We start from the raw sequence: 57671 nt of genomic DNA, 5'->3' as shown, positions 1-57671 counted from the left end.
CGATCTTCGATCCCACCAACGCATTGGTCAACGTGGACTTGCCGGTGTTCGGTCGGCCTACGAAACAGACGAATCCGGATCGGAACTCACCGTTGTTCTGCTCGGACAAGAGCACCTCCAGATTTCAGTGTTGACGAGTGGCCTCGGACGAGTCGTCGTCCTCGGTGGAATCTTCTTCGGGTTCGAGCTTTTCGACCAGGACCGTGGCGATGCGGACGCGCCCCTTGGGATCTGCGCCACCTTCTCCACGCAGCAGCAGGCCGTGGGTGATCACCTGCGAACCGGGCAACGGTACTCGGCCGAGTTCGTAACCGAGGAGTCCGCCGACGGTGTCGACTTCCTCGGATTCGATCTCGATGCCGAAGATCTCGCCGAGGTCTTCGAGCGGCACCCGCGAGGACAGCCGATAGCGTCCGTCGTCGAGTTCCTCGATGGGCGCGACTTCGTCGGAATCGTATTCGTCGGCGATCTCGCCGACGATCTCCTCGATCACGTCCTCGATGGTCACCAGCCCGGCGATGCCCCCGTACTCGTCGACGAGCAGGGCCATGTGGTTGCGATCGCGCTGCATCTCGGCGAGCAGACTGTCGAGTGCCTTGGAGTCGGGAACGAAGACGGCCGGACGCATCAGGTCGGACACCTGCACTCCGCGGCCGCCGTCGGTGGAGTAATACGTCTGCTGCACAAGGTCTTTGAGGTACACGACGCCGACGATGTCGTCCACGTTCTCGCCGATCACCGGAATGCGGGAGTGGCCGCTGCGCACAGCCAACGAGGTGGCCTGTCCTGCTGATTTGTCGGACTCGATCCACACCATCTCGGGGCGCGGGACCATGACCTCGCGGGCGGAGGTGTCACCCAGCTCGAACACCGATTGGATCATTCGCCGTTCGTCGTCGGCCACGACGCCGCGCTCGCGGGCCATGTCCACCAGTTCCCGGAGTTCGATCTCGGAGGCGAAGGGGCCGTTGCGAAATCCCTTACCGGGGGTGATCGCGTTGCCGATGAGGATGAGCAGTCTGCTGATCGGTCCGAGGAGCCACCCGAGTGCACGCAGGGGCAATGCGGCCGCCAACGCGATCGAGTACGCGTTCTGCCGACCGAGGGTTCGCGGACCGACACCGATCACGACGTAACTGACCAACACCATGGCCACCGCGCTGATCACCAATGCGGTGGTCGAATCGATCAACTGCGTCAGGCCACCCGCGAGCAACACGGTGCCGCCGATCTCGCACAGAATGCGCAGCAGCACCATCAGATTGACGTATCGCGGGCGGTCACCGACCACGACGACGAGGCCGGTGGCACCGGGGCGCTCGTCCTTGACCATGTCGTCGATTCGCGCACGTGAGACCGTGTTCAGCGCGGAATCGACGGCAGCGAACAGGCCGCCGAGAGGCACGAGAAGGACAGCGAACACGATGAGCGCAACAGCACTGCTCACGCGCTAGGACCCCACACTTGCACCTGTTCGACGACGCAGATCATCGGTCGAGTCCGTCCACGAAACCGGCCTTGCCGAGTAGCCTGGCGTCGCGGGCGGCCTGTTCGGCGGCCTCCTCCGCACGCCTGGCGTCCTCGTACCATTCGGCCAGCAGCCGGTTCTGCAGCTCGAACATTTCCTTCTCTTCGTCCGGCTCGGCGTGGTCGTAACCCAGCAGGTGCAGCACACCGTGCACGGTCAGCAGAGCGAGCTCGTGTTCGAGCGAATGCCCCGCTGCGGCAGCCTGATCCGCGGCGAACGACGGGCACAACACGATGTCGCCGAGCATCGCCGGCCCGGGCTCGGGCGCATCGGGACGACCGCCCGGCTCTAGCTCGTCCATCGGAAACGACATCACGTCGGTCGGGCCGGGCAGATCCATCCACCGCATGTGCAGATCTGCCATCGTTGCCGAATCCACCAGCACCATCGACAGTTCCGCAGCGGGATGCACGTCCATGCCGGCGATCGCGAACCGCGCGACCGAGACCAGCTCGGGTTCGGAGATGTCCATCCCCGACTCGTTGGACACTTCGATACTCATCTAGCCACTACCCACGCTCTCGTTGCCTGCATCTGTCGGTCCGTATGTCTGAATCATCTTCTCGCCGAACGCGGTCCACCGGTGCGGCGTTGCGCCCTGTTGGGAATGACGCCTTCCGATGTCGACTCGAACCGCTCGTACGCGTCGACGATCTCCGAGACCAGGCGGTGGCGCACCACGTCGCTGCTGGTGAGCTGCGCGAAGTGGATGTCGTCCACGTCGGTGAGGATCTCCGAGGCTGCCCGCAACCCCGATCGCGCACCTCCGGGAAGGTCGACCTGGGTCACGTCGCCGGTGACGACGATCTTCGACCCGAATCCGAGTCGGGTCAGGAACATCTTCATCTGCTCGGCGGTGGTGTTCTGCGCCTCGTCGAGAATGATGAATGCATCGTTGAGAGTGCGTCCGCGCATGTAGGCGAGCGGGGCGACCTCGATGACCCCGGCCTGCATCAGCTTCGGAATCGCCTCGTCGTCCATCATGTCGTGCAACGCATCGTGCAGCGGCCGCAGGTAGGGGTCGATCTTCTCGTGCAGCGTTCCTGGAAGGAAGCCGAGCCGTTCCCCCGCCTCCACTGCCGGACGCGTCAGGATGATGCGGCTGACCTGCTTGGTCTGCAATGCCTGCACGGCCTTCGCCATCGCCAGGTACGTCTTGCCGGTGCCGGCCGGGCCGATGCCGAACACGATGGTGTTGGCGTCGATCGCGTCGACATAGCGCTTCTGGTTCAGCGTCTTGGGCCGGATCGTCTTGCCGCGGCGCGAGAGGATGTCCAGGCTCAGCACCTCGGCCGGTGAATCCGAGACGCCTTCGGTGAGCATGGCGATCGATCGGCGCACTGCATCGGGAGTCAGTGGCTGAGCGCGCTTGGCCAGCGCGGCCAACTCGGAGATCACCCGTTCGGCCAGCGCCACATCGGCCACTTTTCCGGTGAGCGTCACGGCGTTTCCTCGTACGTGGATATCTGCCGTCAGCATCTGCTCGAGCGCCCGCAGGTTCTCGTCGGACTGTCCCAGCAGTGGCATCACTGCTTCGGGGGCGAGTTCCAGGGTGGACCGAACGTCGCGCTCGGCGGGAAATTCGCTGTGTTCACTCACGTGGTGGCTATGGCCTGCTCTCTGGTGTCGGCTTCTCGGACGTGCATTCGGTATGGATCGAGTTTAACGCCGCAGCAACGATGCGCATTCCCATTACTCGCTGGTGGCACCGAGCACGGCGTCGAGCGAGAGCGCCCAACACCGGGAATCGGGATTCAGGAAAGCGAAGTGATCTTCCCCCGGCACGATCGTCAGTCGCGCGTCGTCTCCGGCAGCGCGCGCCAACGCTACGTACCTCTCGCTCTGCGCCGCGGGCACCTGGATGTCCTCGGATCCGTGCAGGGCGATCGTCGGGATGCCGATGGGCGTGCGGGCCGCGGGCGAGGCCGACCGGTACAGCTCGGGGTCGTCCTCGTATCGGGCCTGCAACAGCGCCTCGACCGCCGGGTTCGTCCGTCCCGACGCACCGCGCGGCTCGAGATCGAGAACTCCGGCCTGCGAGACGATGCGCGACGGGCGGACCTTCGTGCCGGTCTCGCCGCCGAGCCACACGGCCAGGTGACCGCCGGCGGAGTGGCCGATGACGCGGACGTCGTCGATCCCGACCGGAGCATGGTGCTGCAGTTCCCCTGCAACCACGTCGAGTGCCGCAGTCACATCGGACTGCATCTCCGGCCAGTGCCCACCTGCGCCGACGCGTCGGTACTCGATGTTCCACGCCACCGCTCCGGCTGCGGCGACTGCGCGGGCGAACTGAGTACCCAGACTGGACCCGTACTGTCCGCTCCAGAACCCGCCGTGCACCACCACGACCACCGGCGTCCGGTGATCCATCGACTCCGCCGGCAGGTAGAGGTGACCGAACTGCTCCGGATGATCGCCGTACGCGATCTTGATCCGCGCGCTCATGCGTTCTGGAAGTCGGGCGGGAGTTGGGTCCACCGCGAGGTCAGGACGCCCAGCGCGCCCAGAGCCACAGCTCCTGCCGTGGAGGTCCGCAGCACCGTCGGGCCCAGCACCACCGGCGTCGCACCCGCCTCGGTGAGAGCGGCGACCTCCCTGTCGTCGAGACCACCCTCGGGTCCGACGACGATCACGACCTCGGGAACCGAGTCGAACGGCAGGTCCCGGAACGCCGAAGTAGCCGCCTCGTGCAGCACGGCGACGATCCCGCCGCGCTCGACGACGCCGCGTACGAAGGCGTTGACCTCCCGCGAATCGTGCAGCTCGGACACCTCGGGGATGAATGCCCGACGCGACTGCTTGGCTGCTTCCGCCGCGGTGCTGCGCCACTTCGCGACGCCCTTGGCCGCCTTCGGGCCCTCCCACCGTGCGACGCATCGCGCGGACTGCCAGGGCACCACAGCATCGACGCCCGCTTCCGTGGCCAGCTCGACGGCGAGCTCCGATCGGTCCGCCTTCGGCAATGCCTGCACCAGCGTCACCACCGGAGTGGGACGCGGCATCTCACTGCGCGATTGCACGGTCAGTTCGAGCCGGTTCTTCTCCGCTGCGGCGACGACCGCGTCGGCCAGGCCGCCCGCTCCGTCACCGAGCAACACCCGCTCGCCCACCCGGATGCGCCTCACCGTCGCGGCATGGTGCCCTTCCTTGCCGTCGAGCACCGCGAGCTCGCCGACGTTCGGTAGAGGCGAGAGGTAGAAGACCGTGGGGGCCATCGATCAGCGACCGCTGAACGCTTCCCGCAACCGCGAGAACAGACCGCCGCTGTGCGCCGAACCGGTGGTGACGACCTCCGCCGAGTCGCGGTCGCGCATCGACCTGAGCTGTTCGAGCAGATGGGTCTGCTTGCTGTCGAGCTTGGTCGGCACGATGACCTCGAGGTGCGCGTGCAGATCGCCGCGAATACCTGACCGCAGCTTGGGCATACCGTGACCGCGCAGCACCGTCGTCGAATTCGGTTGTGTGCCTTGCTCGATCGAGATCTCGGTGGGTCCGTCGATGATCGCGTCGATGTTGACCGAGGTGCCGAGAGCGGCGTCGACCATCGGAACACGGACGGTGCAGTGCAGGTCGTCACCGTCGCGCACGAACACCTCGTGCTGCTGTTCGACGATCTCCACGTACAGGTCTCCCGCGGGTCCGCCGCCGGGACCGACCTCGCCCTGAGAGGCGAGACGAATGCGCATGCCGTTGCTCACGCCGACCGGCACCTTGACCGAGATGTCGCGACGCGACCGGACGCGACCGTCGCCGCCACACTTGCGGCAGGGGTCGGGAATGGTCTCGCCTGCGCCGCGGCAGGTGGGACACGGACGGCTGGTCATGACCTGGCCGAGGAACGAGCGCTGCACCGACTGCACTTCACCGGCACCGCCGCAGGTATCGCAGCGAACCGGCTTGGAGTCACCGTTGGTGCCCGAGCCCGTGCACAGGTCGCAGAGAATCGCCGTGTCGACGGTGATGTGCTTGGTCACGCCCGTCGCGCACTCGTCCAGGGTGAGCTTGGTACGCAACAGCGAATCCGCTCCCGGCTGGACGCGCCCCTTGGGCCCGCGCTGGGATCCGCCCGCACCGCCGCCGAAGAACGCCTCGAACACATCTCCCAGGCCGCCGCCGAACCCGGCACCACCGAATCCACCACCGCCGCCGCCTCCGCCGCCCTGCTGCAGCGGGTCGCCGCCGAGGTCGACGATGCGACGCTTCTCCGGATCGGAGAGCACCTCGTATGCGGTGGAGATGTCCTTGAACCGAGCCTGCGCGGCCTCGTCCGGGTTGACGTCCGGGTGCAGCTCTCGCGCCAGCTTGCGGTAGGCGCGCTTGATCTCCTGGTCCGTCGCCTGCTGGCCGACGCCCAAAGTCCCGTAATAATCCCGTGCCACGTCGTCTCTTTCGTCCTAGAAGATGAATCTCGTTCGGTGAAGCTGTGTGCCGGCCGTCCGTGCCCCCGCCGCCGGCGTTCGATCGGTTCTCGCTCGTCTCAGCGCTCGGCCAGGACCTCGCCGATGTACCTGGCAACCGCGGCGACCGACGCAATTGTTCCTGGGTAGTCCATTCGGGTCGGCCCGAGAACACCCATTCCTCCGAGGACCATGCCAGCCGACCCGTACCCGGTGGAAATCACCGATGTCCCGCGCATTTCCTCGACCTGCGTCTCCTCGCCGATCCGCACCGTGACGGTGCGGGTGTCCTGCGTCACTGCGAGCAGCTTGAGGACGACCACTTGCTCTTCCAGCGCCTCGAGTACCGCCCTGAGCGATCCGGGAAACCCCGCGTCGCCGGCGAAATCGGCGGCATTGCGCGTCAGGTTCGCCGTCCCGCCGAGAACCAGGCGTTCCTCGGGATGCTCGACGAGCGATTCCACCAGCACCGTGGCCGATCGAATCATCGCGTCGCGTAGCGCAGGTGGAGCGTTCTCGGCGAGTTCGGCCACCGCAGCCGATGCCGCCGCCAGCCGCTTGCCCTCGAGTGCACCGCCGAGAAGACGCCGCAGCTGCGCAAGATTCTCGTCGTCGATGACGTCACCGAGTTCGACGATGCGCTGATCGACTCGCCCGGAGTCGGTGATGAGCACCAACAGCAGCCGGGCCGGGGTGAGCGCTACCACTTCCAAATGGCGAACCGAGGACGCCGACAGCGTGGGGTACTGCACCACGGCAACCTGCCGGGTCAACTGAGCCAGCAATCGGACGCCGCGTCGCAGCACGTCGTCCAGGTCGACGCCGTTCTCGAGGAACTCGAGGATGGCGCGGCGTTCGGCCGCGGACAGCGGCTTGACGTCCGCTATTCGGTCGACGAACTGCCGATAGCCCTTGTCGGTCGGCACCCGACCGGAACTGGTGTGCGGCTGCGCGATGTACCCCTCGGCCTCGAGCACGGCCATGTCGTTGCGCACCGTTGCACTGGACACCCCCAGGTTGTGGCGTTCGACCAGGGCACGTGAACCGACGGGTTCCTGGGTGGACACGTAGTCCGCCACGATCGCTCGTAGAACCTCGAACCGCCTGTCGTCGGTGCTCGACATCGGTGCCCACCTCCGTTCTCGTTTCCAATCGTCGCTCGAGTCTAGTAGCCGGCGAACGCATGCTCGTGCAAGGCCTTACTGTGGTCCGAGTGGAAACGTTCTTTCGATTCGGTCCAGCGGCTCGAGGCTCGCGATGATCTTCAAGGGTGTTCGTGACGGAAAGCCGTACCCCGAGCACGGTCTGTCCATCAGGGACTGGTCGAGAATCCCGCCACGCCAGCTGCGTCTGGACGAGATCGTCACCACCACCAAGGTGCTCGAGCTGGACAGATTGCTGTCCGAGGACTCCACCTTCTACGGCGATCTGTTCCCCCACGCGGTGCAGTTCCGCGGCGTCATCTACCTCGAAGACGGCTTGCACCGCGCAGTGCGTGCGGCACTGCGCAATCGAACGGTGTTGCACGCCAGGGTGTTCGACTACGACGCACTGAGCGCCTGAAACAGACTGTTCAGGCGGCAGCGATGGTGCGCACCACCGCGTCGGCCAGCAATCGGCCCCGGTCGGTGAGCACGAGTCGTTCTCCGCGGCGCACCATCAACCCGTCTGCGACGGTCTGTTCGGCAGCGGCGCGCTCGGCCGGCCCGAGCAACCTCATCGGCACTCCCGAGCGGAGTCGGACGGTCAACATCAGCTCTTCCAGGTGTCGATCCTCGGCGCTGAGCAATTCGCTGCCGTGCACCGGTAGGTGTCCTGTGGCAAGGCGATCGGCGTACGCGGCCGGGTGTTTGACGTTCCAGAACCGGGTGCCGCCGATGTGGCTGTGTGCGCCGGGCCCAGCGCCCCACCAGTCGCCGCCGTCCCAGTAGCCGATGTTGTGGCGGCACTGCGCGTCGGCGTCGGTGGCCCAGTTCGACACCTCGTACCAGGACAGCCCTGCGGCGTTCATCGCCGTGTCGATGCGCTCGTACCGGCTCGCCAGCACGTCGTCATCGGGTGCAGGCAACTCACCGCGGCGAACCTTGCGGGCCATGGCGGTGCCGTCCTCGACGATCAGCGCGTAGGCCGAGACGTGGTCGACGCCGGCCTCGAGCACTGCCGCGAGGGACTGGTCCAGATCGCTGTCTCGCTCGCCGGGAGTGCCGTAGATGAGGTCGAGATTGACGTGCTCGAAACCGGCCGCGCGCGCTTCCTTTGCCGCGGCGACCGCTCGACCGGGCGTGTGGGTGCGATCGAGGACGGCAAGCACATGTGGTGCAGCGGACTGCATTCCGAGCGAGATGCGGGTGAAGCCGGCGTCACGAAGCCGGTCGAAGAATTCCGGTGACGTCGATTCCGGGTTGGATTCCGTGGTCACCTCGCCGCCGTCGGTCAATCCGAAACTCGACCGAACCGCACCCAGGACGTCGGCCAGACCGTCGCCCCCGAGCAGTGACGGGGTGCCACCGCCGACGAAGACGGTGTCTGCCGTCGGAACGCGACCCGTGCGGGCCCGCATCAGCCCCGCGGCGGTGTCCAACTCACGTCGCAGACCCTCCAACCAGGACTGCGGCGACGCCGATGTGCCCAGCTCACCCGCCGTGTAGGTGTTGAAGTCGCAGTACCCGCACCGCGTGGCGCAGAACGGAACGTGCACGTAGATCCCGAACGCGCGGTCCCCCACTCCGTCGAACGCCTCGGTCGGCAACTCGAAGGTGGACGGGACGGGTACGACGGTATTCACGCCTTCCAGTGTCCCAGAGTTCGGGCACACCCGATCCCACACGCCCTGCCAGCCTATTTACCTCGAAATCGGGGTAAATAGCCGCCGCGGTCGTCCATCGCCCCGATGACGTGGCACAATGACTCCCGTGACCGACTCAGGAATTCGACTCGTGGCGCGCCGCCATGTCGATCTCGGCCGTGTCTGCAGCGCGTCGTGTCGATACACGACCGGCTGCTGACCAGCCCTCCTTCGAGCACGTCCATTCGATCCACCGGTTTACCACTGTCGTCGAGCGAGCACTGATCTGCGCTCCCGTACCGGGTACCGGCCAGCACAAAGATGCAGGAGCAATGCATGTCGTCGACCAGCGACGCGACCACCGACGCTGCCTCCGTCACACCACGGGAGCGCACACCGCGTCCGACCAAGCGCCGAGCCGAGGGACAGTGGGCACTGGGGTACCGGGAGCCACTGAACGCCAACGAGCAGTCCAAGAAGGACGACAACCCGCTGAACGTGCGAGCCCGCATCGAGAACATCTACTCCAAGCAGGGTTTCGACAGCATCGACAAGGGCGATCTTCGCGGCCGCTTTCGCTGGTGGGGCCTCTACACCCAGCGTGAGCAGGGCTACGACGGCACCTTCACCGGTGACGACAACATCGACCTCCTCGAGGCGAAGTACTTCATGATGCGGATCCGGTGCGATGCCGGTGCGCTGAACCTCGAGCAACTGCGCACTCTGGCGCAGATCTCCCAGGAGTTCGGTCGCGACACCGCAGACCTGTCCGACCGTGAGAACGTGCAGTTCCACTGGGTCGAGGTGGAGAACGTCCCCGAGATCTGGCGTCGAATCGAAGCGGTCGGCCTGAAGACCACCGAGGCGTGCGGCGACTGCCCCCGCGTGGTGCTCGGTTCCCCGCTCGCCGGCGAGGCCGTCGACGAGATCCTCGACCCCACCTCCGCCATCGACGAGATCGTCGAGCGCTACATCGGCAAGCCCGAGTACTCCAATCTGCCTCGCAAGTTCAAGACGGCGATCTCGGGCCTCCAGGACGTGGTGCACGAGATCAACGACTGCGCGTTCGTCGGCGTCGTGCATCCCGAGCACGGGCCCGGACTCGACCTGTGGGTCGGCGGCGGCCTGTCCACCAACCCCATGCTCGCGCAGCGAGTCGGCGTCTGGGTTCCGCTAGAGGACGTTCCCGACGTATGGGAAGGCGTCGTCTCGATCTTCCGTGACTACGGCTACCGCAGGCTTCGTACCAAGGCGCGCCTGAAGTTCCTCATCAAGGACTGGGGCATCGAGAAGTTCCGCCAGGTCCTCGAGGACGAATACCTGCACCGCAAGCTCATCGACGGCCCGGCGCCCGAGAAGCCCGCTCGGCCCCGCGATCACGTCGGGATCCAGAAGCTCAAGAACGGCCTCAACGCCGTCGGGGTGGCACCCATCGCGGGCCGCGTCTCCGGCACCATCCTCGCCGCCGTCGCCGACGCTGCCGAGAATGCCGGGTCGGATCGCGTGCGGTTCACGCCGTACCAGAAGCTGATCGTCCTCGACGTTCCCGACGAGACGCTCGAGCAGCTGATCTCCGACCTCGATGCGCTGGGCCTACCTGCCCGGCCCTCGCACTGGCGCAAGAACCTGATGGCGTGCAGCGGCATCGAGTTCTGCAAGCTCTCGTTCGCCGAAACCCGCAAGCGCTCACAGGTTCTCGTCCCCGAGCTCGAAGAGCGCCTGTCCGACATCAACAGCAAACTCGACGTGCCGATCACCATCAACATCAACGGCTGCCCCAATTCGTGCGCACGGTCGCAGATCGCCGACATCGGCTTCAAGGGCCTGTTGGTCGACGACGGGGACGGGAATCAGATCGAGGGTTTCCAGGTTCATCTCGGAGGCAGCCTCGGACTGGACAGTGCGTTCGGCCGAAAGTTGCGCCAGCACAAGGTCAACAGCTCCGAGCTGGGAGATTACATCGACAGAGTGGTGCGCAATTTCGACAAGCACCGCGAGGACGGCGAACGGTTCGCTCAGTGGGCCGTGCGAGCAGACGAGGCGGATTTGCGATGAGTACCAGGTTGAATTTGACGGTGGAGGAATTGAAGGACATCGCCGAGCGCGGTGCCCGCGAACTCGACGGGGCGAGTCCGCTGGAGTTGTTGCAGTGGACCGAGGACAACTTCGGTGACGACTTCATCGTTGCCTCCAACATGCAGGACGGGGTGCTCGTTCACCTCGCTGCACAGGTTCATCCCGGTGTGGACGTGCTGTTCCTCGACACCGGCTACCACTTCGCCGAGACCATCGGGACGCGCGACGCCGTCGAGTCCGTCTACGGCGTCCGGGTCGTCAACGCCCGAGCCGAGAAGACTGTCGCAGAACAGGATGCGATCGACGGCAAGGACCTGTTCGCCCGCGAGCCCAATCGCTGCTGTGCGATGCGCAAGGTCGCCCCGCTGAAGAAGGAACTGGCGAATTACAGCGCCTGGGTCACCGGTATCCGCCGGGTCGAGGCCCCCACCCGCGCCAACGCCCCGCTCATCTCGTTCGACGACGCCTTCGGTCTGGTCAAGATCAACCCGATCGCGCCGTGGTCCGACGAGCAGATGCAGGCCTACATCGACGAACATTCGATTCTGGTCAATCCCCTCGTCGACGAAGGCTATCCGTCCATCGGGTGCGCACCGTGCACCGTCAAACCTGCCCCCGGAGCCGACCCGCGTAGCGGTCGTTGGGCCGGCAAGGCCAAGACCGAATGTGGGTTGCACGCCTCATGACACTCGATCTCACCTCGGCCACCGTCGGTCGGACCCATCTCGACGCAGATCGGTTCGACACCCTCGACGCACTCGAATCCGAGGCCATCCACATCTTCCGTGAGGTGGCGGGCGAGTTCGAGCGCCCCGTCATCCTGTTCTCCGGCGGCAAGGACTCGACCGTTCTGCTGCACCTGGCGATCAAGGCGTTCTGGCCCGCTCCCCTGCCGTTCGCACTGCTGCACGTCGACACCGGACACAACCTGCAGGAGGTGCTGGACTTCCGCGATCACGTGGTCGCCAAATACAACCTGCGTCTGCACGTGGCCAGCGTCGAGGAGTATCTCGCCGACGGACGCCTCACCGAGCGCCCCGACGGCATTCGCAACCCGCTGCAGACCGTGCCCCTCCTCGACGCGATCTCCGAAAATCGGTTCGACGCCGTCTTCGGCGGTGCCCGACGCGACGAGGAGCGGGCCCGTGCGAAAGAGCGGATCTTCTCGCTGCGCAACGCATTCGGCCAGTGGGAGCCCAAGAAGCAGCGACCCGAACTGTGGAACCTGTACAACGGCAAGCATTCCCCCGGCGAGCAGGTGCGCGTGTTCCCGCTCAGCAACTTCACCGAACTCGACATCTGGCGCTACATCGCCCGTGACGACGTGGAACTGGCGAGCATCTACTACGCCCATCAGCGACCCGTCTACCAGCGTGACGGCATGTGGATGACGCCCGGCGTCTGGGGCGGACCGGCCGAGAACGAGGAGCTGCAGACCCTGTCGGTGCGCTACCGCACCGTCGGCGACGGATCAACCACCGGTGCCGTGCTGTCCGAGGCCGCCGACAACGAGGCAATCCTCGCCGAGGTAGCCGCGTCCAGGCTGACCGAACGCGGAGCCACCCGCGGCGACGACCGCGTCTCCGAGGCTGCCATGGAAGATCGCAAACGAGAAGGATACTTCTGATGAGCAGCACAGGAACGCAGCTTCTTCGCCTCGCCACCGCGGGGAGCGTCGACGACGGTAAGTCGACGCTCGTCGGACGGCTCCTATACGACACCAAATCCGTTCTGGCCGACCAGATCGACGCCGTCACTCGGGCCTCGGTGGACAAGGGGCTGGCCACTCCGGACCTGTCCCTCCTGGTCGACGGCCTGCGCGCCGAGCGTGAACAGGGCATCACCATCGATGTCGCCTATCGCTACTTCGCGACGCCGCACCGCTCGTTCGTACTGGCCGATACCCCCGGCCACGTTCAGTACACCCGCAATACCGTCTCCGGTGCCTCGACGGCTCAGCTCGTCATCCTGCTGGTCGACGCCCGCAAGGGTGTCATCACGCAGACCCGCAGGCACGCAGCGGTTCTCGCTCTGCTCGGCGTTCCGCGCCTGGTACTCGCGGTCAACAAGATCGATCTGGTCGAGGACCCCGCAACGGTGTTCGCCGAGATCTCGGCCGAGTTCAACTCGCTGACCTCCTCCCTCGGCTGGTCCAGCGAGGACGTCATCGAGATCCCGGTGTCCGCACTGCACGGCGACAACGTCGCGGTGAAGTCGGACAAGACCCCGTATTACGACGGACCCACCCTCATCGAGCACCTCGAGTCGGTTCCGGTCGACGCCGAACCGCACCGGGTCGGTCTGCGATTCCCCGTGCAGTACGTGATCCGGCCGCGCACAGCGGAGTTCCCGGACTACCGCGGATATGCCGGCCAGGTCGCGGCGGGCTCCGTCGACGTCGGCGACGAGGTCGTCATCCTGCCCTCCGGCACCCGAACGACAGTCGAGCGCATCGATACCGCGGACGGGGAATTGCGTACCGCTCATGCCGGACGCAGTGTCACCCTCGTACTCGCCGACGATGTCGACGTCTCGCGCGGCGACACCATCGCCTCCCCGCAGGACGCACCGGAGCCGATCGGCGACTTCGAGGCCACGGTGTGCTGGCTCGCCGAGAAGCCGCTCCGCCCGGGCGCTCGCCTGCTGCTCAAGCACGGCACTCGCACCACCCAGGCCATCGTCGGGACCCTGATCGAGCGATTCGACGAGCAGGAGCTCACCGCACACGAAGGTCCGGAGTCGTTGGAGCTCAATGAGATCGGCCGAATCTCGGTGCGCGTCGCCGAACCCATCGTGGCAGACGACTACGCCGTCAACCGGCACACGGGCAGCTTCCTGCTGATCGATCCGGCCGGCGGCAACACGTTGGCTGCCGGGCTCGTGGGCAACGCTCTGGCTGCCGTCGAGCTGGGGTCGGCAGTTCCGGCGTGAGCGCACTGATCGCGGTTGCCCACGGCAGCCGTGACCCGCGCTCGAGCGCGACGATCCACCGCGCCGTCGACGCCCTGCGTCGGCGGCGACCGGATCTGGACGTGCGCGTGGCGTTTCTCGATCTCTCCGAGCCCGGCGTCGATCAGGTGGTCGACGACCTGGCCGTTGCCGGACACGCACGCATCGTCGCAGTTCCGATGTTGCTGGGCAAGGCTTTTCACGCAAAAGTCGATCTGCCCGAATTACTGCAGGCCGCAAGAACGCGACACCCGCACGTCTCGATAACGCAAGCCGACGTTCTGGGAGACGACCGACTCCTCATCGACGCAGTCCGCGACCGCATCACCGACACCGGTGTCGCAGTAACCGATTCGACGGTCGGAATCGCTCTTGCCGCGGTCGGCTCCTCGGTGGCACCGGCCAATCAGCGCACTCGTGTCATCGCGGAGAAGCTACTGACCGGGACAGGCTGGGCTGGGGCGGTCACCTGCTTTGCGACATCGGTCTCCCCGTCCCCCACCGATGCGATCGCACAGCTGCGCGCACTGGGAGCCGACCGCATCGTCGTGGCACCCTGGTTCCTGGCCCCCGGACTGCTGACCGACAGGATCGAAGCCTCGGTCGCAGGCCTACCGAATGTGGTGCACGCCGAGGTCATCGGAGCACATCCAGCGCTGGCAGATCTGGTGTCGCGGCGCTACGACTCCGCAGTCTCAATGGGTCGTTCCGCAGGCTCCACTCCTGCGGCACGAGCTGGTGCAGCACCGGAGCCGAACGCTCTACCGCACCGGTTCAACGAACCCGTGCACCAGCAATCGCGTCGGCATCGCTAGCGTCTGCGATTTTCGGCACCCGAGTCGCTCGCACATACACCGTCTCGCCCTCGCACAGACCGAGAGCCTCACTGTCGCCGCGGGTGATCTGCGCCGCGAACAGTTCACCGGTGGCCGCATTCTTCAATTCGACCTTCACCTCGAAGCCGAGGTGCACCACCCGCTCGACGACGGCCCGCGTCACACCGGCCGATTCGGCCGTTCCGCTGGCCTGAGCCTGCGCCAACGACGGGTCACGTCCGACGCGAATGTCGTGCGGCCGCACCAGAAGTCCGTTCAGTCGGGCGACCTGACCGAGGAACGACATCACGAAGTTGTTTGCCGGGCGATCGTAGAGATCCTCCGGACTGCCCACCTGTTCGATGCGGCCCTTGTTGAGCACCGCGATCCGATCGGCGACGTCGAGCGCCTCCTCCTGATCGTGGGTCACCAGCACGGTGGTGACGTGGACCTCGTCGTGCAGTCGTCGCAGCCACGTGCGGAGATCGGCACGCACCTTGGCGTCGAGCGCGCCGAAGGGCTCGTCGAGGAGCAGCACCTGCGGGTCGACGGCGAGTGCGCGGGCCAATGCCATGCGCTGGCGCTGTCCACCGGACAGCTGGGCCGGGTAGCGACTCTGGAACCCGGCGAGCCCGACGATCTCGAGCAACTCGTCGACCTTCTTGGCAATCTCGGCCTTGGGCCGCTTGCGAATCTGCAGACCGAAGGCGACATTGTCGCGCACTGTGAGGTGCTTGAACGCCGCGTAGTGCTGGAAGACGAACCCGATCTCACGGCGCTGCGGGCTGACCCACGTCACATCCTGACCGGCGAGCACCACCCGGCCGGAATCGAGTTGTTCGAGCCCGGCGATGGAGCGCAGCAGGGTGGACTTGCCCGAGCCACTGGGCCCGAGCAGCGCCGTCAACGATCCCTTGGGGATGTCGATGCTGACGTCGTCGAGCGCTGCGAAGTCGCCGTAGTGCTTGTCGGCACCGACGACGGAGATCTCGATCTCGGGGGATGTCTCGGTCATTACTTCGTCCTCTTCTTGTCGAGGGCCGTCATCAACAGCAGCACGACGACGGCTATCGCCATGAGCAGTGTGGACGCGGCGTACGCGCCCTGTTGATTGAAGTCCTCGTACCGTGAATTGACCAGCAGCGTGAGTGTCTGGGAAATGCCGGGCAAATTGGTCGAGACCATGATCACCGCACCGAACTCGCCGAGCGACCGTGCGACGGTGAGTACGACGCCGTACGTCAACCCCCACCGGATCGCCGGAAGAGTGATGCGCCAGAACGTCTGCCACGACGACGCACCGAGCGTCGAGGCGGCCTCCTCCTGCTCCTCACCGATCTCGTACAGCACGGGTTCGACCTCGCGCACGACGAACGGCAGCGTGACGAAGATCGTCGCGACGACCATGCCAGGAAGCGCGAAAATCACCTTGAAGCCGAGGCTTTCGACGCCGCCGAACCATCCGTTGGCACCCCACAGCAGGATCAGCGCAACGCCGGTGATGATCGGCGACACCGCGAACGGCAGATCGACGATGGCTTCCAGAACACCTTTGCCACGGAACCGTCCGCGCACGAGCGCCAGGGCGGTCACCACACCGAACACGATGTTGATCGGAACGACTATCGCGACGATCAACAACGACAGCTGCAGTGCCGACTGCGCAGCCGGGGTGGTGATCTGCTCCCAGAAGGCGACGACGCCGTCCTCGAACGTGCGAAACAGGATGGTGCCGAGTGGAAAGAGCACCAGAACGGCGAGATACAACAGAGCCACGGTGCGCAGCGTCAGCTTGATCGGCAGACCGATTTTCACGAGATCTGCTCCTCACGTCGGGCCAAGCGATTGCCGACCACGCGCAGTACGAACAGCACCGCGAACGCGATCGCCAGCAGCACTACCGAGATCGCCGCCGCGTCGGTGGGACGGTCGTACTCGATGAGCTCACGAATGTATTGGGACGCCACCTGTGTGTCGTTGGGGATGTTGCCGCCGATGAGCACCACCGACCCGAATTCACCGATGGCGCGCGCGAAGGCGAGCCCCCCACCGCTGAGGATCGCCGGCAGCAGGACCGGCAGGACGATGCGACGGAAGATGGTCCAGTTGTTCGCGCCGAGCGAGGCCGCGGCCTCCTCGACGTCCTTGTCGAGCTCGATCAGCACCGGCTGAACCGCTCGCACCACGAACGGCAACGTGACGAACAGCAGCGCGACGATCACCGCGGGCTTCGTTGCGTTGAACACCAACCCGACCGGACTCGCCGGACCGTACAGCGACAGCAGAACCAGGCTCGCCACGATGGTCGGCAGTGCGAACGGCAGATCGATCAGGGCGTTGACGAAACGCTTGCCCGGAAACTCGTCACGAACCAGGACCCACGCGATCAGCGTGCCGAGAAACAGGTTGACCACGGCCGCGGCCACCGACACCTGCAACGTCACCTTGAACGTGGCCAGCGCGCGTTGCTCGGTGACCGCGTTCCAGAAGCCGGTGAGACCGTCGTCGAACGACTGAACCGTCAACGCCGCCAACGGAAGCAGCACGATGACGCTGAGCCACAACACCGCGACGCCGAGTCCGAGCGGACCGACCGATCCCGGGCCACGGAACTTTCGGCCTTCCCGCCCGGCACGAAACCGTCGTGTCGCGCTGGGCGGGACGGTCGAATCCGACGGCGCGGGTTCGCTGCTCGATAGGGACATGATCGCTACCTGGTGCTGTCTTGGTAGATCGTGGCGATGGCACCGTTGTCTCCGAACAGGTCCGCGTCGACCTGCGTCCAGCCACCGAGATCGTCGATGGTGTACAGCTTTTCGGGGGTGAAGAACTTGTCGGAGTACTCCGACGCGATGTCCGGGTTCGTCGGGCGAAAGCCGGCCTCTGCCCAGATCTTCTGCCCCTCGTCGGTGTAGACGAAATCGTTCAGCGCATTGGCGCGATCGAGATTGGCGCTGTCGTTGATCACTGCCACGGGATTGTCTATGCGGAACGTGACGGGAACGTCGACGTGCTCCACGCTCTGCCCCTGTTCCTCGATCAGGAGTGCTTCGTTCTCGTAGCTGAGCAACGCATCACCCTGGCCCTGCAGAAAGGCTTCGGTTGCGGCGCGGCCGGATTCGGGCTGAACCGGGAAGTGATCGGCAACGAGGGTGCGAACGAAGTCGAGACCGGCCTGCTTGTCCTGTCCGCCGTTGCTCTTCGCCGCGTAGGGGGCGAGCAGGTTCCACTTGGCCGAACCCGAACTGAGCGGGCTGGGGCTGATGACCTGAACGTCGGGCTTGACCAAATCGTCCCAGGTACGGATGTTCTTGGGGTTGCCTTCGCGCACGACGATCGTCACCACGGAGCCGAACGGCACTCCGGCGTAGGCATTCTGGTTCCAGTCCTCGTCGACCTTGCCAGCCTGCACCAGACGGGTGATGTCGGGCTCGACCGAGAAGTTGACGATATCGGCGGGTGCGCCGTCGGCCACCTTGCGTGACTGGTTGCCCGATGCGCCGTAGTCCGCGTTGATCGCCGTTCCGTCACCGTCCTCGGTTGCGGCGAAGGCGGGACCGATTGCGTCCCAACCATTCTTGGGGACGGCGTAGCCCACGAGGGTCAGTGCGGGGCCGCTCGCGGTGTCCGGCTCACCGCCGACGACGTCACTGGATCCGCCGTTGCATGCGGTGAGCAGAAGGGTTCCCACAGCCGCGAACGTGGTCAGCAGGTAGCGAGAGCTGTGCCTCATCGAGAAAAGGCCTTTCGTGACAGTGTGCAATGAGTACGAACTGGGCATGGTCGACATTCCCGAAGTCGAACCGGGGCACCACCGTGGCCGCGAGTCATCGCGAGATCACCGAGGGCGGCAGAAAGTACGTCGTGAACCGCCCGGCCCCGAGAAGTAGGCGCGTGGGCAACGGATCGACGGAACCGATTCGACGAAGGAAAGAATCAACAACAGTCGATATCGGCGACTGCCAGCATGCCGACAGCGATCAACGCCAACTGATGGCGGACGCGATACTCGGCGGCAGAAGACACGGTCAGAAATCTAGCAGAGGTTCCGGACCGACTCTAATCGGCTATCTAGTGAGCAACCAGGCGATGACAACCAGCACCAGCAGCGCGATGAGCGCCAACGTGACCCGAGACCGTGGCATTACTGTCCATCCTTCGTCGTAGTGGTGGCCGCACCCGTCGGCTCCGCATCGCGAGCCGCCCGTGCATCACGCCCGAGCACGTGCAGAACCACCGCGAGCACACGATCGAACACTCGTGCCAGCAGGAACGCGGTAGGCACGATGACCAGCAGCACGACTACCGACTGCGGCACGAACGGCAAACCCGTCACCCACAGTTCGACGCCGTCCCACCAGCGTGCGATCGATTCCACCCTCGCAGCTTAAACCAGCTCGTTCCGCTCTCACGCCACGCCGATCGACGACCAGCAGTGGACGCATGCCATCTATCGGTCGATGATTACGCCATGACGGCATACGAAGATCTTTCGCCAGTGCCCCCGGTGGCCGACGAGCCCGCCATGGGGTCGGGGCATCCAGGTTTGGGCGGGGTCGAGGTCCAGGGAGCGTTGGGCAGCACCGACGCACCGGTGTCCACCCTGACGTCCTACCGGAGCGCCTTTCCGCCGATCGACGACTATGCGTTCCTCTCGGACTGCGAGACGACCTGCTTGATCGCTCGAAACGGATCGGTCGAGTGGATGTGCGTGCCTCGGCCGGACTCCCCCAGCATCTTCGGCGCGGTTCTCGATCGCAGCGCAGGCCATTTCCGTGTCGGGCCGTACGGTCAATCGGTCCCCGCGGCACGGCGGTATCTGCCCGGTGGCCTGATCGTCGAGACGACGTGGCAGACCGAGACCGGTTGGCTCATCGTCCGCGACGCACTCGTCATGGGACCGTGGCACAACACCGATCAACGCTCTCGCACTCACAAGCGCGCACCGAGCGACTGGGACGCCGAACACATCCTGCTGCGCACCATCAAGTGCGTCAGCGGCACAGTCGAACTCGAGATGAGCTGCGAGCCCGCCTTCGACTACCACCGCGCGCCGGCGAAGTGGGAGTACACCGGCAAGGTGTACGAGGAGACCACCGCCACCTGCGAAGCCAGTGCGGGCGGCGATCAGCCCACATTGAAGCTGACCACCAATCTCCGCATCGGCATCGAAGGACGTGAAGCCCGCGCCCGCACTCGAATGACGGAGGGCGACAACGTGTTCGTCGCTCTGTCGTGGTCGGATCTGCCTGCGCCGCAGACGTTCGAGGAGGCCGCGGACAAGATGTGGCGCACGTCCGAATGCTGGCGGCAGTGGATCACGATCGGCCGATTCCCCGATCACCCGTGGCGGGGCTACCTGCAGCGCAGTGCCCTGACGCTCAAGGGACTGACCTACGCCCCCACCGGTGCGCTGCTGGCGGCGTCGACCACCTCGCTTCCGGAAACACCGGGTGGAGAACGGAACTGGGACTACCGCTACACGTGGGTACGCGACTCGACGTTCGCACTGTGGGGCCTCTACACACTCGGACTCGACCGGGAGGCCAACGACTTCTTCGCGTTCATGTCCGATGTGGCGACAACGGCGAACGGCGAGGTCAATCCGCTCCAGGTCATGTACGGCATCGGCGGCGAGAAGACACTCGACGAGAGCGAGTTGCCGCACCTGTCCGGATACGACGGCGCACGTCCGGTACGTATCGGCAACGGAGCCTACGACCAAGAGCAGCACGACATCTGGGGCACGATGCTCGACTCGGTGTATCTGCACGTCAAGTCGCGCGAGCACGTCCCCGAATTCCTGTGGCCCCTGCTCAAGCGACAGGTGGAGGAGGCGATCGCCAACTGGCGCAAGCCCGATCGCGGCATCTGGGAGGTGCGCGGTGAACCGCAGCACTTCACCTCCTCGAAGCTCATGTGCTGGGTCGCACTCGACCGCGGGGCCAAGCTCGCCGACATCCACGGCGAGAAGGAGTATTCGGCCAAGTGGAACGAAATCGCCGACGAGATCAAGGCGGACATTCTCGAGAACGGCACCGATTCTCGGGGTGTCCTCACTCAGCGCTACGGTGACCCGTCGCTGGATGCGTCACTGCTGCTCGCACCGCTGCTTCGATTCCTGCCTGCCGAGGACGAACGCATCCGCGCGACAGTGCTCGCCATTGCCGACGAGCTGACCGAGGACGGCCTGGTCCTGCGCTACCGAACCGACACCACCGACGACGGTCTGGCGGGTGAGGAAGGTACGTTCACGATCTGCTCCTTCTGGCTCGTGTCGGCGCTGGTCGAGATCGGTGAGCTCCCTCGCGCCAAGCACCTCTGCGAGCGTCTGTTGGGGTACGCGAGCCCACTCAAGCTCTACGCCGAGGAGATCGACCACCGCACCGGCCGTCACCTCGGTAACTTCCCGCAGGCATTCACCCACCTCGCACTCATCAACGCGGTGGTGCACGTCATCCGCGCCGAGGAAGCTCAGGTGGCAGGGCACTTCCAGCCCGCCCACTCCAACCCCTGAGAGGGAGGGCTCAGCGGCCGAGTTGCCTCGCCCATTCGGCGATCAGCTCGGCCGCGGGCTTCGCCTGTGCCCGGCGATGACCGGTGCCGGCCCACATCGACAGTCCCGACGGGTCTCCCGCCGCTGCGGCCTTCGCGCGCATCGGCGCCGTCAAGTAGTGCAGATCGGGGTACGCCAGCGGTGCGACATCGGAGTTCTCGCGCATGAACTCGTTCACCAGACCCCGCGCAGGGCGGCCGGAGAATGCCCTGGTCACCGCAGTGTCGGGAGCAAGCGTCAGTTGCTCACGGTGTACGGGTTTGGTGCCGGCCTCGGGTGTGTTCAACAACGCCGTACCTAGCTGAGCCGCGTGCGCAAGACCCGAATCGAGCAGTGGCGCAATGTCGTTGCCGTCCATCAGTCCCCCCGCGGCGATTCGCGGTAGGTCGGATGTCTCGCGCACTGCGAGCAGCTGTTCGGTCAGTGGTTCGTCCGGGGCCGACCCGTCGAACGTGCCTCGGTGCCCGCCCGCTTCGGGTCCCTGCACCACGAGCGCGTCCACCCCGTTCGCGGTGGCCACCGATGCGTCCGACGCGGTGGCGACGGTGGCCCACACCTCGGTCCCCACGGCGTGCAACTGGGCGACTTCATCCGCGTCGAACGTCGCGAACGTACTCGACACCAGCGGTACCGGGTGTGCCAGCAGCCAGGCGAACTTCTCGGCGTAGAAGTCGTCCCGGCGCACCAACTCTCCCGGCTCCGCATCGAAACGCTCGAACCAGGACGTCAGGTGCTCGGCATAGGACGCCACATCCGCACCCGATGGCTCCTCCGGCAGAAAGAGATTGACACCGAACAGCAGATCGCGCACCGAATCGATCTGCGCCGCAAAGGCTTCGGGTGTCAACAGCGCACCGGCGATCATGCCCAGCCCACCTGCCTCCGACACCGCACGGGCGAGTTCGGGAGTACTCGGGCCGCCTGCCATCGGCGCACCGACAACGGGAACACGCAGCTGCTTCAGAATCGGCGTCGTCACAGGTTCGAAATGTACTCGCCCGCCATGCGCGGCTGGATGTGGTGGGGACCGCGCGCCCTCACTGACAACTGCGCGCCCCGGCTCCGATGTGAGCAGGGGCGTGCAGTCGACAGAAAGGGTGTGAGGTTACTTCTTGGGCTTGTCCGACGAGGATTCCGACGACAACGCGGCGACAAAGGCTTCCTGTGGCACCTCGACGCGGCCGATCGTCTTCATCCGCTTCTTGCCCTCTTTCTGCTTCTCGAGCAGCTTGCGCTTACGGCTGATGTCGCCGCCGTAGCACTTGGCCAGCACGTCCTTGCGGATCGCGCGGATGTTCTCGCGGGCGATGATGCGAGATCCGATGGCGGCCTGGATCGGCACCTCGAACTGCTGGCGCGGGATCAGTTCCTTGAGCTTGGTCGTCATCTTGTTGCCGTAGGCCGCAGCAGCGTCCTTGTGCACGATCGCCGAGAACGCATCGACGGCCTCACCCTGCAGCAGGATGTCGACCTTGACCAGCGCACCGCTCTGCTCGCCGATCTCCTCGTAGTCGAGGCTGGCGTATCCGCGTGTTCGGGACTTCAGGATGTCGAAGAAGTCGAAGATGATCTCGGCCATGGGAATGGTGTACCGCAGCTCGACGCGGGTCTCGGACAGATAGTCCATGCCCCCGAGTTCTCCGCGTCGTCCCTGGCACAGTTCCATGATGGAACCGATGAATTCGCTCGGCGAGATGATGGTGCACTTGACCATCGGCTCGAACACTTCGCGCGCTTTGCCCTCGGGCCAGTACGACGGGTTGGTCACGATGTGCTCGGCACCGTCTTCCATCTCGACGCGGTAGACCACGTTCGGCGACGTCGAGATCAGGTCCAGGTTGAACTCTCGCTCGAGCCGCTCGCGGGTGATCTCCATGTGCAGCAGACCGAGGAAGCCGCAGCGAAAACCGAAGCCGAGAGCCACCGACGTCTCCGGCTCGTACGTCAGTGCCGCGTCGTTGAGCTGCAGCTTCTCGAGAGCGTCACGCAGGTCGGGGTAATCCGAACCGTCGAGCGGATAGAGGCCCGAGTACACCATCGGACGGGGCTCGCGGTAACCGGTGAGCGGCTCGGTCGCACCCTTGCGGAAGGTGGTGACGGTATCGCCGACCTTCGACTGGCGGACGTCCTTCACGCCGGTGATGAGGTACCCCACTTCGCCGACGCCCAGGCCCTTGGTCGCCTTCGGATCGGGTGAGACGATCCCGACCTCGAGCAGCTCGTGCGTCGAGCCGGTCGACATCATCGTGACCTTCTCGCGCGGATTCAGCGCACCGTCGACCACGCGAACGTAGGTGACGACGCCGCGGTAGGTGTCGTAGACCGAGTCGAAGATCATCGCGCGGGCAGGCCCGTCCGGGTTGCCGACCGGGGCCGGAACCAGCTTGACGACCTCGTTGAGAAGTTCCTCGACGCCCACACCCGTCTTACCGGACACGCGGAGCACGTCGTCGGCCTCGCACCCGATGATGTGGGCGATCTCGGCGGCGTAGCGGTCCGGGTCGGCGGCGGGCAGGTCGATCTTGTTCAGCACCGGGATGATGGTGAGCTCTTTGTCGAGAGCGAGGTAGAGGTTCGCGAGCGTCTGCGCCTCGATGCCCTGCGCGGCGTCGACGAGCAGCACTGCACCTTCGCAGGCCTCGAGGGCGCGCGATACCTCGTAGGTGAAGTCGACGTGGCCGGGCGTGTCGATGAGGTGCAGCACGAATTCCTCGCCGTCGACGACCCACGGGAGCCGGACGTTCTGCGCCTTGATGGTGATGCCACGCTCGCGCTCGATATCCATCCGGTCCAGGTACTGAGCGCGCATCGACCGGTCGTCGACGACGCCCGTGAGCTGCAACATCCGGTCGGCCAGCGTCGACTTGCCGTGGTCGATGTGGGCGATGATGCAGAAGTTCCTGATCCTGGACGGATCGGTGAACGTCGTGTCGGCGAAGCTGGGCACTCGTATCCTTCGGCTGGCGTGTTCGAAATGAGCGAACGGGTTTCCCTATCGTCCCACGCCGAGAACGGTGCGCCGTCCCCGGCTGTCCGACTCGGGTGTTCTCGTCGCCGCGGTTCGGGCGATGAGCAGCAGAGTCTGCATCGCTACACTCGCCGCATGGCTGGCAACTGGAGCAGATTCGGCAAGGAACTGAGCAAGATCGCGATGCGCGAGGGTCCCCGACTGCTGCGTCAATTACAGAAGTCCGGAGCCCTGCAGAAGGGCAAGGACGCGATCAGCGGGACGGCCACACGCACGTCTGCTCCGACTCCTCGTCCGGGGCGACCGGTGGCGTCGCAGACAAGGCCCACGGCGCAACGCGCCCGCAGCATCGAGTACTCCCCCGACCTGGACGGCAAGGCCGACCCCGGCGAAATCGTCTGGACCTGGGTCACCTACGAGGAGGACGCCAGCCAGGGCAAGGACCGCCCGGTGTTGGTCATCGGCCGCGAGGGCAACGATCTGCTCGGCCTGATGTTGTCGAGTCAGAGCAGCCGCGACGGAGACCGTGACTGGCAGTCGATCGGGTCCGGTCCGTGGGACGCCGAAGGCCGACCGAGCTGGATTCGTCTGGATCGAGTGCTCGACGTGCCCGAGGACGGCATCCGACGCGAGGGTGCGATTCTGAGCAAGCCCCAATTCGATTCCGTCGCACAGAGATTGCGCCGCGACTTCGGCTGGAACTGATGGGTGCGCGTTGTGCGCCCACGAACGGGCGCACAACGCGTACCAGGCTCACGCCAACCGGGTGATCTCCACGACCACGTCGAGGGCCGTCGAACCGCCGCCGGAGAAGATGCCCTTGAGCGGCGGCACGTCGGCGTAGTCGCGGCCGAGTCCGACCGACACGTGCTGCTCGTTGACGGCGATGGCGTTGGTCGGGTCGTAGCCCCACCACGCACCGGTCCAGGCCTCGATCCACGCGTGGCTCTGACCCTCCACCGTCGCACCGATCGCGGCCTGTTTCTTGGGATGCAGGTAACCCGAGACGTACCGGCTGGGGATACCGATGCTGCGCAGCATCAGCAGCGTCAGGTGGGCGTAGTCCTGACAGACGCCCTTCTTTTCCGACCACGCTTCCACGGCCGAGGTGTGCACGCCGGTGGTTCCCGGCACGTAGGACATCTCCTGGTTGACCCAGTTGGAGATCTCCACCACCGATTCCTGTGGCGGTAGGCCCTTCGACAGCTTCTTCGCCACCGATGCGAGTTGCCTGTTCTTCGGCACGTATTCGGTGTTGTCGAGGACCTCGTTGAAACGGTCGATGACCGGCTCGCTCGCGAGTTCCTCCCAGGAGGCGTTCTCGTCCGGGTAGACGAAGGGATCGGTCTCGACCACCGACGATCCGGTGACCTCCAGCTCGGTGTGCGGTGCGTGCAGATCGAACGCCGTCACCGCTGTGCCCCAGTAGTCGGTGTAGCGGTAGGAACGCGTCACCGGGTTGGTCTCGACTCGGTTCAGAATCACGTTCTGCCGATTGTCACTTCGCGGCGTCAACCGAGCCTCGTTGTACGACGACGTCACCGGTGCGTCGTACTGATAGCCCGTGGTGTGCACGACACGCATACGCCAGCTCACAGTTCACCTTCCAATTGATCTTCGAATGTTCCGGAGCCGGCATCGGTCCACGCGACCCACGGGGCGGCGTGGAAATACTGCTTGGAGATCGCATCACCGAGTTCACGGCAGGTTTCCTGCAGCGAGAGCAAGCGCTCCTGCAGATCGTCGAGAATTTCACCGGGACGGAGGAATTCGAGTTCGCTACGAGCGCGACCGAGTAGGCGCTGAGCCTCGGCGCGCGCACCGACTCGACTGTTGGGCTGATGGTCGAGCTGATCGAGCGAACGTTCTGCCTCGTTGAGTGCGTAGAACACCGATCGCGGAAAGAGCCTGTCCAACAACATGAATTCGAGAACTCGCTGCGCGTCGAGCGCGCCGCGGTAGGTGCGCAGGTAGGTGTCGTGTGCACCGGCGGAGCGAAGCACGGTGACCCACGCCGGCGACGACGGCCGGTCACCGGCTCGCGAGAGCAACAACCGCACGATCATGTCGATGCGCTCGACCGAGCGACCGAGCAGGAGGAAGCGATAGCCGTCGTCGTGACTGAGGGTGGAGTCCGCGAGACCGGCGAACATCGCGGCGCGCTCCTCGATGTAGCTGAAGAACTCGGCTGGGCCGGTGCGCTTGGACGCCTTGATGCGCTCGTTGAGCCCGTTGTACGTGGTGTTCAAGCATTCCCACATCTCACTGGACGTCACTTCACGCGCACCACGGGCGTTCTCACGGGCACTCGACAGCGAGTCCACGATCGAACCCAATCCGTCGCGGCTGAAGGCGACGACCTCGGTCAGCGACCACACGTCGAGCGAGACATCGGGCTCGTGCTTGAACCCGAGTACTCGCAACAACACGCGCGAAGTGTGGTCGGGATCGACCGTGGCGTCTTCGAGTAGCTGGTGGACGGTGACGTCGAGAATGCGGGCAGTGTCGTCCGCTCTCTCCACGTACCGTCCGATCCAGTAGAGCGACTCTGCGTTGCGCGCGAGCATTTACTGTCCACCGCCGTTCGAGTCCGAGTTCGTTGCCTGCTGTTGTTGCTGCTGTTGCTGCTGTTGCTGCTGATTCATCTGCTGGTCCATCGTCAGCTCCGGGCCCTGTTCGGCCATCGGTGACTCCGGCGGAACGCTGACGATCTCCTCGCCGGCCAGTTCCTGCTCCTCCTGAGAGGTTCGGGTGGCGAGCACCCAGGTGTCCTTGCTGCCACCGCCCTGGCTGGAGTTGACCACCAGGGATCCCTCCGGCAGCGCGACCCGGGTCAGGCCGCCCGGCAACACCCAGACGTCGTCGCCGTCGTTGACGGCGAACGGCCGCAGGTCGACGTGGCGGGGTACCAATCGGTCACCGATCTTGGTCGGCACCGTCGAGAGCTGCACGACGGGTTGGGCGATCCAACCGCGCGGATCTGCGCGAACCTTCTTGCTGATGGTGGCGAGTTCCTTCGGCGAGGCGTCGGGTCCGAAGACGATGCCGTAGCCGCCCGAACCTTCCACCGGCTTGATGACCAGTTCGTCGATGCGGTCGAGGACTTCCTCGCACTCGTCGTCGAGCCAGCACCGGAACGTGTCGACGTTGGCCAGCAACGGCTTCTCGCCCATGTAGTAATCGATGATCGTCGGAACATAGGTGTAGACGAGCTTGTCGTCGCCGACGCCGTTTCCGACGGCACTCGAGATGACGACGTTGCCAGCGCGGGCGGCATTGACCAGACCTGCCACTCCCAGCACCGAGTCGGGCCGGAACTGCATGGGGTCGAGGTAGTCGTCGTCGATACGCCGATAGATGACGTCGACCTGACGCTCCCCCTCGGTGGTGCGCATGTAGACGATGTTGTCTCGGCAGAACAGGTCACGTCCCTCGACGAGCTCGACGCCCATCAGTCGCGCGAGCAGCGAGTGCTCGAAGTACGCCGAGTTGGCCACGCCGGGAGTGAGAACCACCACGGTCGGATCGGCCTCGTTGAGGGCGGCCGATGCGCGCAGTGCCCGCAGCAGGTGCGAGGCGTAATCGCCGACGGCGCGGACTCGATGGCTGGCGAACAGGTCGGGGAACACCCGGGCCATCGTGCGCCGGTTCTCCATGACGTAGGACACGCCAGACGGAGACCGCAAGTTGTCCTCGAGCACTCGGAAGGTGCCCTGGGCGTCACGAACCAGGTCGATGCCGGCGACGTGGATGCGCACACCGTTGGGCGGTGTGATGCCGACCGCTTCGCGGTGGAAGTGCTCGCAGGAGGTCACCAGCCGCTTCGGTACCACGCCGTCGCGCAGGATTTCCTGGTCGCCGTAGATGTCGGCCAGGAACATCTCGAGGGCTTTGACGCGCTGCTTGATGCCGCGCTCGAGTCGTGACCATTCACCTGCGGCGATGACGCGGGGAACCTGGTCGAGCGGGAACGGGCGTTCCTGGCCCGACAGGGAGAACGTGATGCCCTGGTCGATGAAGGCGCGTCCCAGCGCGTCGGATCTCGCGTCCAGGTCCACTGCGTTCGCCGGGGCGAGTGCGGTGTGGATGCCCTTGTACGGAGTTCGGGTGCGCCCGTCCGCGTCGAACATCTCGTCGAAGGCGAGACTGTACTTACCGACGTCGGAGTATCCCCCGAACACCCCGTCGAGCTCGGGTTCGACGCGATCCGCTGTCTTGGTTCTGGTCGCTTTGGCCTTGGTGGCGGCATGCGTTGCCGATCGCGGACTCATTCTGGCCATGTTGCTACAGAGACAGGAGTTAGGCGCGGTAGAAGCGTTAATTTCTTGAAACGCATCGTCACCCCACTCCGGATTGGGTTCTGGCCGACCGTACTGGTATTCTCGATCTTCGGCGCAGGGCTCCAACGCTCAGCAGCAGACTTCGGGCATTCCAGCATGGATCGCCCTGACCGGAATACCGACGAAGACGACAAGGATTTTACGCGTGGCCAATATCAAGTCCCAGAAGAAGCGGATTCTCACCAACGAGCGTGCACGCCTGCGCAACCAGTCGGTGAAGTCCTCGCTTCGTACCGTCATCCGCTCGTTCCGCGAGGCACAGGCTGCGGGCGACAAGGACAAGGCTTCCGAGATTCTTCTCGATGCAGGCCGCAAGCTCGACAAGGCCGCCAGCAAGGGCGTCATCCACAAGAACCAGGCCGCCAACAAGAAGTCGGCACTGGCTCTCGCAGTCAACAAGCTCTGATCCATCACTGAGCTCGATCGAGCCCGCCGCATCCGACCAGGATGCAGCGGGCTTTTTCGTGCTCTCTGCCGACGCTACCCACCCAGTGATGCGACCTCGGCCACCGCTTTCTCCACCGCGTAGTCCGCGTCCGCTGCTTGACCTTTGACGTCTGCATTGAGCTGCGCCACCACGCGCAGCGCCCGGGCGATGGATCGACCGTTCCAGCCGCGCGCCTGACCCTGCGCCTTCTTGATCTTCCACGGCGGCATCCCCAGCTCCCCTGCCATTCGGAACGGGTCGCCGCGACCCGCCGAACCCACCAGCGCAATGGTGCGGACGGCATCGGCCAACGCGTCGGCGAGCAGCACGTGCGCCACGCCCCGGTGCATCGCCCAGCGCAGAGCCTCCAGAGCGCCGGCTCGGTCACCGATCACCGCTTTGTCCGCGACGTCGAATCCGGAGACCTCGGCCTTGCCGGAGTAGTACCGACGCACCGCGGCGAGGTCGACCTTGCCCCCGGTATCGGAGACCAACTGCGAACAGGCCGAAGCCAATTCGCGAAGTTCGTTGCCGACGGACTCGACCACCGCCTCGATCACGTCGCCGCTCACCCGGACATCGGCGGTACGGAACTCTCCGCGCACGAAGTCGATGCGTTCGGCGGGCTTGGTGAGCTTGGCGCACTCGTGCACCTGTGCGCCGCATTTCTGCAGCGCTCCGACCATCGCCTTGGCCCGGCCGCCGCCGGAGTGCATGACCACCACCACAGCACCCTCGGGCGGATCGGTAGCCGCGTCGAGTACCAGCGCGGCGGCGTCCTTGCCTGCCTCGGCGGCGGCCTCGAGCACGAGAACACGGTCCTCGGCGAACAGCGAGGGACTGAGCAGTTCGGCGAGCTCCGGAGCGCTGGCATCGCCGGTGCGCAACCGCGTGACCGGCAGGTCCTCCCCCGGTATCGCAGCACTCGCACGCACCTGAGCCACGATCGCGGCCACCGCGCGATCCATCAGAAGTTCCTCGTCGCCGAGAACCAGATGCAGAGGAGCCACACTCGAAGTCACGACCATGATCGTGCCATGCGCGGCCGACACACTCGGCATCCGCTTCGTCCGAGCGATCACCACAGAACGTGTGCCGTCCACATCGCCAAGGCCGTTATCGCCACCGCCGCGGCCAGCCAACGAAACACGGTCAAACGCAACGCCGTCAGCACCGCGACCGTCGAGAACGCCGCCAGTGCTGCACCCTCGACGCCGTCGGGGACGACGATGCCCGCGCCCGGCACCGACGCGGCCCGCTCCGCCACCGTGATCAACCACCACAGCGGAGCGGACGCCAGCTGCGCGACCAGTTCCGCCAGCGAGCCGCTGACGGCAGCGATCACCGCTGTGACGATCCCCACCACCGTGATCGGAGCGACGACAGGTGCCACCAACACATTCGCCGCCACTCCCACCACGCTGAACGTTCCGGCCATGGCCGCAACCACCGGTGCCGTCACCGCGTGCGCCGCCGCGGCTACGGCCACCACCTCCGCTGCCGCTCTGGGCCAGCCGCGCGCCCGAAGCCAATCGACCCAGATCGGCGCGACGAGCACGAGCCCTGCGGTGGCGAACACCGACAGCACGAATCCGACATCCACCGCCAATCTCGGCCACCACGCGAGCAAACCCAACACGGCTCCGCACAGCGCCGGTACCGCCTGCCGTCGTCTGCCGGTGACGAGGGCCAGCAGGCCGATCGACCCCATGATTGCGGCACGCAACACACTCGGCGACGGCCTGGCCACGATCACGAACGCAACGAGCACGACGAACGCCACCGCGACCGTCGCACGGGGCCCGATTCCGATACCCCGCAACACCAACAGAACCGCGCCGATCACGATGGAAAAATTTGCGCCGGACACAGCCGTCAAATGCGTCAGGCCTGCCGCCCGGAAGTTCTCGGCCACCGTCTCGTCCAGCCGCGAGACGTCTCCGACCACGAGCCCGGGTAACAGACCTGCACGATCCGGTGGCATCGAATTCTGCGCTACCGCTGCCAGATTCGACCGGAACGTGCCCGCGGTAGCGGAGATCGCCCCGGGCTCGGTCACTGTGACGGGTGCACCCGACGTGCGGATGACGGCCACACTCATGTCCGGTCTGATCGGCACGCCGAGCCGGCCCCGCACGGTGACCTCCTGGCCCGGCAGCAGTGCCGACCAACTCGACTCCGGGGCGATGATCGACACCCGCCCACCGACGTACAGAGCCTCACCGCCGACGTCCACGCGAGTCATCTCGGCGTTCACCATCACCATCGAGGGCCCCGCCGACAACAGCCGGCGTGGGTCCTCCTCCAACCGCACCGACGCGGTGACCCACGCTCGGTTCTCCGCCGCCGCAGCGACAGGATGTTCGGCCAACGAACTCACCTGAAGCCAGATCGCTCCCCCGAAGCACAGCGCCAGCCCGATCACCGCGGCCGCACCGAACCGACTCGAACCAGGCAAGGCGCGCCGAATCGACAACCGGTGCAGGGATACTGCGACGAGCAGCACCACCGCAACCGCCGACGCGGTAGCAGCGAGAGCAGCACCCGGGCCTCCGAGAATTCCGATCGCGGTGATCGACCAGCACACCGCAGCGGCCGGGACCAGTCGCACATCGAATGGCTGACGATCCTCGGTCTGCTCCGCACCGGTCGACGCGGTATCGGTGTTCATCCGACGTGCACCAGGTCTCGGATCTTCGCCAGTCGGCCGGGCCCGATCCCGTCCACCTCGGACAGCTGATCCACGGTTGCGAAGCGGCCGTTGGTCTCTCGCCAACCGACGATCGAAGTCGCGGTGACCGGCCCGACCCCGGGCAACGCGTCCAGCTCTGCGACGGTCGCGGCATTGAGGTCCACCGTCCCGCCGGGCGTGGAACCTCCGCCACCGACCGGTGCGCCGCTACTACAGTCTGCCGGTGTGCCGATCCCGGAAGTCGTACTGCTGACCGGTGGAGGGGCATCCGGCGGCACTGCTCCGACGACGATCTGATCACCGTCGGCGACTCGCGCGGCCATGTTCAGCGCCAGCAGGTCGGCACCCTCCACTGAGCCGCCTGCCGCAGCCAGCGCGTCGGCGACTCGCGAACCCGGTTGCAGCCGAACCAATCCGGGGCTCGTCACGAGCCCGACGACGCTCACCACGAGTTCGGCGTCGGCGCTCGGCTCTGGATCGACAACGTCGTCGGCATCAGCCGTGCCGGGCGCGACCACGGCAAGCGGCGGCGCAGGTGCCGGAGTCGGTGCGTCTCGAAGCACCGCGAATCCCGCCACCAGCACGACGAACACCCCGGCCGCCGCCATCGCCACTGCCCCCGGTTTCCCGGGGTCGACGCGGGCGGATCGCCATCGCGACGGCAGCAAGGCCGACCACGGGGTGCCTGATCGTTCCGCTTGCGGCAGCAGCCAATCCGGGTCGGTAGATCCGGCGTCGGGTCGCGGATCCTCGGGCGCGACGCGATCGCGGTCGGAATCGTGTTGTCTGCGCACGGAGTTCAATCGCGCCACCGTGTGTGCCCGATCGTCGTTGCCGCCCATGCTCGAGGACGCTAGTGCCCGCGATCGGTTCACTCCCCGGTGATTACAGGTCGCCGATTGCCCTGTGTACAACCCGGAGGCTGTGGATGAACCGAGGGCTAAGCCCGGTTATCGGCGTCCCGGAGCCACGACGACACCGACCGCGCCGGGGCCGACGTGAGCGCCGAGAACGGCACCGAAGGGGTAGACGTCGATGCTGGTCGAGTGCGGAATTCGGGAGGCCAGCATCGCGGCTACGTCCTCGGCTCGCTCCGGGCACTGCATGTGGTGCACCGCGAGCGCAACCCCCGATTCGTCACCGACCTCGGTCGCGGCAGCGACGGCTGCGTCGACCAGCTTGTTCAAAGCCTTGGACGAGGTGCGCGCCTTCTCCTTCAACACGAGTTTGCCGTCGCTGATGTGCAGTACCGGCTTCATGGCCAGCGCAGTGCCGAGCAACGCCGCGGCGGCACCGATTCTGCCTCCACGTCGCAGGTGGTCCAGTCGATCGACGACGATGAAGCATCGCGAGGTCGTCGACGCGGCGACGGCGTCGCGGTACACCTCGTCCAGTTCTGCTCCCCCGGCGGCAGTGGCTGCCGCAGCAAGCACCGCGAAGCCCAGTCCCATGCCCGCCGAGGCGGAATCGACGACTCGGACGGCCGAGCCCACGTGATCTGCGGCCTGGCGTGCTGCCTCCCACGTGCTCGACAGTCCCCGGGAGATGTGCAGGGCCACCACACCGGCACCTCGACTGCGTTCGAGAGCCGCGGCATAGATCTCGGTCAGCTCGCCCGGGGAAGCCCCCGCTGTGGTCACGGGCTTGCCCGAGGTGGACTGCTCGGGAATGTCGTCGACGCCTTCGCGATGGTCGATTCCGTCGACCAGCACGTGCAGTGGCACCAACGCGATGCCGCGTTCGGCGGCGAGTGTGGCCGGCAGACAGGACGAGGAGTCGGTGACGACGGCGACGGTCATGGCGATCCGGTCACCGATCCGGCGGCGACGGGTCGCAGCACCTCCAGCATCGCCTCGGCGACCGCGACATGAGCGTCCCACCCCCAGTGGATGCCGTCGGGGTTCGCGTTCTCGGACTCGATGTTCGGTCGGACGGCGTCGGCGAGGTCGACCATGGGGACGTTGTTGTCCACGCTCCATGCGCGCAGTGCGCGTACGGCGGGTTCGCGACCCGAGTGCACCTTGCCGTAAGCATCGCAGCGGTGCACCGACGGATAGGTACCGATGACCGGAAGTTCGGGGCGCACGTACGCCAGTGCCGCGCGGGTCTGTTCCAGATACTCGACGCTGAGCCGCGGCGGCAGCGCCACGGGCCAACCGAGATGCGACAGAACAGGTTGCACCGCTTGGTATCCCGCGCGAACCACGCGCCGAAGGGCAGGCGGTCGGACGTATCTGATCTGTTCCCGGAGCGCAGTCGGCAACGGCGACGGGAGTGAATCCATGCCGCCGATTCCGAGTACGACGGCACCGGCACGGGGAATGGCTGCCCACACCCGCGGATCCTGGGTCAGAGCCCACCACGCGTCCCGACTCGTCCAGCCGATGCGCGCAACCAACTCGACCGTCCAACCGAGTTCCGCTGCAACGAGATTGGGCCAGAGCCGCGGATCGTCGACGGGCAGTCCGCCCTCGGGTCCGTAGTAGCTCAGCGAGTCCGCGAGCACGAGCAGCGCGGGCTGCGCCGCCGTGTCAGAGGACGTCACTGGCCACTCGCGCCGAGGCGTTCCACACGTCCAGTCGCCAGGACGGATTCTCCCCGGGCCCGTGCGCACCGAGTTGCACCCAGCTGGTGTTCGCGAGGCCACCGAGCACCGGCCAGCGATCGGTCGGCAGATCGAGCAACGCGGCGGTCAGTGCCGCGATCAGACCTCCGTGCGCGACGAGGACGAGCGGTCGCTCGCTGCCGTCGGCACCCCACTCGGGCACGCCTGCTGTGAGTTCACGAACCAGCGGCACGCTGCGTCGCGCGACGTCGATGCGGCTCTCCCCACCGGGCGGGGCGACGGTGGCGTCGGCGCGCCAGGCCGGTCGCGCACCGGGGGCGATGTCGTCGACCTCGGTGTGGGTGAGTCCCTGCCACTGACCGAGGTGAGTTTCGCGCAGACGCTCGTCCACCGAGACCGCGACACCGGCTGCATCTCCGAGCGCGTTCGCGGTGTCGAGAGCTCGCCGCAGATCCGAGGAGACGATCTTGATCGGCTCACGCGTCGCGAGCTCGGCGGCGGCCGTCTTCGCCTGGCTGCGGCCGAGTTCGGACAGATCGGTGTCGAGCTGACCCTGCATGCGGTCGGTGGCGTTGTATTCCGTCTGACCGTGCCGAAGCAGGATGAGCCGTCTGATCATTGCTCCGATTCCGGAGCCGGATGCTGTCCGAGACCGGGAACCTCGATCGTCGGGCAGTCCTTCCACAACCGCTCGAGCGCGTAGAAGTTGCGCTCTTCGTTGTGCTGGACGTGCACGACGATGTCGGAGTAGTCCAGCAGTGCCCAACGGCCCTCCCTGGTGCCCTCGCGACGGACCGGCTTGTGTCCGGCCTCACGGAGCTGATCCTCGATGTTCTCCACGATCGCGTTGACCTGACGCTCGTTCGGTGCCGAGGCGATGACGAAGCAATCGGTGATGTAGAGCTGATCGGAGACGTCGAGAATCACCACGTCGCCGGCCAGTTTGTCGTCGGCTGCGAGCGCGGCGATACGCGCCATTTCGGCGGCTTCGGCTGTTGCAGTCACTTCGGTGTACTCCCACTCGTATGGCTCGGGTTCGCGGTCATTGCGCTGGTGACCGACCCTGCCGGTTGCTTCTTCTGGGGCGCTGGTTCCGACATGGTGACGGATCCGTCGAGACGCTGAGCGCCTCGTGGTCTGTAGAGATTCCTCTTCGAGATGTATTGCACGACGCCGTCCGGTACCAGGTACCAGACGGGCCGATTCTCACCGGCTCGAAGTCGACAGTCCGTCGACGATATCGCGAGTGCAGGGATTTCCATCAATGTGAGAGTGTCCGCGGGCAACGACCGAAGGTGATTGGCGAGATGTTCGACGCCGAGCTCGAACCCGGGACGCGAGACACCGACGAACTTGGCGAGCTCGAACAACTCCTCCCAGTTCTGCCACGTGAGTATCGACTCGAGCGCATCCGCCCCGGTGATGAAGTACAGCTCGGCGTTGGGATGCTGCGACCGCAGATCGCGCAGGGTGTCGACGGTGTAGGTCGACTTCTCCCGATCGACGTCCACCCGACTGACCGAGAAACGCGGATTGGACGCGGTCGCGATGACCGTCATCAGGTAGCGATCCTCTGCCGGGCTGACCGTCTTGCCTTCCTTCTGCCACGGGTTTCCGGTGGGGACGAAGATGACCTCGTCCAGACGGAACTTGTTCGCCACTTCGCTGGCCGCGACGAGGTGCCCGTGGTGAATCGGGTCGAAGGTGCCGCCCATCACGCCCAAACGGCGGACGGACTGCCTACCGGTGTCGTCGCCGGGGTCGAATTCGCGCTGCACAACAGCCGATTCTACGGCCGGGGTGCCGCCTGCCGTCACACGCCTCACACCGGCAGCAAACGCGAGACCACGGTGGCGAGCTGCTGAGCCGATCGGCACTCGTGCATCGCGATCACGTCTGAGTACACCTTGGCAGCCGAATCGCCGGAACCCCACTGCGATTTCGGTTCGGGATTGAGCCAGTACGCATGCTTGGCCACCGACACGATGTGCGCCAACGCCGGCAGCTTCGGTTCGCGGTAGTTGGTGCGGGCGTCCCCGAGAATCAGCACCGAGCTGCGACTGGTGACCGCGTGCGCGTACTTCTCGTCGAATGTCGTCAGTGCATGGCCGTAGTCCGAGTGGCCGTCGTACGTCACCAGATCGGACTCGCGAACGATGCGACTCATGGCGGCTCCGAGGTCGGCACCGGAATCGAAGAATCGCGTCACCTCGTCGGTGGAGTCGATGAATGCGAAGATGCGCACGCGCGAGAACTGCTCTCGCAGTGCATGCACCAACAGCAGCGTGAAATTACTGAATCCTGCCACCGAGCCCGAGACATCGCACAACACAACCAGTTCGGGGCGCGCTCGCCGCGGCTTGCGCTCGACCAGGTCGATCGGAATACCGCCGGTGGACATCGACTTGCGCAGCGTACGCCGCAGATCGATCGAGCCGTGCCTGCTTCGGCTGCGCCGCACCGCAAGTCGCGATGCCAACAACCGGGCGAGAGGGGTGACGTTGCGTCGCAGCGCCGCCATCTCCGTATCCGAGGCCCGCAGGAAATCGACTTCCTCCGCGAGCTTGGGTACCCCGTAGCTCGCCACTCGCTCACGGCCCAGCTTTTCTGCCGAGCGACGCCTCGTCTCGCTCTCGATCATCTTGCGCAGGTCTGCGATGCGTTGCGCTGCAGTGCGTTTGGCAACCTCGGACTCGTAGTCGTCGGTGGGGCGATCGGGTGCGTCGTCGCTGCGCCCGAGCAATCCGTCGAGAATCTTGCGCAGCAACGTTTCCGGCGCAACGTCGCGTAGCGCCTGATATGCCGAGAACGACGGCCCGTTCGAGGACTTGTACTGTCCGAGTTCCTCGACCATCTGCGCCGCCAGCATCTGGGTCAGCTCGGCGGCCTCGGCCGAATCGTCCGAGAGCAGATCGACCAACAGCTCGCGGAGGGCATCGATGTCGACGTCGCCGGCATCGGTGCGGGGCAGCGCGGTATCGATCTGCCCCGAGTCCCTGGTGCCCGATGCCACCGGAAACCACAGGTCGAACAGGGCGTCGAACACTCCGCGATGCGTCGGACGGCGCAGCAGTGCACAGGCCAGACCCTCGCGCACGGCCTCCCGATCGAGCAGATCGAGAACCGACAGGACGCGTCCGGCATCGACCGTCTCCGACGGCCCGACCGAAATTCCACGCCGACGCAGTGCGTCGACGAAACCGACGAGGTGACCGGGAATTCCGTGTGGGGCCTGCATGTCAGTTGAGCCGGAGTTCGGCTGCCGCGCGAACCTGGTCCGACTGATGCTTGAGCACCACACCGAGTGTGGAGCGAACCGCATCGTCGTCGAGGGTGTCCATACCGAGCGCCAACAGTGTGCGTCCCCAGTCGATGGTCTCGGCCACCGAGGGCAACTTCTTGAGCTGCATCGCGCGCAGAACCCGCACGGTCTTGATCATCTGCTCGGCGATCGCCTCGGGTAGGTCGGGAACCCTGCTGGCCAGAATCCGACGCTCGAGGTCGGTGTCCGGGAAGTCCAGGTGCAGGAACAGGCACCGACGCTTGAGGGCCTCGGACAGTTCACGAGTGGCGTTCGAGGTGAGCACCACGAACGGCGTTCGCTCGGCCACGATCGTGCCGAGTTCGGGAATGGTGATCGCGAAGTCGCTCAGTACCTCGAGCAGCAGTCCTTCGATCTCGACGTCGGCCTTGTCGGTCTCGTCGATGAGCAGAACCGTGGGATCGGTCCGGCGAATGGCCTGCAGAAGCGGGCGTGCAAGCAGGAACTCCTCGGAGAACACGTCCAGCTTGGTCGAGTCCCAGTCGGCAGCGGTACCGGACTGGATGCGCAGAATCTGCTTGGCGTGGTTCCACTCGTACAGCGCGCGAGCCTCGTCGACACCCTCGTAGCACTGCAGCCGCACCAGTTCGGCCCCGGTCGTCTGCGCGACGGCACGGGCCAGTTCGGTCTTGCCGACCCCCGCCGGACCTTCGATCAGCAGCGGTTTGCCGAGGCGATCGGCGAGAAACACCGAGGTGGCAGTGGCCTTGTCGGCCAGATAGCCCGTCTCGGCCAGGCGCCTCTGGACGTCGTCCACGCTGGCGAACAGCGGGGGTGTCGTCGGTAGGGCACGATCCATGTCACAGCTCCTGATGATCGGGTCTGGCCGGTACTTCGAGGGTTGTCAGTCTCGGACGTGTCCGTCGCCCCACACGGTCCACTTGGTCGAGGTCAATTCGGGCAATCCCATGGGTCCACGCGCGTGCAGCTTCTGAGTCGAGATGCCGATCTCGGCCCCGAAGCCGAACTGCTCGCCGTCGGTGAACGCCGTGGAGGCGTTGACCATCACCGCCGCCGCGTCGACCCGCTGGGTGAACTCGCGCGCGGCACCGATGTCGGCAGCGACGATCGCCTCGGTGTGGCCGGTGCCGTATCGGTCGATGTGGTCGATCGCCTCGTCGATACCGCCCACCACCTTCAGCGCGATGTCGAGTGAGAGGTACTCCTGCGACCAGTCCTCGTCGTGCGCGGGCACGAGCCCGGGCAGATCCCCGTGCACCGTGACGCTGTGCATCTGGAAGGCCTGGAGCAAGCGCGGAACCATGGTCTCGGCGATCGCGGCATCGATCAACACTGTCTCGGCGGCGTTGCAGACGCTGACTCGCCGAGTCTTGGCGTTGAGCACGATCTTCTCGGCCGTCTCCGGATCGGCAGAGGCATGGATGTAGACATGGCAGTTTCCGACGCCGGTCTCGATGGTCGGAACCGTGGCGTCGCGCACGACCGCCGCGATCAGACCGGCTCCACCACGCGGAATCACCACGTCGACCAAGCCGCGAGCCTGAATGAGGTGCGTGACCGTGGCACGATCGGCGCTTCCCAGAAGTTGCACCGCGGCCTCGGGCAGACCGTGACCGCGCAACGCTCCCTGCAGTGCCTCGACCAACGCCGCATTGGACTGCGCCGCCGACGACGAACCGCGGAGCAGCACCGCGTTGCCGGATTTGAACGCGAGGCCGAACGCGTCGACGGTGACGTTGGGCCGGGCCTCGTAGACCATCCCCACCACACCGAGGGGAACTCTCAGCTGACGAATCTCCAGCCCGTTGGGCAGCGTCGAACCGCGGATGATCTCACCGATCGGATCCGGCAACCCGGCCACCTGACGCAGTCCCGCCGCGATGCCGTCGATGCGCGACGCGGTCAGCCGCAGCCGGTCGAGCAGACCCTCGTCGGTACCGGCCGCTCGCGCGTTCTCGATGTCGACTGCGTTCGCGGCGAGTACCGACTCCGAGGCAGCTACGACGGCATCTGCCGCAGCGTGCAGCACCGCGTCCTTCTCTGCGGTCGTCAGCAGCGCGAGCGCCCGCGATGCGGAGCGCGCTCGGCGTGCTGCGGCGTGCACGTTCTCTCGCTCGTCGGCAGTGCTGGTCACCGGTTCGGCCGAGACGGAAGCTGTCATGAACTACACACTAATAGGGGCCGGGAATGAAGCTGCATCGCCGCGTCGTTGCAGCACAGCGTGAAGATCGTCGACCGAACGTCGGCGCTGCCCGAAGACCGGAGGAACCCCTCGTGAGTGTGCTGTTCGAGCCCCTGACCCTGCGCAACGTCACCTTCCCGAACCGGGTGTGGATGGCACCGATGTGCCAGTACTCGGCCGACGAGGCGGGTGACAACGTCGGCGTCGCGGGCGACTGGCACCGCACCCACCTGGTGAGCCGGGCGATCGGCGGTGCCGGTCTGATCATCACCGAAGCCGCCGCCGTGAGCCCCGAGGGGCGCATCAGCCCGTCGGACCTGGGCATCTGGAACGACACCCAGGCCGATGCATTGGCAAAAATCGTCGCCGAGATCTCGTCCTTCGGAACCGTCCCGGGCATTCAGCTCGCACACGCGGGGCGCAAGGCGTCGACCGATGCTCCCTGGGTGGGTGGCAAGTCCTTGCCGGCCGAGGACCCCCGAAGTTGGGAAACCGTCGGCCCCAGCGAGGTTGCGTTCGGTGACTACGCGAGCCCGCGGGAGGCGACGACCGAGGACATCACGAAGATCGTCGACGACTTCCGCACTGCCGCCCAGCGTGCACTGAAGGCGGGTTTCCAGGTGGCCGAGGTGCACGGGGCGCACGGATACCTGCTGCACCAGTTCCTGTCTCCCGTCAGCAACACCCGTACCGACTCGTACGGCGGAGATTTCGCGGGCCGCACGCGCCTGCTGATCGAGGTCGTCGACGCCGTGCGTGAGGTGTGGCCCGAGGAGCTGCCGCTGTTCGTCCGGCTGTCGGCCACGGACTGGCTCGACGAGCCCGAGAACAGCGAGCATGCAGCCGAATTGGAGGCCCCGAGCTGGACGTCGGATCAGACTGTCGCGTTGTCGCAGATACTCACCGAGCACGGGGTGGATCTGGTCGACACCTCCACCGGAGGCAACGTGCACGCCACGATCCCGGTCGGTCCCGGTTACCAGGTTCCGTTCGCGCGGCGAATCCAGAACGAGACCACGATGCCGGCCGCTGCGGTCGGCATGATCACCGAACCCAAGCAGGCCGAGGACATCGTCTCGCTGGGCGAGGCAACGGCTGTACTGCTGGCACGCGAACTGCTGCGTGATCCGTACTGGCCGCGGCGCGCAGCTCGCGAACTCGGCGTCGAGATGCTCCCGGCCGTGGCACCGCAGTACGAGCGGGCCTACTGAGGGCTCACACCACGAACCCGAGCTTCTTGTCCACCACGTTGCGCAGCGGTTCGCCTCGAAAATGCCGAAGCGCGTTGTCCACGAACAACTCCGCGAGCCGCTGCTTCCACCCCGAGGCATCACCGCTCATGTGCGGGGTGATGATGACGTTCTCGGCCGTCCACAACGGGTGGTCGGCCGAGAGCGGCTCGGTGTCGAACACATCGAGTGCGGCCCCCGCGATGTGCCCGGTGCCAAGGTGTGCCAGCAGTGCATCGGTATCGAGCAACTCCCCACGGCCGACGTTGATCACCCGGGATCCGGGCTTCATCGCGGCCAACACCGCGTCGTCGACCATTCCCCTCGTCTGTTCGGTGAGTGGCGCGACGAGCACCAGATAGTCGGCTCGGGCTGCCACGGAACCCAAATCGCCGCTGGCGTACACGGTTCCGAAATCGCGATCACCCTCTCGCTGTGTTCGCCCCACGCCCGAGACCGACATCCCCACTGCAGTGAGCATGGTGGCGATGGCCCGACCGATCGCTCCTGTTCCCACGATCATCGCGTGGGCACCGTCGATTCGTTCGGTCTCGCGATGCTGCCAGACCTTCGATTGCTGCAGTGCGCGAGAACGTTCGGAGTCCTTGGCGAACGCGAGGATCTGCGCCAGCACGAACTCCGCGATCGGCCGATCGAATACGCCCCGCGAATTGGTCACGATCACATCGGAATCGACCAACTCGTCGAACATCAACGAGTCGACGCCTGCCGCGGCGATGTGTATCCATTTCAGCGAGCCGCAGCGGGGCCACGCGGATCGGACTGCGGGAGAGAAGAAGTCCCACAGCAGCAGCGCGTCGGCCCCGTCGACCGCATCACCGAGGGTGTCGGCGGTGGCGTACCGGACGTCGGCGACCTCCTCGACGGAGTCGAGACCGTCGGGAAGGTCGCCGGCGTGCAGAACGACGAGAACAGGTGCCACTACTTCTTCTTGTATCCGACGAGTTCGACGCCGGACGCGGCCACCTCGTCGTCGTTGTCGCCGGGGCACTGGGTTCCGCGCAACGAGCGGCCTGCGGTTTCCGGCATCAGCAGAATCGGCACGAAGGCGATGGCAGCCGCGATCATCATGTACCAACCCGGAACCAGGTTCGATCCGGTTCGGTCGATCAGGAACGTCAGGATCAGCGGAGCCGTACCGCCGAAGAGCGCCGTCGAGACGTTGTATCCGATGGCGAACGCTCCGTAACGCACCTGAGTCGGGAACAGTGCTGGCAGGGTCGACGACACACAGGAGCACATGATCACCAGCAACACTCCGAGACCGAGCAGGCCGACGCTCTGGCCGATCAGTCCGGTGTTGATGATCAGCAGGAACAGCGGAACGCTGAACACGAAGTACCCGATGCAGGCCGCCAGCAGCAACGGCTTTCGGCCCACTCGGTCGGACAGCGCACCGATGGGGTTGATGATCGCCATCATGATGATCATGATCGCCACGAGGGTGAAGTTGGACTGAGTCGTACTGTGCCCCAACGTGTCGCTGAGATACGAGGGCAAGAACGTCAGCACCGTGTAGTAGGCGATGTTGAGCAGCAGCACGAATCCCATCAGGATCAGGATCCGCTGCCAGTACGTCATCGTGGTCTTGAGCGAGGCCATGGCCCCACCTGCGCCTTCCTCGACCGTACCGCCGTCTTCCTTGGCCTCGGCGAACACGGGAGAATCCTCGAGCCGGGTACGCAACCACAGTGCGACGATGCCGAGCGGCAGAGTCACCAGGAACGGGATTCGCCAGCCCCACGCCTCCATCGTTTCGTCGCCGAGCGCGACGTTGAGCAGGGTGCACAGCGTGGCACCGCCCACGGTTCCTGCGAGGGTGCCGAATTCGAGGAACGATCCGAAGAATCCGCGGCGCTTGTCCGGCGCGTATTCGGCCATGAACACAGCTGCGCCGCCGTATTCACCACCGGTGGAGAAGCCCTGCACCAATCGGCAGACGAGCAGCAGCAGCGGTGCGGCGATGCCGATGGTGTCGAATGTCGGCAGCACGCCGATGGTCGCCGTCGCCAACGTCATCATCGAGACGGTCAGAACCAAGACCTTCTGGCGGCCGATGCGGTCTCCGAGTGGGCCGAGCACGATGCCGCCGATGGGGCGAATGATGAACGACGCGGCCAGCACGGCGAACGTGGAGAGCAGGCTTGCTCCCCCGTCCTCGGACGGGAAGAAGTTGGCGGCGATGTACACGGCCAGGTAGCCGTACACCGCGTAGTCGAACCACTCGACGGCGTTACCGAGCGCGGATCCGCCGATGGCGCGATGGAGAACCTTGGTCTCGTCCGGGCTCAGAGTGTCGGTGCTCGGGGGATATCCGGTCGGCGATGCTGCCGACCCTGATTTTTCGGTCACGGTCGAAATACCTCTCGCTTTTGTGGTCAAAGTGGAGCGTCGGTGTGGTACTTCGCAGCGTTCGACATTACGACGATGCGGAACATACGGTTCGGCCCACCCCCTCGTGCAACGCTAAAGCGCTGGTAGCGCAGCAATTCTGGTGGCGATCAACGCGTACGCCCTTGCGCTGTCGGTCAATTGCTGCACGGCGACGGACTCGTCCGGCCGATGTGCTTGGCTTTCGATCTCCCCCGGACCGAGCACGACGGTCTTGATACCCATCTGCTGTGCCACGAAACCACCATCGCACGATGCGGTCCAGATGTCAGTCGAACGTGCAGATCCGGTGTCGAGGACCGATTGCGCTGCGGTGGTGACCAATCCATCGTTCACGCTGGTCAGAAAGCCCGGCATCTCCATCGCGATTCCGATGCGAACGTCGATGTCGCCGCCGGTCAGGCCGGCCGATTCGATGCGCGATCGCAGGTCGCCGACGACACCGGCAGCGCTCTCTCCCGGTACCAGACGGCGGTCGACGGTGAGCACGCAGCGATCGGCGACCATCGATGTGCCGGTGCCTCCTGTTATCGTCCCCACGTTCCACGTGGCCGGACCCAGATCGGGGTCGGGGTTGGCATCCAATTCGGCCTGGGAGCCCTCGATGATCCCGATGATGCGCGCTGCCGCGGAAATTGCGTTGGCCCCGTTGCGCGGCTGCCCCGCATGCGCGGAACGGCCACGCACCTCTATCTCCAGGTTCGCCGCCCCTCGACATCCGACGATGGTGACCAGGTCCGTCGGCTCTGCCACCACGCAGCAGCTGTAGTTCGGGTGCGGAAGCGCGGCGACGAATGCTCGGATACCGAGACCGGTGTCCTCCTCGTCGACCAGACACGCCAAGGTCATCGGATACTCGTCCGCGAGACCGGCGCGATGCACTGCGGTCATCGCCGCGACCACTGCGGCCAGGCCGCCTTTCATGTCGCAGGCCCCGCGGCCGAAAATTCGGCCGTCTCGAACGACCGCGGAGAACGGATCGGTGGTCCAGCCCGTACCCGCCGGAACCACGTCCGAGTGGCCGACGAACAGCACTCCCGGCCGCTCGTCGGATCCGATGGACACGATGACGTTGGGTCGCCCCGGAGCCACCTCGACAGTCCGAACGTCGAATCCCAGTGCGCGACAGTGCTCGGCGAGCACCTTCGCAGTCTTCTCCTCGGTGTCGCCGGGGTTCTCGCCACCGGCATCGATCAATGCCGCAGTCAGAGAGACGATCTCGTGCTCGTCGATCGAACTGAGAAGAGCGCCTTCGGAAGTCGAAACGGTCATCGGGTGGGATCGGAGGCGAGCAGGTGCTTCGACTTGTCCACCGCTGCCGCCAGCCGTCTGATTCCCTCGTCGATGCGTTCGGGCGTCGACGAGGCGAAGCACAGCCGCAACGAATCGTGGAACTTCCCACCCACCGACAACGCCGGCCCGGGTATGTAGGCCACACCCTCTGCCAGTGCCGTCTCGAACAGGTCCTGCGTCGAGAAGTCGACGTCGTTGCCGCGCAACGTCGCCCAGAGAAAGAACCCTCCCTCGGGGTCCGTCGTGGACATCGACTCGCCGAAGTACTTGTCGATGCTGTTCTGCATCGCGACCTTGCGGGGCAGGTACACCGAGGCCAACGATCGAAGATGCTCGTCGAGCAGGCCGCGCCGGATGTACTCGGCCACCATCCGCTGACCGGGCAGGTTGGTGCACGTGTCCATGGCCTGCTTGGCGTTGACGATCAACTGCCGTGCCTCCGGGGCAGCGTCCACCCATCCCACGCGCAGGCCTGGGGCGATCATCTTGGAGAAGGTCCGCACAGAGAAGATCAACGGGTCGTTGGGACTGAGCGTGCCGAAACTGGGAATCGGATCACCCGAGAAGCGGAGCAGGCCGTACGGATCATCGTCGAGAATCACCGATCCCCACCGGTGCGCCAGCTCGATCAGCAGCTGTCGGCGCTCGAGCGACAGGGTGACCCCGGACGGGTTCTGGAAGTTGGGAATCACGTAGATCATCTTCGGCACTCGACCAGCACGCTCGACGAGCTCCGGCAATGCCTCGACGATGAGGCCGTCACTGTCCATCGGGGCCTCGAGGATGTCGCCTCCGTAGCTGAGCACGGTGGCGGTTCCGTTGGTGTACGTGGGACTTTCGACGATCACCAGGTCGCCCGGATCGACGAACAGCTTGCACGCGATGTCGAGCCCCTGCATTCCGCCGGAGGTGATCACCACTCGCTCGTGGGACGTGGGCTCGCCGACCGAATCGAGGTACGAGAGCAACGCGTCGAGCAAGCCCGGATCGCCCTCGGTGGCACCGTAGTCGAACGCGTCGGCAGTCAGTACGCTGCCGGCGATCTCGGTGAACGCAGCGGCCGGAACGGTCTCGGCGGCAGGAGATCCCATGGCGAATCTGACGATGTCGTGCTTCTGTGCAGCGAGGAGCGATGTCGAGGAATCGATCACCGATCCCACCAGTTTGTCGGTCCGCAGGGCCCAGGGAATGGCAGGAGTGGAGCCTGCGGAACGACCGGGTGTGGCAGGAGTGGAGCCTGCGGAACGACTTTGGGTGGCAGGAGTGGAGCCTGCGGAACGACCCTTCGGAGCAGGAGTGGAGCCTGCGGAACGACCCTTCGTTGATGCGGTCATGCTCACTCCTTCGTCAGTAGTTCTCGGGGGTATGCGGTGAAGGTTTCGAGGCCGGGTTCGGTGACGCGAACGGCCTCGGATACCTCGTATCCGTAGTCGTCCATCCACATTCCGCCGATGATGTGGAAGGTCATGTTCTGGGCGAGCACCGTGTCGTCGTCGGTGCGTAGGCTCACGGTGCGCTCACCCCAGTCGGGTGCGTAGGCGATGCCTATCGAGTAGCCGATGCGCGACGGTTTGTGCAGTCCGTGCTTGGCCAGGCTCGTGTTCCATACCTGTGCCAGTTCGGTCGCGGTGACGCCCGCCTGCACGGTCGCGAGCACGTCGTTCAGTGCTTCTCCGGTGGACTTGGCGAGGTAATCCATACGCGGACTCGGCTTTCCGAGCACGATCGTGCGCGCCATGGGGATGTGGTAGCGCCGAAACACTCCGGCCAGTTCGACGACGGTGGTCTCGCCGCGCACGAAGGGTTGATGCGACCAGGTCAGATGTGGGGTGTCGGCTCCGGCACCGGTGGGCAGCATCGGGACGATGGCCGGATGGTCGCCGCCGAACTCCTCGGTGCCGCGTACCTGTGCGTTCATGATGGCCGCGGCCGCGTCGCACTGCCGTTCACCGACCGAGATCGATTGGTACGCAGCCGACATTGCCGATTCGCAGACTTTCGCGGCGCCGCGCATCAGGGCGATCTCCGCGGGCGATTTGACCACGCGCACCCAGTTGATGAGCTCGTAGGAGTCGGTGAAGCGATATTCGGGCAGTGACTTCACGAGTGCCTCGAAAGCCTTGGGACTGAAGTAGTACGAGTCCATCTCCAGCCCCACCTGGCCGTGCTCGAAGTTGTTCACCAGTCCCAGTTCGCGCAGTTTCGCGGCTACCCAGACGAACGGGTGCGTGTCCTTGCGCTGCACGAACGTTTCGGGGTAGCCGAATGTTCGATCCTGCGGAAGCCACGAGGTGCGGAACGCGCCGTTGGCGTCCATCTCGCGGGCGAAGAAATACATCTCTCCCTCGAGGGGCACGTACAGCATCTGCGGGGTGTAGAACGAGAGCGCGTTGTATCCGAGCAGGTAGTAGAGGTTCGCTGGATCGGTGACGATGAGCGCGGTGAGGTTCTGCGCTGCCATCCGCTCGCGGACGGCAGCGAGCCGGAAGGCGTACTCCTCGTCGGTGAACGTGATCGGCGTGCTGTTCGGAACATCGGGGTACCGAGCGAGGCCGGGAGCGGCCCGTCCTGTGGTCTCGTCGGGTCCGAGTGCGGTGACGTAGGCGGCGTCGGGTGAGTCGTTCACGGGCACCCCCTTCAATGAGGTCGGTTTAGTAGATTGTTGACAATCAGGCTAGGCGCTGTCGTGAGAGGTTCGCAAGACTTCGGATGTAAATGCTGTGTTGCCGGACCGGCGACTATCCAGGAGTGGCCAGTGCCGAGTGTTCGGCCTGCTCTTCGACCATGGCACGGGTCAGGTCGTGGATGGCGGTGTCCATGTGCTCGTGCACGCCCTTTTCCAGTGCGTCCCAATCCGATCCGAGCAACAGGTCGACGATCAGCTGGTGTTCCTCCACCAACGCCTCCGGCCGGTAGTACGCAGTTTCGAGGTTGGCCATGCAGATACGTGCCTCCGCCGCGAGCGTGGCGTACATGCGCGACATTCGGCTGTTGCGCGTCGCCGCGACCAGTGCGGTGTGAAACGCCAGATCCCGTTCGGCAAGACCTCGCCAATCCGCCCGATCGATGAACGGCTGCATCTGCATCACGATGGCCGAGAGCTCGTCGGCAGCCGACACCAGGCGCGCACGGTCCCCGTGCACCAGAGTCCACGCGGCACCGACCTCGATGGCCGCGCGGGATTCGTAGATCTCGGTGACATCCTCACTGCTCAGCTCGACGACGAACACGCCGCGATTTCGGTAGCTGACGAGCAGCCCCTCCTGATTGAGGCGCTGCAGCGCCTCCCGCACCGGTCCCCGCGAGATCTCGAGTTCCGCGGCGACGTTGGCCTCGTTGATCTGCTCCCCGGGGGCGTAGGACCCGTCGATGATGCGGTCGCGAATCTGGTCGGCAATGACCATCGACGTGTTGCGTGCGTCGATGGGCGTCAATCGTCTCGAACTGGGCATGATCGAAAACCTCTCTCAGCCTCGGGGAATGGCGAAGTATTTGTACTCCAGAAACTCGTCTATTCCGACTTTTCCGCCCTCACGGCCGAGTCCGGACTGTTTGACGCCACCGAACGGCGCAGCCGGATTGGACACCAGACCCGTGTTGAGGCCGACCATTCCCACCTCGAGGCGCTCCCCAATCCGCAGAGCCCGGTCGATGTCCTGGGTGAAGACATATCCGACGAGTCCCCATTCGGTGTCGTTCGCGAGGGCGATCACCTCGTCCTCGGTGTCGAACGGGACGATTGCGGCCACCGGTCCGAAGATTTCCTGGGACATCAGATCCGACGCCGCATCGACATCGGTGAGGACCGTCGGCGGGTAGAAGTAGCCGGGTCCGTTCGGAGCCGCTCCCCCGACGATCGCACGTGCGCCACGCCCGAGGGCGTCGTCGACGAGTGTCTGCACCTTGGCGCGGCCCGCCTCGTCGATCAGCGGACCCACCTCGGTTCCGTGCGCACTACCGGCCCCCACCGACAGCGCACCCATGCGCTCGGCGAGCTTGTCCGCGAACTGCGCTGTGACACTGCGATGTACGAAGAACCGGTTGGCGGCGGTGCACGCCTCACCCATGTTGCGCATCTTGGCGACCATCGCACCGTCCACGGCGCGGGCGAGGTCGGCGTCGTCCATGACGATGAAGGGTGCGTTGCCGCCGAGCTCCATCGAGGTGCGCATCACCGTCGACGCAGCTTGCTCGAGCAGAATCTTGCCCACCGCAGTCGATCCGGTGAAGCTGATCTTGCGGGCCGCACCGCTGCTCATCCACGAGCCCACGACACCCGACGCGTCGGTGGTGGTCACGACGTTGACCACTCCCGCCGGAACACCCGCGTCGTGCAGAATTTCCGCCAGGGCCAATGCGGTCAGCGGCGTCTGCTCGGCCGGCTTGAACACCACGGTGCATCCCGCGGCCAACGCCGGTCCGATCTTCCGAGTTCCCATGGCCAACGGGAAGTTCCACGGAGTGACGAGAATGCACGGCCCCACCGGTGCCCGGGTGACCACGATGCGGTTCTTGCCGTCTCCGGTAAGGGTGTGATCGCCCGAGATGCGCACCGCTTCCTCGGAGAACCAGCGGAAGAACTCGGCACCGTACGCCACCTCACCACGAGCGTCGGCCAGTGGCTTGCCCATTTCCGCGGTGATGATCTCAGCGAGCTCCTCCTGCCGCGCCATGATCAATTCGTATGCTCTGCGCAGGATTTCGCTGCGTGCCCGCGGCGCAGTCGCGGCCCAGTCGGCGGCGGCATCGACCGCTGCGGCCATGGCGTTCTCGGCATCGACGATGCCGCCGTCGGCGACCCTGGCGATGACCTCGCCGCTGGCAGGATCGACGACATCGAAGCGGGCATCGGATGCAGCGGCGGTCCACGCGCCTCCGACGAACAGTTCGGTCGGAGCAGTGATCTCCGGACGCGTGAGGCTGGTAGAGCTGGCGGTCATGGCCGCGGTCCTTTCGTCGAACGTGGATCGAGTATCTGCGCCAGGTGTACGGACGCATCGCTGGTCAGGTCACCGGTGAGTTGACGCACCTGCATGTGGCAGGAGAATCCGTCGGTCAGAATCGGGGTATCGGGCTCGGCGGCGCGAACCGCCGGGGCGAGGGCCTGCTCGGCCACGGCCATGCTGAGCTCGTAGTGCCGAGACTCGAAGCCGAAGTTTCCTGCGACCCCGCAGCATCCGGTGGCCTCGCGCACCGCCTCGATACCGACGGCGGCCAACGCCGTGCGCTGGGTGGCGTTGCCGAACACCGCGTATTCGTGGCAATGGGTCTGCACCGTCACCGATTCGGGAACCTCGGCCGAGGGCACCCACCCGGCAGCGGCCTGGTCGATCACCGCGCCGGCGAAACTCTGCACCCGCGCCGCGACCCGTCTCGCGGCCGCGGTGGGAACCAGCTCCGGCATGTCCTTGCGGAACGCCGCGGCGCAGCTCGGTTCGGTGACGACGATGGGTCGGTCGGTGCCGTCGTCCAGTGCAGCAACGGCTTTCGTGAGGTGCTTGCGGGCGGCCTTCAGCTGGCCAGTCGAAATCCAGGTCAGGCCACAGCACACGTCGGTCCGGCATTCGGTGCTGCGGCCGGAATCCTCGAGCACGCGCTGCGCTGCGCCCGCGACCTCGGGCCGAAAACCCCGGGTGAACGTGTCGACCACCAACACCACGTCGGCGGCGCGGCCTCCACCGATCCGTATCTCGTCAGCAAGTTCCTTCGCCGACGCGAAGCGCGGCAGCGGCCGCTCGGTGGTGAGCCCACCGAGTCGAGCGGCCAGCGCCGCGATGCGCGGGGTGAGCAGACGGTTGAGCAGCGGTGCCGTTCGCTGTGTCACCTTCAGCCAGCGAGGCAACCAGCCCAGCGAATAGTGCGAGAGCGGCCGCAGTCGCCCCGCATAGTGATGATCGAGGAACTCGGACTTGTACGTCGCCATGTCCACGCCGACCGGACAATCCGACGAACAGGCCTTGCAGGACAGACACAGGTCGAGCGATTCGGCTACGTCCTTCGATGCCCATCCGTCGGCTACGGTCGGCGAACTGCGCACCATCTCCTGCAGCACTCGGGCCCGGCCGCGCGTCGAATCCTTCTCGTCGCCGGTCGCCCGGAAACTGGGGCACATGACGCCGCCCGACGTCGTACGACACTTGCCGACACCGACACACGACTGAGTGGCGTGGACGAACGGATCCAGATCTGCCCGCGTTCCGATCTGGTGCAGATCGAAGGTCGTCTTCCATTCCCGCTGCGGGATGCCCTGCAGCATGAGGTTGTCCATCATCGGTTCCGGATCGGTGATCGAACCCGGGTTGAGAATCCCGCGGGGATCCCAGATGCGCTTGAACCGCGCGAAGGCGTCGAGCATGCGCGGTGAGTACATCACCGGGAGCAGTTCCGACCGGGCCCTGCCGTCACCGTGCTCGCCCGACAGGCTGCCCCCGTGCTTGACCACCACCCGCGCGGCGGCGCGCAGGAAGTCGTACATCACCCGTCGTCCGGCGTCGGTGCGCTGATCGAACGTGATGCGCACGTGCATGCAGCCCGCACCGAAGTGTCCGTACATCACGCCGGTCAGATCGTGTTCGGCCAGAAGCGAATTCAGGTCGGCGAGGTAGGCGGACAGGTTCTCGGGTGCGACGGCGGCGTCCTCCCAGCCACCCCAGGACTCGACTCCGCTGGCGAGTCGAGTCGCCAGACCTGCGCCGTCCTCACGTACTCGCCACAGCGCTGTTCGATCGGCCGGGTCGGTGACGATGCGGCCTTCCTTCACGCGGCCGAGACGACCGAGCGCCTCGAGCAGACGGGCCGCTTTGTCCTCGACCTCGGCCGCATCGGACCCGTCGAGGTCGACGTAGAGCCACGCGTTTCCCGCAGGCAGACCGCGGATGGAATCCGGTCCGCGCCGATACTCCATCGTCTGGGCGATGTTGTCGTCGATGCCCTCCACCGCGGCAGGCGAGAACTCGAGAATGGCCGTCACGTCGGCGGCAGCAGCCACCACGTTCTCGTATCCGAGGCAGAGCAACAACGCCGCCGGAGGCACGGGAACGACGGCGACGGTGACCGAAACGATCACCGCGCACGTGCCCTCGCTCCCGACGAGTGCACGAGCAACGTCGAATCCGTTCTCGGGCAGTAGATGCGAGAGGTGAAATCCGGACACCTGTCGCGGTATGCGGCCCAACTCGACTCTGAAGAGCGCGAGGTTGTCGGCCGCGAGCGACTGCAACTCGCGCGAGATACGTTCGGCTGCATCGATTGCCGCCGCATCCTCCGAACGCACTGCCTCCACACCGCTACGGGTCACCCGAAGTAGGTGCCCGGCGGCGGTGACCACGTCCATGGCCACCGTGTGGTCGGCTGTTCGTCCGTAGCGCACCGAGTGATTGCCGCACGCGTCGTTGCCGACTGCCCCGCCCACCGTCGCGCGTGTCTTGCTGGACGGGTCGGGTGCGAAGGTGAACGTCCCCGAGGTGCGCGCCACCAGTTCACGCTGCAACTCCGAGATCACGATTCCCGGCTCCACCACCGCGGTCCGCGCGTCGGTGTCCACCGAGATCACGCGATTCATGTGGCGGGAGAAGTCGATCACGATTCCGCGGCCGATCGCGTTGCCAGCCATGGACGTTCCGCCGCCGCGGCCGATCACTGCGACACCCGCGGCCCCGCACAGCATCATCACGGAGGCAACCTCGTCGGCGCTACGGGGGAAGACCACAGCCGCAGGCGGAATTCGGTAGTTCGAGGCGTCGTAGGAGTACTCGGCGAGCCGTCGAGACGAATCGTCGATCTCGATACCCATCTCCAGCACTCGCTGCACGAGTGCCGGCACCGGGGACCGCACCGGAGCAGATGTCACAGTACGTTCTTCAGCGTGCGCGACAACGCGTCCAGGCCCTGCCGCATCTCGTCGTCGCTCACGATCAGCGCCGGGATGATCCGGACCACGTTGCCGAGCGCGCCGCAGGTCAGCAGCAACAACCCCTCGTCGATCGCACCCTGCTGCACGCGCAGGGCGGCCGCAGCATCGGGATTGCCTGCGCTGTCGACGAATTCGAGTGCCTGCATCAGGCCGAGTCCACGTGCATCACCGATGGCGGAGTGCTCGGACTTCAGTGCCAGCAGGCCGTCGAGCAGAACTCGGCCCTGCGCGGCAGCGTTGTCGACCAGACCTTCCTCACGCACGACGTCGAGCGTGGCGACACCCGCGGCAGCGGCGACGGCATTGCCGCCGTACGTGCCGCCCTGCGACCCGGGCCACGCCTTGCCCATCAACTCCGTCGACGCCGCGATGGCCGAGATCGGGAATCCACTGGCCAGACCTTTCGCGGTGATGACGATGTCGGGCGTGATGGTCGAATGTTGGTGGCCCCAGAACTTTCCGGTGCGCCCGACTCCTGCTTGGACCTCGTCGACGATGAGGACGATCCCGTGGGTGTCCGCCCGTTCGCGAAGTCCCTCGAGAAACTCGGGAGGCGTGGGCAGGTAACCGCCGTCACCGAGTACCGGTTCGATGATGAACGCAGCGGTGTCTGCGGGGCTGGACATCGTCATCAGCAGGTAGTCGAGTTCCTTGAGCGCAAAGGCGACCGCGGTGTCCATGTCCCAGCCGTACCGGAAGGCGTAGGGGAACGGTGCTATGTGCACTCCGCCCATGATCGGTGAGAATCCGGAACGGAACTTGGTGCCCGCGGTGGTCAACGACGCGGCCGCTACCGTGCGTCCGTGGAACCCCCCGTGAAAGGCGATGATGTTGGGCCGTCCGGTTGCCATGCGCGCCAACCGAATCGATGCCTCGACGGCCTCGGACCCGGAGTTCGCGTAGAACACGCTGTCCAGCCCCGCGGGCAACACCTCGCCGAGCTTGTCGGTCAGCGCCAGAAGCGGCTGATGCATGACGGTCGTGTACTGCGCGTGGATGATCTTGCCCACCTGCTCGCGCGCGGCCTCGACCACGCGGGGATGGCAGTGCCCGGTACTGGTGACGCCGATACCGGTGGTGAAGTCGAGGTACTTGCGCCCGTCCGTGCCGATGATCCAGCTGCCCTTTCCGTGATCGACGACGATCGGGGTCGCCTGCTTGAGTGCCGGGCTGAGGTGGGTGCGAGTCGACGCTGTCATGCGTGCCATCGTCACTCACCGAATTCAGATTGTCAACAATCTGCAATTGGCAGTTCGGGGTCAGGGCCGACTACCGGAGCGATACAGTTCGTCGGTGTCCGCTTCGAACCCCCGCATCGTCGTTCTCGGCAGCATCAACATGGATCTGATCACCCGGACCCCCTCCCTGCCCGACCCCGGCGAAACAGTGCTGGGCACATCGTTCACCACCTCACCGGGCGGCAAAGGCTCCAACCAGGCCATCGCCGCCGCCAAGGCCGGCGTTCCGGTGTCGTTCATCGGAGCGGTCGGAGACGACGAATTCGGTGAGACACTGCGCCGAACACTGTCCAGCGCGGGCGTGGACGACCGAGCGCTGCGTACGGCACCGGGTTCGAGCGGAATTGCCGCCATTTCCGTCGATGATCACGCCGAGAACAGCATCGTCGTCGTCCCCGGGGCGAACGAACACGTTCGGGACCTCACCGACAACGACCTCGCCGTCATCTCCGACGCCGCTATCCTGTTGTGTCAGTTGGAAATTCCGCTCGATACCGTGGTGACTGCATTCGAGTACGCCCGCTCTCGCGGCGTGGTGACGATACTGAACCCGTCACCGGTTCAGGATCTGCCCGACGCCCTGGTGGCGGCCACCGACGTGCTCGTGGTCAACGAAGCCGAGGAAGCCCGTCTCGGAAACCGAGTGAACGAAGTGGCGCACGTGATCACCACACTCGGTGCCAGAGGCGCTCGATACCGCGGCTCGGAATCGTTCGAGGTCGCCGCTCCGCGCGTCGACGCCGTCGATACCACCGGGGCCGGGGACGCATTTGCCGGAGCACTGGCCGCGTCCTGGTTCGACGGCCCACGTAAGGCCGTCCAATGGGCCTGCGCTGCGGGATCTTTCGCCGCGACTAGACCGGGTGCGAGTACGTCCTCCGGTACTCGCGAGGACATCGACGCACTCCGAGATACGGCCGCAGGATGAATGCCCCCGACCTCGAGGAGCTCCAACTTCTACGTCGCGCGCGAGACCGGATGGATCGCGAATTCGCCGAGCCACTCGACGTCCCCACGCTGGCCCGCACGGCACTGATGTCCACCGCGCACTTCGGTCGCCGCTTCCGCGAGGCCTACGGCGAGACGCCCTACGCACATCTGATGACTCGACGGATCGAACGCGCCAAGGCCTTGCTGCGCCGCGGCGATGTGACCGTGACCGAGGCGTGCTTCGCGGTGGGCTGTACCAGTCTCGGATCGTTCAGTTCGCGGTTCACCGAGATCGTCGGCGAGACGCCGAGCGCATACCGCGCCCGCGACCACCGCGACAGCCGGGCGGTGCCGACGTGCACGGCCATGATTCTGGGTCGGCCGATGCGCGGCACCGTGGCTGCCACCAAATCGAGCAGAATCGAAGAAGCATCGAGGGTCGGGGCGTCCTAGCATTTCCCCATGTCACTTTCACTGAGCCACGTACACGTCTACACCGACGACCCCGATGCCTCGTTGGCGTTCTATCGCGACGCTCTGGGACTCGAGGTCAAGAGCGAGGTCGCCAACGACGGCTACCGCTGGATCACTCTGTCCACCGACGACCAACCCGAGATCGAGATCGTACTGTCGCAGCCCCACGCGGGCCGGTCGCAGGAACTCGGCGATCAGATCGCGGCCCTGCTCGCCAAGGGCGAGCTTCCGGGCCTGCTGTTTCGTGCCGACGACCTCGACGCGGCCTTCGAGAGAATTCGCGCGGCGGGCACCGCCGAGATTCTGCAGGAGCCGACGAGTCAGCCGTGGGGTGCGCGCGACGCGGCATTCCGTGACCCCGCCGGCAACATGGTGCGCGTCAGCCAGGCATGAATTCGTCCTCGCGTCGACCGTCCTACATCGACGACGCGAGCGCCAGGCCGCCTGCGCACGCGAGCACGGACGCGAGCACGGTGACTGTAACGTTGACGGCGGCATCGCGTCGACGCCCCTGCTGTAGCAACCGCACCGTCTCGACACTCGCCGTGCTGAACGTGGTGTACCCGCCGCAGAACCCGGTACCGATGACGGCTTGAACGTCGGTGGAGCCGGCTCGGAACATCACCCATCCGGCCAGCACACCCAGCAGAAACGATCCGGACACGTTGATGCCGACCGTCGCCCAGGGAAAGCTCGTCCGCGCCGCGAGAGAAGACTTCACTTCAGCGTCGACGACGAAGCGAAAGACTGCCCCCAACCCGCCGGCCGCCGCGATCCACAGCGCGATCATCGAATCACCCTGCCTGCCAACACGATTCCAGCCCAGGCTGCAAGTATTCCGAGAATCACGCTGACCACTGCGTACGCCAATGCCAGCCCGGTGAACCCACCTCGAATCCCGTCCACCGTCTCGAGGGCGAAGGTGCTGTACGTGGTGAACGCACCGCAGAAACCGGTACCGAGCAGCAGCCGTAACCTGCGCCGAACTCCTGCGTCGGGCCCGCCGCGAACCAGCGACTCGAGCAGAAGTCCGAGCACGAACGCACCGGCGATGTTGATCCCGAAGGTGGCCGTCGGCCATTGCGACGCCGAATGCGGAAGCTGCTCCTCGATCACGTAGCGGACAGCCGTGCCCGCCGCACCGCCGACGAACACCACGGCCAGTGCCCAGAGGTGACGGTGAACGGGGCCCTGGTCGGCCGGCATCGAATCGGAATCGGGATCGATCACCGCTGGTCCTCTCGGGCTGCACGGTCCGACCGTTTCCGACCGGCCCGCGTTGGATGTCGGTTGCTTGCTGCACGATGGAGCCTATGACAACGACCACGGAGCCCACGACCGGGAACTTGCGCGCGAGCGCAGAAGAGTTGTTGCGCGAACTCGCCGGCCCGGCTGCGGTGCTGCGGGAAGACCAGTGGACGGCCATCGAGGCCCTCGTCGTGCACCGGCGGCGGGCGCTGGTGGTGCAGCGGACCGGTTGGGGCAAGTCGGCGGTCTACTTCATCGCGGCGAAACTGCTTCGCGCACAGGGCCTCGGTCCGACGGTGATCGTCTCTCCACTGTTGGCGTTGATGCGCAACCAGGTTGCCTCCGCCGAGCGGGCGGGCGTCCGTGCTGCCACCATCAACTCCGGCAACATGACCGAGTGGGACGACATCCATCAGCAGGTCGCCTCGGGCGAGCTCGACGTGCTGCTGGTCAGTCCGGAGCGATTGAACAATCCGGATTTCCGCGATCAGGTGCTGCCGTCCCTGGCAGGTGATGCGGGCCTGGTCGTGGTCGACGAAGCACATTGCGTCTCCGACTGGGGCCACGATTTCCGGCCCGACTATCGACGTATCAGAACCCTGATCGCCGAGTTGCGCGACGGTATCCCCGTGCTCGCGACCACAGCGACGGCGAACGACCGCGTGGTGGACGACGTAGCGGCACAGCTGGGTGTCGGCGGCGGCGACACGCTCGTACTGCGCGGCGGACTCGCACGCGACTCTCTGCGCATGGCTGTGGTGAAGATCGCCAACGCCACCGAACGGGCGGCGTGGCTCGCCGATCACCTGAAAACCCTGCCGGGTTCGGGAATCATCTACACGCTGACGGTCTCGGCCGCGAAGGACCTCGCAGCGCTGCTCACCGATCAGGGCCACGTGGTGGCGTCCTACACCGGTCAGACGGATCCGACCGAGCGCGAATCGCTCGAAGGTGACCTGCTGGCCAACCGAGTCAAGGCCCTCGTCGCCACCTCCGCATTGGGGATGGGCTTCGACAAGCCCGATCTCGGCTTCGTCGTGCACATGGGGGCACCGTCGTCTCCGATCTCGTATTACCAGCAGGTAGGCCGAGCCGGTCGCGCCACCGAGCGCGCCGATGTGGTGCTGCTGCCCGGTCACGAGGATCGCCAGATCTGGAGCTACTTCGCCTCCGTCGCATTCCCCCGCGAGCATCTGGTGCGGCAGGTCATCGATGCCCTGAACACCGACAAGGCCCAGTCGACGCAGGCGCTGGAGCCCTTGGTCGAGCTCAATCGCAGCAGGCTGGAGATGGTGCTGAAGGTTCTCGACGTCGACGGCGCGGTCAGACGCGTTCGTGGCGGTTGGATGGCCACCGGGGAGCAGTGGA

At 65.7% G+C, this 57671-nt stretch carries 56 protein-coding genes (2 of these 56 running past the window's edge); 14 read left to right on the top strand and 42 right to left on the bottom strand.

Going from position 1 to position 57671, the window contains the following annotated elements:
• The 8 genes from era to hrcA form a co-directional block, all read right to left on the bottom strand.
• Positions 1-109: the start of a GTPase Era gene (gene era / locus CH291_RS19735; protein WP_068052356.1), read on the bottom strand. It extends 806 nt beyond the left edge of the window; only the first 109 of its 915 coding nucleotides appear in the window; its start codon is at positions 107-109; its stop codon lies beyond the left edge, outside the window.
• A 15-nt stretch (positions 110-124) separates the two neighbouring features.
• Positions 125-1447: a hemolysin family protein gene (locus CH291_RS19730; RefSeq protein WP_094669150.1), complete on the bottom strand. Its 1323-nt coding sequence runs from the start codon at positions 1445-1447 to the stop codon at positions 125-127.
• Between the two features lie 40 nt (positions 1448-1487).
• Complete coding sequence (gene ybeY / locus CH291_RS19725) at positions 1488-2030, bottom strand: rRNA maturation RNase YbeY (protein ID WP_068052336.1); 543 nt, start codon at positions 2028-2030, stop codon at positions 1488-1490.
• 53 nt (positions 2031-2083) lie between these two features.
• Positions 2084-3127, bottom strand: a complete 1044-nt coding sequence (locus CH291_RS19720; RefSeq protein WP_032394544.1) for a PhoH family protein — start codon at positions 3125-3127, stop codon at positions 2084-2086.
• 93 nt (positions 3128-3220) lie between these two features.
• Complete coding sequence (locus CH291_RS19715; protein WP_094669151.1) at positions 3221-3976, bottom strand: alpha/beta hydrolase family protein; 756 nt, start codon at positions 3974-3976, stop codon at positions 3221-3223.
• A complete protein-coding gene (locus tag CH291_RS19710) occupies positions 3973-4746 on the bottom strand; it encodes a 16S rRNA (uracil(1498)-N(3))-methyltransferase (RefSeq protein WP_094688414.1) in 774 nt (257 codons plus the stop codon). Before CH291_RS19710 ends, CH291_RS19715 begins: the two co-directional genes overlap by 4 nt.
• A gap of 3 nt (positions 4747-4749) precedes the next feature.
• The gene (dnaJ, locus tag CH291_RS19705; RefSeq protein WP_094669153.1) at positions 4750-5910 is read right to left on the bottom strand and encodes a molecular chaperone DnaJ; all 1161 of its coding nucleotides are present in this window, start codon (positions 5908-5910) and stop codon (positions 4750-4752) included.
• Between the two features lie 98 nt (positions 5911-6008).
• Positions 6009-7052 (bottom strand): heat-inducible transcriptional repressor HrcA, encoded by a 1044-nt coding sequence (gene hrcA / locus CH291_RS19700; protein ID WP_027497502.1) that lies wholly within the window; start codon positions 7050-7052, stop codon positions 6009-6011.
• A gap of 133 nt (positions 7053-7185) precedes the next feature.
• Here hrcA and CH291_RS19695 point away from each other — a divergent pair, with 133 nt between their 5' ends.
• Positions 7186-7491, top strand: a complete 306-nt coding sequence (locus CH291_RS19695) for a type II toxin-antitoxin system VapB family antitoxin (RefSeq protein ID WP_032379172.1) — start codon at positions 7186-7188, stop codon at positions 7489-7491.
• A 10-nt stretch (positions 7492-7501) separates the two neighbouring features.
• On the opposite strand, the gene hemW is transcribed toward CH291_RS19695, so the two are convergent.
• A complete protein-coding gene (gene hemW / locus CH291_RS19690; protein ID WP_094688413.1) occupies positions 7502-8713 on the bottom strand; it encodes a radical SAM family heme chaperone HemW in 1212 nt (403 codons plus the stop codon).
• A 336-nt stretch (positions 8714-9049) separates the two neighbouring features.
• Here hemW and CH291_RS19685 point away from each other — a divergent pair, with 336 nt between their 5' ends.
• From CH291_RS19685 to CH291_RS19665, 5 genes are read left to right on the top strand one after another with little or no spacing between them, the layout of a single operon-like run.
• Positions 9050-10768, top strand: coding sequence for a nitrite/sulfite reductase (locus CH291_RS19685; RefSeq protein ID WP_094688412.1), 1719 nt, complete (start codon positions 9050-9052; stop codon positions 10766-10768).
• Positions 10765-11475, top strand: a complete 711-nt coding sequence (locus tag CH291_RS19680; protein ID WP_094640414.1) for a phosphoadenylyl-sulfate reductase — start codon at positions 10765-10767, stop codon at positions 11473-11475. The genes CH291_RS19685 and CH291_RS19680 overlap by 4 nt, the downstream gene beginning before the upstream one ends.
• Complete coding sequence (cysD, locus tag CH291_RS19675; RefSeq protein WP_068052360.1) at positions 11472-12416, top strand: sulfate adenylyltransferase subunit CysD; 945 nt, start codon at positions 11472-11474, stop codon at positions 12414-12416. The genes CH291_RS19680 and cysD overlap by 4 nt, the downstream gene beginning before the upstream one ends.
• The gene (locus CH291_RS19670) at positions 12416-13720 is read left to right on the top strand and encodes a sulfate adenylyltransferase subunit 1 (protein ID WP_068052363.1); all 1305 of its coding nucleotides are present in this window, start codon (positions 12416-12418) and stop codon (positions 13718-13720) included. The genes cysD and CH291_RS19670 overlap by 1 nt, the downstream gene beginning before the upstream one ends.
• Entirely contained in the window at positions 13717-14553 is an 837-nt protein-coding gene (locus tag CH291_RS19665) for a sirohydrochlorin chelatase (protein WP_094688411.1), read from the top strand. The genes CH291_RS19670 and CH291_RS19665 overlap by 4 nt, the downstream gene beginning before the upstream one ends.
• On the opposite strand, the gene CH291_RS19660 is transcribed toward CH291_RS19665, so the two are convergent.
• The 6 genes from CH291_RS19660 to CH291_RS19640 form a co-directional block, all read right to left on the bottom strand.
• On the bottom strand, positions 14513-15568 hold the full coding sequence (locus CH291_RS19660) for a sulfate/molybdate ABC transporter ATP-binding protein (RefSeq protein ID WP_094688410.1): 1056 nt from the start codon (positions 15566-15568) through the stop codon (positions 14513-14515). The two genes, CH291_RS19665 and CH291_RS19660, sit on opposite strands and share 41 nt — an antisense overlap.
• Positions 15568-16368: a sulfate ABC transporter permease subunit CysW gene (cysW, locus tag CH291_RS19655; RefSeq protein WP_094688409.1), complete on the bottom strand. Its 801-nt coding sequence runs from the start codon at positions 16366-16368 to the stop codon at positions 15568-15570. The genes CH291_RS19660 and cysW overlap by 1 nt, the downstream gene beginning before the upstream one ends.
• Positions 16365-17258 (bottom strand): sulfate ABC transporter permease subunit CysT, encoded by an 894-nt coding sequence (gene cysT, locus CH291_RS19650; RefSeq protein WP_082898920.1) that lies wholly within the window; start codon positions 17256-17258, stop codon positions 16365-16367. Before cysT ends, cysW begins: the two co-directional genes overlap by 4 nt.
• A gap of 5 nt (positions 17259-17263) precedes the next feature.
• Positions 17264-18286 carry a sulfate ABC transporter substrate-binding protein gene (locus CH291_RS19645; RefSeq protein WP_094640416.1) on the bottom strand — a complete coding sequence of 341 codons (1023 nt, stop codon included), beginning with the start codon at positions 18284-18286 and terminating at the stop codon, positions 17264-17266.
• Between the two features lie 203 nt (positions 18287-18489).
• Positions 18490-18579: an Ms4533A family Cys-rich leader peptide gene (locus CH291_RS27450; RefSeq protein WP_310180897.1), complete on the bottom strand. Its 90-nt coding sequence runs from the start codon at positions 18577-18579 to the stop codon at positions 18490-18492.
• Between the two features lie 118 nt (positions 18580-18697).
• A complete protein-coding gene (locus CH291_RS19640; protein WP_068052375.1) occupies positions 18698-18931 on the bottom strand; it encodes a hypothetical protein in 234 nt (77 codons plus the stop codon).
• Between the two features lie 147 nt (positions 18932-19078).
• Here CH291_RS19640 and CH291_RS19635 point away from each other — a divergent pair, with 147 nt between their 5' ends.
• On the top strand, positions 19079-21070 hold the full coding sequence (locus tag CH291_RS19635) for a glycoside hydrolase family 15 protein (protein ID WP_373454812.1): 1992 nt from the start codon (positions 19079-19081) through the stop codon (positions 21068-21070).
• A 10-nt stretch (positions 21071-21080) separates the two neighbouring features.
• Here CH291_RS19635 and CH291_RS19630 read toward each other — a convergent pair whose 3' ends face one another.
• Together CH291_RS19630 and lepA are read right to left on the bottom strand one after the other, a co-directional pair.
• Positions 21081-22088 (bottom strand): nitronate monooxygenase, encoded by a 1008-nt coding sequence (locus CH291_RS19630; protein WP_094688408.1) that lies wholly within the window; start codon positions 22086-22088, stop codon positions 21081-21083.
• A gap of 126 nt (positions 22089-22214) precedes the next feature.
• Positions 22215-24062: a translation elongation factor 4 gene (gene lepA, locus CH291_RS19625; protein ID WP_045194648.1), complete on the bottom strand. Its 1848-nt coding sequence runs from the start codon at positions 24060-24062 to the stop codon at positions 22215-22217.
• A 150-nt stretch (positions 24063-24212) separates the two neighbouring features.
• On the opposite strand from lepA, the gene CH291_RS19620 reads away from it, so the two are divergent.
• Positions 24213-24782: a type II toxin-antitoxin system PemK/MazF family toxin gene (locus CH291_RS19620; RefSeq protein ID WP_094688549.1), complete on the top strand. Its 570-nt coding sequence runs from the start codon at positions 24213-24215 to the stop codon at positions 24780-24782.
• A gap of 48 nt (positions 24783-24830) precedes the next feature.
• Here the strand turns inward: CH291_RS19620 and CH291_RS19615 are convergent, their stop codons facing one another.
• Genes CH291_RS19615 through CH291_RS19605 form a run of 3 tightly spaced genes read right to left on the bottom strand, consistent with a single transcriptional unit; the run spans position 24831 to position 28207 of the window.
• Entirely contained in the window at positions 24831-25661 is an 831-nt protein-coding gene (locus CH291_RS19615) for a transglutaminase family protein (RefSeq protein ID WP_094671346.1), read from the bottom strand.
• A gap of 8 nt (positions 25662-25669) precedes the next feature.
• On the bottom strand, positions 25670-26644 hold the full coding sequence (locus CH291_RS19610) for an alpha-E domain-containing protein (protein WP_068052387.1): 975 nt from the start codon (positions 26642-26644) through the stop codon (positions 25670-25672).
• Positions 26645-28207 (bottom strand): circularly permuted type 2 ATP-grasp protein, encoded by a 1563-nt coding sequence (locus CH291_RS19605; protein WP_256980930.1) that lies wholly within the window; start codon positions 28205-28207, stop codon positions 26645-26647.
• A gap of 355 nt (positions 28208-28562) precedes the next feature.
• On the opposite strand from CH291_RS19605, the gene rpsT reads away from it, so the two are divergent.
• Positions 28563-28823 (top strand): 30S ribosomal protein S20, encoded by a 261-nt coding sequence (gene rpsT, locus CH291_RS19600; RefSeq protein ID WP_027497522.1) that lies wholly within the window; start codon positions 28563-28565, stop codon positions 28821-28823.
• Between the two features lie 74 nt (positions 28824-28897).
• Here rpsT and holA read toward each other — a convergent pair whose 3' ends face one another.
• From holA to CH291_RS19545, 11 genes are all read right to left on the bottom strand, one after another.
• Positions 28898-29866 (bottom strand): DNA polymerase III subunit delta, encoded by a 969-nt coding sequence (gene holA / locus CH291_RS19595; protein ID WP_094688547.1) that lies wholly within the window; start codon positions 29864-29866, stop codon positions 28898-28900.
• Positions 29867-29922: 56 nt separating this feature from the next.
• On the bottom strand, positions 29923-31515 hold the full coding sequence (locus tag CH291_RS19590) for a ComEC/Rec2 family competence protein (protein WP_094688407.1): 1593 nt from the start codon (positions 31513-31515) through the stop codon (positions 29923-29925).
• Positions 31512-32378 (bottom strand): helix-hairpin-helix domain-containing protein, encoded by an 867-nt coding sequence (locus tag CH291_RS19585; RefSeq protein WP_094688406.1) that lies wholly within the window; start codon positions 32376-32378, stop codon positions 31512-31514. Before CH291_RS19585 ends, CH291_RS19590 begins: the two co-directional genes overlap by 4 nt.
• A 108-nt stretch (positions 32379-32486) precedes the next feature.
• A complete protein-coding gene (locus tag CH291_RS19580) occupies positions 32487-33335 on the bottom strand; it encodes a DegV family protein (RefSeq protein ID WP_094640205.1) in 849 nt (282 codons plus the stop codon).
• Positions 33332-34081, bottom strand: coding sequence for a diglucosylglycerate octanoyltransferase (gene octT / locus CH291_RS19575; protein WP_068052408.1), 750 nt, complete (start codon positions 34079-34081; stop codon positions 33332-33334). The genes CH291_RS19580 and octT overlap by 4 nt, the downstream gene beginning before the upstream one ends.
• Positions 34068-34721 (bottom strand): histidine phosphatase family protein, encoded by a 654-nt coding sequence (locus CH291_RS19570; protein ID WP_068052411.1) that lies wholly within the window; start codon positions 34719-34721, stop codon positions 34068-34070. Before CH291_RS19570 ends, octT begins: the two co-directional genes overlap by 14 nt.
• Positions 34718-35107 (bottom strand): ribosome silencing factor, encoded by a 390-nt coding sequence (gene rsfS, locus CH291_RS19565; RefSeq protein ID WP_032394567.1) that lies wholly within the window; start codon positions 35105-35107, stop codon positions 34718-34720. Before rsfS ends, CH291_RS19570 begins: the two co-directional genes overlap by 4 nt.
• A complete protein-coding gene (gene nadD / locus CH291_RS19560) occupies positions 35104-35817 on the bottom strand; it encodes a nicotinate-nucleotide adenylyltransferase (RefSeq protein WP_068052425.1) in 714 nt (237 codons plus the stop codon). Before nadD ends, rsfS begins: the two co-directional genes overlap by 4 nt.
• Before the next feature lie 107 nt (positions 35818-35924).
• The gene (locus CH291_RS19555; protein ID WP_068052413.1) at positions 35925-37340 is read right to left on the bottom strand and encodes a vWA domain-containing protein; all 1416 of its coding nucleotides are present in this window, start codon (positions 37338-37340) and stop codon (positions 35925-35927) included.
• 1 nt (position 37341) lies between these two features.
• The gene (locus CH291_RS19550; RefSeq protein ID WP_094688405.1) at positions 37342-38223 is read right to left on the bottom strand and encodes an AAA family ATPase; all 882 of its coding nucleotides are present in this window, start codon (positions 38221-38223) and stop codon (positions 37342-37344) included.
• Between the two features lie 45 nt (positions 38224-38268).
• A complete protein-coding gene (locus tag CH291_RS19545; protein WP_094688404.1) occupies positions 38269-39546 on the bottom strand; it encodes a glutamate-5-semialdehyde dehydrogenase in 1278 nt (425 codons plus the stop codon).
• Between the two features lie 113 nt (positions 39547-39659).
• Here CH291_RS19545 and CH291_RS19540 point away from each other — a divergent pair, with 113 nt between their 5' ends.
• Complete coding sequence (locus CH291_RS19540) at positions 39660-40778, top strand: NADH:flavin oxidoreductase/NADH oxidase (RefSeq protein ID WP_179276614.1); 1119 nt, start codon at positions 39660-39662, stop codon at positions 40776-40778.
• 4 nt (positions 40779-40782) lie between these two features.
• Here the strand turns inward: CH291_RS19540 and CH291_RS19535 are convergent, their stop codons facing one another.
• From CH291_RS19535 to CH291_RS19495, 9 genes are all read right to left on the bottom strand, one after another.
• On the bottom strand, positions 40783-41739 hold the full coding sequence (locus CH291_RS19535; RefSeq protein WP_094688403.1) for a D-2-hydroxyacid dehydrogenase: 957 nt from the start codon (positions 41737-41739) through the stop codon (positions 40783-40785).
• Positions 41739-43169, bottom strand: a complete 1431-nt coding sequence (locus tag CH291_RS19530; protein WP_231911481.1) for an MFS transporter — start codon at positions 43167-43169, stop codon at positions 41739-41741. Before CH291_RS19530 ends, CH291_RS19535 begins: the two co-directional genes overlap by 1 nt.
• A gap of 114 nt (positions 43170-43283) precedes the next feature.
• The gene (locus CH291_RS19525; protein WP_094688402.1) at positions 43284-44480 is read right to left on the bottom strand and encodes a M20 family metallopeptidase; all 1197 of its coding nucleotides are present in this window, start codon (positions 44478-44480) and stop codon (positions 43284-43286) included.
• Positions 44477-45835, bottom strand: a complete 1359-nt coding sequence (locus CH291_RS19520; protein ID WP_373455146.1) for an aminotransferase-like domain-containing protein — start codon at positions 45833-45835, stop codon at positions 44477-44479. The genes CH291_RS19525 and CH291_RS19520 overlap by 4 nt, the downstream gene beginning before the upstream one ends.
• Positions 45836-45837: 2 nt before the next feature.
• Positions 45838-47016: a M24 family metallopeptidase gene (locus tag CH291_RS19515; protein ID WP_179276623.1), complete on the bottom strand. Its 1179-nt coding sequence runs from the start codon at positions 47014-47016 to the stop codon at positions 45838-45840.
• Between the two features lie 223 nt (positions 47017-47239).
• Positions 47240-47953 carry a GntR family transcriptional regulator gene (locus CH291_RS19510; RefSeq protein WP_230596661.1) on the bottom strand — a complete coding sequence of 238 codons (714 nt, stop codon included), beginning with the start codon at positions 47951-47953 and terminating at the stop codon, positions 47240-47242.
• A 15-nt stretch (positions 47954-47968) separates the two neighbouring features.
• A complete protein-coding gene (locus CH291_RS19505) occupies positions 47969-49441 on the bottom strand; it encodes an NAD-dependent succinate-semialdehyde dehydrogenase (RefSeq protein WP_094688401.1) in 1473 nt (490 codons plus the stop codon).
• Positions 49438-52293, bottom strand: a complete 2856-nt coding sequence (locus tag CH291_RS19500; RefSeq protein ID WP_094688543.1) for an FAD-binding and (Fe-S)-binding domain-containing protein — start codon at positions 52291-52293, stop codon at positions 49438-49440. Before CH291_RS19500 ends, CH291_RS19505 begins: the two co-directional genes overlap by 4 nt.
• 53 nt (positions 52294-52346) lie before the next feature.
• On the bottom strand, positions 52347-53612 hold the full coding sequence (locus CH291_RS19495) for an aspartate aminotransferase family protein (protein WP_068052448.1): 1266 nt from the start codon (positions 53610-53612) through the stop codon (positions 52347-52349).
• A gap of 139 nt (positions 53613-53751) precedes the next feature.
• Between CH291_RS19495 and CH291_RS19490 the strand changes: the two genes are divergently transcribed.
• Genes CH291_RS19490 through CH291_RS19480 form a run of 3 tightly spaced genes read left to right on the top strand, consistent with a single transcriptional unit; the run spans position 53752 to position 55448 of the window.
• Complete coding sequence (locus CH291_RS19490) at positions 53752-54579, top strand: ribokinase (RefSeq protein WP_373455150.1); 828 nt, start codon at positions 53752-53754, stop codon at positions 54577-54579.
• Positions 54576-55034 carry a helix-turn-helix transcriptional regulator gene (locus CH291_RS19485; RefSeq protein WP_094640214.1) on the top strand — a complete coding sequence of 153 codons (459 nt, stop codon included), beginning with the start codon at positions 54576-54578 and terminating at the stop codon, positions 55032-55034. The genes CH291_RS19490 and CH291_RS19485 overlap by 4 nt, the downstream gene beginning before the upstream one ends.
• 9 nt (positions 55035-55043) lie before the next feature.
• Positions 55044-55448: a VOC family protein gene (locus CH291_RS19480; protein WP_068052456.1), complete on the top strand. Its 405-nt coding sequence runs from the start codon at positions 55044-55046 to the stop codon at positions 55446-55448.
• Between the two features lie 22 nt (positions 55449-55470).
• On the opposite strand, the gene crcB (CH291_RS19475) is transcribed toward CH291_RS19480, so the two are convergent.
• Positions 55471-55845 (bottom strand): fluoride efflux transporter CrcB, encoded by a 375-nt coding sequence (gene crcB, locus CH291_RS19475; protein WP_094640215.1) that lies wholly within the window; start codon positions 55843-55845, stop codon positions 55471-55473.
• Entirely contained in the window at positions 55842-56261 is a 420-nt protein-coding gene (gene crcB / locus CH291_RS19470) for a fluoride efflux transporter CrcB (RefSeq protein ID WP_082898928.1), read from the bottom strand. The genes crcB (CH291_RS19475) and crcB (CH291_RS19470) overlap by 4 nt, the downstream gene beginning before the upstream one ends.
• A gap of 107 nt (positions 56262-56368) precedes the next feature.
• On the opposite strand from crcB (CH291_RS19470), the gene CH291_RS19465 reads away from it, so the two are divergent.
• On the top strand, positions 56369-57671 hold the 5' portion of the coding sequence (locus tag CH291_RS19465) for a RecQ family ATP-dependent DNA helicase (RefSeq protein ID WP_094640216.1). The gene runs 815 nt beyond the window's last position; only the first 1303 of its 2118 coding nucleotides appear in the window; the start codon lies at positions 56369-56371; its stop codon lies off the right edge, out of view.

Origin of the sequence: Rhodococcus sp. 14-1411-2a, from assembly GCF_002259485.1 — a bacterium.
Taxonomy (GTDB): Bacteria; Actinomycetota; Actinomycetes; order Mycobacteriales; family Mycobacteriaceae; genus Rhodococcoides.
This window is presented reverse-complemented; position numbering and strand designations above follow the sequence as displayed.

Excerpts from the sequence above, each read along its gene's own strand:
- ybeY (WP_068052336.1), bottom strand. The coding sequence starts at position 2,030 with ATGAGTATCGAAGTGTCCAACGAGTCGGGGATGGACATCTCCGAACCC.
- CH291_RS19715 (WP_094669151.1), bottom strand. The coding sequence starts at position 3,976 with ATGAGCGCGCGGATCAAGATCGCGTACGGCGATCATCCGGAGCAGTTC.
- CH291_RS19710 (WP_094688414.1), bottom strand. The coding sequence starts at position 4,746 with ATGGCCCCCACGGTCTTCTACCTCTCGCCTCTACCGAACGTCGGCGAG.
- hrcA (WP_027497502.1), bottom strand. The coding sequence starts at position 7,052 with ATGTCGAGCACCGACGACAGGCGGTTCGAGGTTCTACGAGCGATCGTG.
- CH291_RS19695 (WP_032379172.1), top strand. The coding sequence starts at position 7,186 with ATGATCTTCAAGGGTGTTCGTGACGGAAAGCCGTACCCCGAGCACGGT.
- CH291_RS19685 (WP_094688412.1), top strand. The coding sequence starts at position 9,050 with ATGTCGTCGACCAGCGACGCGACCACCGACGCTGCCTCCGTCACACCA.
- CH291_RS19680 (WP_094640414.1), top strand. The coding sequence starts at position 10,765 with ATGAGTACCAGGTTGAATTTGACGGTGGAGGAATTGAAGGACATCGCC.
- cysD (WP_068052360.1), top strand. The coding sequence starts at position 11,472 with ATGACACTCGATCTCACCTCGGCCACCGTCGGTCGGACCCATCTCGAC.
- CH291_RS19670 (WP_068052363.1), top strand. The coding sequence starts at position 12,416 with ATGAGCAGCACAGGAACGCAGCTTCTTCGCCTCGCCACCGCGGGGAGC.
- CH291_RS19660 (WP_094688410.1), bottom strand. The coding sequence starts at position 15,568 with ATGACCGAGACATCCCCCGAGATCGAGATCTCCGTCGTCGGTGCCGAC.
- cysT (WP_082898920.1), bottom strand. The coding sequence starts at position 17,258 with ATGTCCCTATCGAGCAGCGAACCCGCGCCGTCGGATTCGACCGTCCCG.
- CH291_RS19645 (WP_094640416.1), bottom strand. The coding sequence starts at position 18,286 with ATGAGGCACAGCTCTCGCTACCTGCTGACCACGTTCGCGGCTGTGGGA.
- CH291_RS19635 (WP_373454812.1), top strand. The coding sequence starts at position 19,079 with ATGGGGTCGGGGCATCCAGGTTTGGGCGGGGTCGAGGTCCAGGGAGCG.
- CH291_RS19620 (WP_094688549.1), top strand. The coding sequence starts at position 24,213 with ATGGCTGGCAACTGGAGCAGATTCGGCAAGGAACTGAGCAAGATCGCG.
- CH291_RS19615 (WP_094671346.1), bottom strand. The coding sequence starts at position 25,661 with ATGCGTGTCGTGCACACCACGGGCTATCAGTACGACGCACCGGTGACG.
- CH291_RS19610 (WP_068052387.1), bottom strand. The coding sequence starts at position 26,644 with ATGCTCGCGCGCAACGCAGAGTCGCTCTACTGGATCGGACGGTACGTG.
- CH291_RS19605 (WP_256980930.1), bottom strand. The coding sequence starts at position 28,207 with ATGTTCGACGCGGACGGGCGCACCCGAACTCCGTACAAGGGCATCCAC.
- CH291_RS19590 (WP_094688407.1), bottom strand. The coding sequence starts at position 31,515 with ATGAACACCGATACCGCGTCGACCGGTGCGGAGCAGACCGAGGATCGT.
- CH291_RS19585 (WP_094688406.1), bottom strand. The coding sequence starts at position 32,378 with ATGGGCGGCAACGACGATCGGGCACACACGGTGGCGCGATTGAACTCC.
- CH291_RS19580 (WP_094640205.1), bottom strand. The coding sequence starts at position 33,335 with ATGACCGTCGCCGTCGTCACCGACTCCTCGTCCTGTCTGCCGGCCACA.
- CH291_RS19570 (WP_068052411.1), bottom strand. The coding sequence starts at position 34,721 with ATGATCAGACGGCTCATCCTGCTTCGGCACGGTCAGACGGAATACAAC.
- nadD (WP_068052425.1), bottom strand. The coding sequence starts at position 35,817 with ATGGGCGGCACCTTCGACCCGATTCACCACGGGCACCTCGTCGCGGCC.
- CH291_RS19555 (WP_068052413.1), bottom strand. The coding sequence starts at position 37,340 with ATGCAGGCCCCACACGGAATTCCCGGTCACCTCGTCGGTTTCGTCGAC.
- CH291_RS19550 (WP_094688405.1), bottom strand. The coding sequence starts at position 38,223 with ATGGATCGTGCCCTACCGACGACACCCCCGCTGTTCGCCAGCGTGGAC.
- CH291_RS19545 (WP_094688404.1), bottom strand. The coding sequence starts at position 39,546 with ATGACAGCTTCCGTCTCGGCCGAACCGGTGACCAGCACTGCCGACGAG.
- CH291_RS19525 (WP_094688402.1), bottom strand. The coding sequence starts at position 44,480 with ATGACCGTTTCGACTTCCGAAGGCGCTCTTCTCAGTTCGATCGACGAG.
- CH291_RS19520 (WP_373455146.1), bottom strand. The coding sequence starts at position 45,835 with ATGACCGCATCAACGAAGGGTCGTTCCGCAGGCTCCACTCCTGCTCCG.
- CH291_RS19510 (WP_230596661.1), bottom strand. The coding sequence starts at position 47,953 with ATGCCCAGTTCGAGACGATTGACGCCCATCGACGCACGCAACACGTCG.
- CH291_RS19505 (WP_094688401.1), bottom strand. The coding sequence starts at position 49,441 with ATGACCGCCAGCTCTACCAGCCTCACGCGTCCGGAGATCACTGCTCCG.
- CH291_RS19500 (WP_094688543.1), bottom strand. The coding sequence starts at position 52,293 with ATGGGTATCGAGATCGACGATTCGTCTCGACGGCTCGCCGAGTACTCC.
- CH291_RS19495 (WP_068052448.1), bottom strand. The coding sequence starts at position 53,612 with ATGACAGCGTCGACTCGCACCCACCTCAGCCCGGCACTCAAGCAGGCG.
- CH291_RS19490 (WP_373455150.1), top strand. The coding sequence starts at position 53,752 with ATGGATCTGATCACCCGGACCCCCTCCCTGCCCGACCCCGGCGAAACA.
- CH291_RS19485 (WP_094640214.1), top strand. The coding sequence starts at position 54,576 with ATGAATGCCCCCGACCTCGAGGAGCTCCAACTTCTACGTCGCGCGCGA.
- CH291_RS19480 (WP_068052456.1), top strand. The coding sequence starts at position 55,044 with ATGTCACTTTCACTGAGCCACGTACACGTCTACACCGACGACCCCGAT.
- crcB (WP_094640215.1), bottom strand. The coding sequence starts at position 55,845 with ATGATCGCGCTGTGGATCGCGGCGGCCGGCGGGTTGGGGGCAGTCTTT.
- crcB (WP_082898928.1), bottom strand. The coding sequence starts at position 56,261 with ATGCCGGCCGACCAGGGCCCCGTTCACCGTCACCTCTGGGCACTGGCC.